The following is a 54932-nucleotide window of genomic DNA, read 5'->3' as shown; positions in this document are numbered from 1 at the left end:
AAACATATAGTTTACGTCCGTCTCTCAGTGATTCATCGGTAGCGCCCGGCCCCAAAGCCGGGCGAGGATTGAAACAATATCGCGCGGATTCGGCGCGCTTGCATCTATCTGTAGCGCCCGGCCCCAAAGCCGGGCGAGGATTGAAACATAAAAATCGGCCATGAAATAAAATGGTAGTACATGTAGCGCCCGGCCCCAAAGCCGGGCGAGGATTGAAACTAGCTAGATTGTTATTATGAAAGCGAATGATTTTGTAGCGCCCGGCCCCAAAGCCGGGCGAGGATTGAAACCATTTGTGGCTGATGAATTGCATCCGCAACCGGAGTAGCGCCCGGCCCCAAAGCCGGGCGAGGATTGAAACTGCTACCGCTGCGCCTTTGGGTAATTGCAACGGGCAGTAGCGCCCGGCCCCAAAGCCGGGCGAGGATTGAAACTGAATTTGTCGATTTAATGGGTGACTCGGGAGGATTGTAGCGCCCGGCCCCAAAGCCGGGCGAGGATTGAAACAAAAAACACCAGTAACTTAACCAGGTCCATAAGAGTAGCGCCCGGCCCCAAAGCCGGGCGAGGATTGAAACAGCGCTCTCTCGGTAATAAATTTGCAACTTTTTTAGGTAGCGCCCGGCCCCAAAGCCGGGCGAGGATTGAAACATTAAATTAGGTACACAGAATTGATAATTGCACCGGTAGCGCCCGGCCCCAAAGCCGGGCGAGGATTGAAACTCATAATTAAAATGGACAAATTTTTTTAAAAAGTCGTAGCGCCCGGCCCCAAAGCCGGGCGAGGATTGAAACATCCTCATAAAACAGCTTATGCATGTCTTTTTACCGTAGCGCCCGGCCCCAAAGCCGGGCGAGGATTGAAACCGGTCAGACTGCGCTGTGCGGATTGTGCTGTGTTGGTAGCGCCCGGCCCCAAAGCCGGGCGAGGATTGAAACAGGAAAAGATCGCACTCAACAACGCCGAGATTGAGGTAGCGCCCGGCCCCAAAGCCGGGCGAGGATTGAAACGTTGATGCGGTAGCGCCAGAATCTGTGAGAAAACGTAGCGCCCGGCCCCAAAGCCGGGCGAGGATTGAAACAAAAAGGATATGACCGATGTCAATCTGCGGATTCGTGAGTAGCGCCCGGCCCCAAAGCCGGGCGAGGATTGAAACAGCGTAAAACCACAGGAAGATAAAGCAGAATCGCAGTAGCGCCCGGCCCCAAAGCCGGGCGAGGATTGAAACCTTTTCGATCCGTTTCAAGACGGACTGAAAGGCATGTAGCGCCCGGCCCCAAAGCCGGGCGAGGATTGAAACATGCTGCTGGCATCTTACGATCAGCCGATGGGACTGTAGCGCCCGGCCCCAAAGCCGGGCGAGGATTGAAACATCAACCAGCCACCATGAGTCGTCCAGCGCGGGTGGTAGCGCCCGGCCCCAAAGCCGGGCGAGGATTGAAACCTGATCCGCGGCCGGCAGAAGAAAGCGAAGCACAAAGTAGCGCCCGGCCCCAAAGCCGGGCGAGGATTGAAACGATTATGTGGATGGGCGACTCACTCACCGCGCAATGTAGCGCCCGGCCCCAAAGCCGGGCGAGGATTGAAACAAGCGGCGTTATTCCTTGCTCTGCCGCCTTTTCCGCGTAGCGCTCGGCCCCAAAGCCGGGCGAGGATTGAAACTTACCAAGAGCGACAACACCCAAATAGAAGTTCGGTAGCGCCCGGCCCCAAAGCCGGGCGAGGATTGAAACGCAATCAAAATTCGCAATCCGCGCAAATAGCGACGTAGCGCCCGGCCCCAAAGCCGGGCGAGGATTGAAACACAAATGTATCTGTAATTAAATTCGACTTAATCATGTAGCGCCCGACCTCAAAGCCGCGAGCAAAATCAAACCAAAAGATTAAGCGGTTGCAACTAGGAAGATTGGGGACTTCGAATCAATGGGGGGTGCTGATTTTTCCGATCAGCTTGGTGTGTCTGATGGTGGCGAATCAGGGATTTGAACCCCGGACCAACGGATTATGATTCCGCTGCTCTAACCACTGAGCTAATTCGCCATGTGCTAAAACGCAAGGGACGCATTTTGCCTTTGAGGGGGTGGCTTGTCAAGATCAAAAATGTGACCTGACAAGGGTTTATGCGTGTTTTCAGGGGATTCGGTGTTGTTTTCCAATTATTTAACGTGACCTGGCCATCTGCCGGGCCGCGCTGAAAATGTTCGGCTGCCGGGTGAATCAGATAGTCAACCGGCTTCCGCTTTCAGTGGAGATGCAGTTTGTATTACCTATCCGCAACAAAGCGACTGTATAATCAATTCCATGAAATTCGATATGATCGTAATTGGTGGCGGACTCGTGGGGGCAAGCTTGGTGGCTGCGCTGCAGGGTAGCGGCCTGAAAATTGCGCTGATAGAGCCGCATGAAACGCTGCCGTTGCCGCAGGATGATAGCTGGGATAGCCGGGTGTATGCGATCAGTCCAGGTAGCGCGGCTTTTCTGCAGGAGCTGGGGGTGTGGCGGTTGATGGCGGCGGAACGTGTCGCGCCGGTTTATGAGATGGCGGTGTTCGGCGATGACAATACCGCGCGCATCAATTTCAGCGCGTATGAGATCGGCGTGCCGGAACTGGCGTTTATTGCCGAGAACCGTCAACTGCAATCGGCTGTGTGGGAAGTGCTTAAATCTGCGGATGAAAATCTGCACATCTTTTGTCCGGCGAAATGTACAGCGATTGTTTGGCATGACACGCATGCCGAGGTGCAATTGGCGGACGGCAGCCAGCTTGAAGCTGCTTTGGTGGTGGGCGCCGATGGCGTGAATTCCTGGGTGCGCAAACAGGCGGAAATCGAGGTGTCGCGCCATGCGTATAACCAGATTGGCGTGGTAGCCAATTTCAGCACGGAACGATCGCATCGCCAGATCGCCCATCAATGGTTCAGGCGGGACGGTGTGCTGGCGTTGCTGCCGTTGCCGGACAAACGGGTATCGATGGTGTGGTCGGCCACGGAGGATCATGCCGATTTCTTGCGCAATCTGCCGGCTGACGAATTGTGCGCCCGCGTGGAGGAGGCTTCCTCGCATACGCTGGGCAAATTGCAGTTGATTACCCCGCCGGTTGGTTTTCCGCTGAATTTTGTCCATGTGGATCAATTGATCAAGCCGCGTTTGGTGCTCATCGGCGATGCCGCGCACGGCATTCATCCGCTGGCCGGACAGGGGGTGAATCTGGGGTTGCGCGATACCCGCGAGCTTGCGGCGATTCTCAAACAGCGCGGACCGCAAGCCGATTGCGGCGATTTTATGCTGCTGCGGCGTTACGAGCTGGCGCGCAAGGAAGATATTCTGGCGCTGGAGCTGGTCACCGACGGTTTGCAGAAATTGTTCAATAACGCCAATCCGACGCTGGCGCGCATGCGCAATCTTGGATTGGAGATTACCAACCGCTTGCCGCTGATCAAAAACCGCCTGATGCAGCACGCGTTGAATTAAATTTTATTTTCTAACACTGGAGTCATTATGGCCATGCGCTTAAAGCTGTTCATCTCAATCCTGCTACTGAGTTTTTTCTGCGGATCCACCTGGGCCGATGAAGAAGCTTTGAAAAAAGCCATACAGCCGCATTTTCAGGGACACACGATCGATAGCCTGAAGAAAACACCGCTTTTGGGTTTGTATGAAGTGGTGGTGGGTGATGAAGTGTTTTATACCGACGATAAAGCCAATTATTTTTTCTTCGGTCATATGATCGATGCGAGAAGCCGCACCAGCCTGACCAACGAACGCATGCAGGAAATCAAAGCGGCGCGCCGCGTGCCATTGGAATCCCTGCCGTTGCAACATGCTATCAAAATCGTGAAGGGCGATGGTTCGCGCAAGCTGGCCGTATTTACCGATCCGAATTGCCCGTATTGCAAGCAGCTGGAGAAAGAATTGCTGAACATCAAGAACGTTACGATTTATACCTTGCTGTACCCAGTGTTGAAAGGCTCGATGGAATTGTCGAAAAAAATCTGGTGTTCCAAGGATCAAATCAAAGCCTGGGATGATTTTATGCTGAAAGGGGTTGCGCCATCGGGTAAGGATTGTGACACTCCGTTGGAAGCATTGCTGAAATCAGGCCATGAAAATAAAGTATCGGGCACGCCGACGCTGATTTTCGCCGACGGTTCGATTGTCGGCGGCATGATTCCCGCCACGACCATCGAGGAAAAACTGGAAAGCGCGGATAAAAGCAAATAATCTCAAACGAGCGATGCAAAAAAGCTTGCTGGGAAATTCAGCAAGCTTTTTTTATTGCCGTGTGAGAGTGGGCGATCGATAGTCGCGCGGCATCAATACCCATAGCTTTCCGCGTTGCTTCATTTTTCCCGCCTGATTGCCCGCTTCATGGCCGAATCCCCAGAAGAAGTCGGCGCGGATTCCGCCTTTGATGGCGCTACCGACATCCTGCGCCACCATCAGCCGGTTCAATGGCTTGTTGCTGTTGGGCCAGGTGGTCGCCAGAAATACCGGCGCGCCCTGCGGGATCGACAGTGGATCGATCGCGATACTGCGCCCGGCAGTCAACGGCACGCCCAGAGCGCCGATCGGTCCGGATAAATCGGATGGCAGTTCGCGGAAAAATACATAACGGGCGTTTTGCTGCAACAGCTCGGGCAGTTTCTTAGGATTTTGCTGCCCCCATTGTTTGATACCTTGCATGGAAGCTTTTTCCAGCGGCAATTCGCCGCGTTCGACCAGGAGTTTGCCGATCGAGTTATACGGGTAACCGTTCTGATCGGCAAAGCCGATTTTCATGGCTTCTCCGCTATCGAGCACGATCCGGCCGGAACCCTGAACGTGCAGAAAGAACAACTCTACTTCGTCTTCCACCCACAGCAGCTCGTAACCGTTGAGCAGTTTCGGATTGCTCATGATATCCGCCCGGCTGTGATAAGGAACAACCTTGCGTCCGTTCAAACGGCCGCGCAAGCGCAGATCCTTCAGTTCGGGATAGGCGGCGCCCAGTTCGATGGTCAGCAAATCGTCCGGGGCGGCGTACACCGGGTAGCGATAGCGGCTGGAGGGTTTGCGGCTGCCTTTGAGCAACGGTTCGTAGTAACCGGTGATCAATCCCTCTTCGCTGTTGTCGGTGTTGACGATTTGATAGGGCGTGAAGTAGGTTTCAAAAAAATTTCTCAACGCGGTGTTATCGGTTTTCTTTTGCACCGCCGCTAACCGGCAAGTTTCCTTCCAAGCCGGTTGCTTGCTTAAAACCGTGCAGCTTTTCAGGAATGCCTGCCACGCCGGTTGCAGATCGTCCTGTTTCCAGCCGGTTAATGCCGACCACTGAACGGGTTTGTGTACGGATTTGGTCAGCGGCTTTTCGGGTGGCGGCGGCTTGACGGCTTCAGCCGGCTCAGCGGGCGGCTGCGTGGGACTGATAGGCCCGGTAGCGCAGGCTGTGAGGAGCAGGTACGAGATAACAACAATAAAACTGAATTGGTTTTTCATCGGATTTTGGTTAGAGTAGCGGTCTGTTTTTAACTTGAGCGTGTATCTTACATTATGAATTGGTGGTGGCTTGTAGTCGAAGCGGCAGTGGCGCTGGGTTTGTTTCTTTTTATAATCTGGTGGACCATGTTTTCGGGCAGAAAGAAGAAGGATGATGAAAACAAGGATAAATGATCATAAACGTTATTTCCTCGTTGTGCGCATCCCATGCGCCGGTGTGAATATTGCCGGATTGCAGGCTAAACCGGATTTTCAATATCGATGAACTGATGCTGGATGCCGAATTTCTGCGCGATGTGATCGCCCACGGCCTGCACGCCGTAACGCTCGGTGGCATGATGCCCGGCGGCGATAAACGCGATACCGGATTCACGCGCGGCATGTACATTCTGCTCGGAAATTTCACCCGTGATGTAAGCATCTACGCCTTGTTGAATGGCAATCTCAAAGTAGCTCTGTGCAGCACCGGTGCACCATGCGATTTGCCGGATGGGCTTGCCGGGATCGCCGATGATGGTCGGTTTGCGCAGCAGCGTGCGCGCTATTTTTTCCGCGAAGGCGCTCAACGTGGTCGCCTGGCTCAATTCTCCGCGCGCCGCGATATCCTGCTCGCCGAAATGGCCGGTTTCAATCAATCCCAGCTTCTTGCCCAGCAACGCATTGTTGCCGAGATGCGGGTGCGCATCCAGCGGCAGATGATAGGTGAATAAATTGATTTGCTGCTGCATCAGCAGTGCAATGCGGCGGCTTTTCATACCGGTGATGCGCATATCCTCGCCGCGCCAGAAGTAGCCGTGATGCACCAGGATGGCGTCCGCCTTGGCCGCGGCGGCAGCTTGCAACAGATCGAGCGAAGCGGTAACGCCGCTGATCAGGGTTTGAATGCTGTCGCGCCCTTCCACTTGCAGGCCATTTGGGCAATAATCATGAAAATGGGATATGTCCAGTAATTGATTCAGATGATTTTCCAGCGCATCGCGATGCATTGATTTTCTCCTTCGCGCATATACTACTCCGCAATCGATTCATTTCAGCGGCTTTATTATTTTGGAGTAACTTATTTTGATGTACAGATTCTGGTTGATTTTTGCACAAACCGCGACAGTATTGCTGGCTATTTTTTTTGTGATTTCCACGCTGCGGCCGGAATTGCTGCCGTGGAAGCCGCGCGGGGAAATCGTGACGATCCGGGAGATTGCGCCGGTAGTTGAAGAGAATAGGCCGGATAGCTATTCCAAGGCGGCGGAGCTTGCTATGCCGTCGGTGGTGAATATCTTTACCAGTAAAGAGGTCAGGGAGCCCGCTCATCCGTTCATGGATGATCCCGCTTTCCGCCGTTTCTTCGGCGAGCAATTCGAATCCAGGCCACGGCGCGCCTCAAGCCTGGGCTCGGGTGTGATTGTCAGTGCCAACGGTTATATATTGACCAATCATCATGTGATCGAAGCGGCTGATGAGGTTGAGATTGCACTGGTCGATGGCCGCAAGGCGAAAGCGAAACTGATCGGTTCCGATCCGGAAACCGATCTGGCGGTGCTGAAAACCAATCTAACGGATTTGCCGGTGATCACGTTCGGCCAGTCGCAGCAAGTCAAGGTTGGCGATGTGGTGTTGGCGGTCGGCAATCCTTTCGGTGTCGGACAAAGCGTCACCATGGGCATAGTCAGCGCGCTGAGCCGGAGCCGGGTCGGCATCAATACCTTCGAAGATTTCATTCAAACCGACGCGGCGATCAATCCGGGCAATTCCGGTGGCGCATTGACCGATACATCGGGCAATTTGATCGGCATCAATACGGCGATTTATTCGCGCAGCGGCGGCTCGCTCGGTATCGGATTCGCCATTCCGGTGCATATCGCCAAGCAGATTATGGAACAGATCGTGCAAACCGGCAGCGTGATTCGCGGCTGGCTCGGTGTCAGCATGCAGGATATGACGTTGGAGCTGGCGGAATCTTTCGGACTGGAAGAGCCGAGCGGAGCGCTGATCGCCAGTGTGCTGAAAGACGGTCCGGCGGACAAGGCCGGCATCAAGACAGGCGATATTCTGATTGGGATAGCGGGCAAGCCGCTGAAGAATTCGTCCGAGATGCTGAACGTGGTGGCCGCGTTGCCGCCGGGTGAAACCGTCACGGTTACAGTGATCCGCAACAAGCGGGAGAAATCGATCCCGGTCAAAGTAGGCGTGCGTCCAAAACAGAAGTGACGGCATGCAAATTCCAATTTGGTTAAAAATAATAATTCATGAAAAATCTCTTACCCGCTAACGGATTGCTATCGGTCATCGCGCAGTGGTTCAGCGCCAATATTCTTGCGCTCGGCCGGGAAATGCGCTTGTCCTATCTGCCGCCGCTGATGGTGTACGTGGCCGCCGGTATTTCCGGCTTGACCGGCATTGTGGGCACGTTTTACGTCAAGGAAAAACTCGGTCTTTCCGCAGAATTCCTGGCGGCGCTGGGATTCTGGATGATGTTGCCGTGGGCGCTCAAGATGCCGCTCGGTCATTTGGTCGATCTGGTATGGCGCTGGAAAGGTTTGCTGGTGTATCTGGGCGCCGGTTTGATCATGCTCAGTCTGCTCATTATGATCGGTTTGCTGGGGCATACCGACGCGATGATTGCAATCGCTCCGGTTGAGACTTGGTATGTATCGTCCGCGCTGCTGGCGCCAGTCGGTTATGTGTTGCAGGATGTGGTCGCCGATGCGATGACCGTTGAAGCGGTGCCGCGCGTCGACGAGAACGGTAACAAATTGGACGCGGAAAAACGCAAGCTCATGCACGTCACCATGCAAACCTTGGGGCGCGTCGCCATCATCGGTGGCGGCGTGCTGGTGTCCGTTGCCAACGTTTTTTTATTGCGCGACGCCGGATCTCTGTCCGAAACGGAGAAAGGCGCGGTGTATTTGCTGGTTTACGAATTGGCTTTGATCATTCCCGCTGTTTCCATTTTCGGTGTTGTGTTTGCGTCGTGGTTGCAGCGGCGCGAGCGCAAACGTTTTCTTGCGCTCGGGCATAGCCGGCAGGATGTGAATAAATTGCTCGGCATGCACGCGGAAGCACCCGCGATCAACTGGTGGATTCTCGGCGGCGGATTGGCTTTTACCGTGATGTCGCTGGGCGTGGGTGTGAGCGGCGTATCCGGTGGCGAGGAAATCGTGTTTGCGGTTTCCATGGTGATCATCGTATTTTTGATGTGGCGGTTGACTGGAGAGCTCGAGCCCGAGGCGCGCAATGTGTTGGTCGGAACCGCGTTGATGATTTTCGTTTTCCGTGCGATTCCCAGTCCCGGCGCGGGCTCCACCTGGTGGATGATCGATGTGCTGGGGTTCGATCAGCAGTTTCTGGCGGTGCTGTCGCTGATCGGCGCGGTGTTGACGCTGTTCGGCATGTTCATCTTCCGCCGCTTCATGGCGGAACGTTCGATTGCTTATATCATCGCTTTTCTCACCATCGTCAGCGGCTTTCTGTCGCTGCCGATCGTCGGCATGTATTTCGGTTTGCACGAGTGGACAGCATCGGTCACGGGCGGTGTTGTCGACGCGCGTTTCATTGCGCTGGTCGATACTGCGCTGGAGTCGCCGCTGGGGCAAATTGCCATGGTGCCGATGCTGGCCTGGATCGCCAATTCCGCGCCGGAAAAACTTAAAGCGACTTTCTTCGCCGTGATGGCGTCGTTTACCAATCTGGCTTTGTCGGCTTCGCAACTGGGCACCAAGTATCTCAATCAGATTTACGAGGTGAAACGGGAAGTGAAAGATATGGCGACCGGCCAGATCACGGTTCCGGCCGACTACAGCGAGCTGGGACATTTATTGATTACCGTCACGATCATCGGTTTCGTGTTGCCGCTGATTACGATTCTACTGGTCAAGCATTCACGTTTCCGCAATGCTTGAAGCTTCGTTTGCCGATAACCGGTTTTTCGTAAGTATCTGAAAGGGAATGCACTAGCTAAATTAATTTCTGCCGAATCCGATATCACTTTGACCTGTGTGCATGGCAGTTTTGAGTGATGTATGCGGGTATTTTTTAATCTGTGAAAACTGACGCACTGGTTCTAATGTGTGCGTCAGTATTTGCTTTTGATATAGGAGAAGTTATGCAGAAATTGTTTCTAATGATAACTCTGGTATTTCTGTTGACCGGCACTGCGTTCGCAGCTGTCAATATCAATACGGCAACGCAAGCTGAGCTTGAATCCCTGCAAGGGATTGGTCCAGCTAAAGCAAAAGCGATCGTTGAGTATCGTGAGAGAGGCGGCACCTTCGCTTCTGTGGATGATTTGGCAAAAGTGGGTGGGATCGGTGCGGGAACCATCAAGCAGCTGCGTGATGCGATTACTGTCGAAAGCGAGAAAAGCACGGAAGCTTCAGCTAAGCCGGAGTAGTTTGCTGTAGTGGAATAGAACCCCCTCTGAAGTGATTCAGCGGGGGTTTTTATTTGCGCGCTTACATTGTTTCAAAGCGGGCGGCAGCTTGTGCGATAATCTAGCTTGACTGTAAGAAAGTTAGAATTCATGTATAAAACGATTGAGAATTTTGTTGGCAATACGCCTTTAGTAAGACTCAAGCGCCTACCCGGAAAAACCCAGAATATTATTCTCGCCAAACTTGAAGGCAATAATCCGGCGGGATCAGTGAAAGACCGGCCGGCGCTGTCGATGATTTCGCATGCGCAGAGACGCGGTGAAATTAAGCCGGGTGATACCCTGATCGAAGCCACCAGCGGCAATACCGGCATTGCGCTGGCGATGGCCGCGGCTATGATGGGGTACCGCATGGTATTGATCATGCCGGAAAACCTCAGTATCGAACGGCGGCAATCGATGAGCGCTTACGGCGCGGAAATCATTCTGACACCGAAAAGCGGCGGCATGGAGCAGGCGCGCGATCTGGCGGAGAAGATGCGCGCTGATGGAAAAGGCATCATTCTCGATCAATTCGCCAATCCGGATAATCCGCTGGCGCACTATGAAAGTACGGCGCCGGAAATCTGGCGTGATACGCAAGGAAAAGTCACGCATTTCGTCAGTAGCATGGGAACCACGGGCACCATCATGGGGTGCTCACGGTTTTTCAAGGAGCAGCCGACACCGGTCAAAGTGATCGGTGTGCAGCCGGAGGAGGGCGCGCAGATCCCCGGAATCCGCAAATGGTCACCGGCGTACTTGCCGAAAATTTTCGACGCCAGACAAGTCGATGAGATGATTTATGTTTCCCAACCTGAAGCGGAAGACATGACACGCCGCTTGGCGCGCGAAGAAGGGATTTTTGCTGGTATCTCGTCCGGCGGCGCACTGGTGGCGGCGCTGCGCGTATCCGCTGCAGTTGAGAACGCTGTCATTGTCTTTATCGTGTGCGATCGCGGTGACCGCTATTTGTCGACCGGTGTTTTTCCCGCTTAGGGACGTGCTGTCATGAGGTATCATTGCAGCTTGGTGTTCAATTCACGATGCTAAACGATAATTTTTCTCTTCCCGTTCGCGTTTACTATCAGGATACAGATGCGGGCGGCGTGGTCTATCATTCGATTTATCTGAATTTCCTGGAACGGGCGCGCTACGAGTGGCTCAGGGCTTTGGGGTTCAATGTGCATGCGTTGAGTGAAGTTCATAAGATATTGTTCATGGTGCGCGCATTGGAGATTGAATATTTAAAACCGGCTGTACTGGATGATCTGCTGCAAGTGTCGGTTGCGGTTACCGAAGTCGGTGGGAGCCGGATCGTATTACTGCAGGAAATCACATGCAGTCATGTCAAGCTAGTTAGTGCCACGGTGCAGGTGGTGTGTGTCGGTGCGGAAACGCTCAAACCCACGCGTATTCCTGCGCCATTACGTGAAAAAATTAGGAAAGTCGCATGAGCACAACAGTAACACAAGATATGTCGTTTCTTCATCTGATCACCAGCGCCAGTGTGTTGGTGCAATTGGTGATGCTGATTCTGATGTTGATTTCACTCTCATCCTGGTGGTTCATATTTCGCAAACTGTTCGTCATCCGCTACGAGATCAAGAAAACCGATGATTTCGAGGATATTTTCTGGCGAGGTGTCGACTTGAATGCGTTGCATCAACGCATTATCAGTTCGCGCTATGAATCAGGCAGTTTGGAGCGTATTTTTGCCGCCGGTTTTGGTGAGTTCACCAAGCATCCTGCCGGATCCGATTTGGAAGCGGTCATGGAGAGCACGCGCAGGGCCATGCGTGCTACGTATCAGCGTGAAATGGATTATCTGGAATCGCATCTATCTTTCCTGGCCACTGTCGGATCGGTCAGTCCTTACATTGGCCTGTTCGGCACCGTATGGGGCATTATGAATTCCTTCCGCAGCTTATCGAGCGTTACTCAGGCAACCATTGCCCATGTCGCGCCGGGAATTGCCGAAGCATTGATTGCCACGGCGATGGGGTTGTTTGCGGCAATTCCGGCGGTGGTGGCCTACAATCGTTACGCCAGCAGGACGGATCAGCTGGCGACGCGCTTTGAGAGTTTCATGGAAGAGTTGTCCAATGTATTGCAACGGCGAGCAGCTGAATAAACAAGACTGAGAGGTTGTTATGGCGCGTCGTGCCAAACATAGATTGATGAATGAGATCAATGTAGTGCCTTACATTGATGTGATGCTGGTGTTGCTGATCATTTTTATGATCACGGCGCCGATGATCAACCACGGTCAGATTGAATTGCCGCAAATCGGCAAATCGCTGGCGACGCCGGCGGCGCCGCTGGAAGTGATCATTAAGGCGGATGGCAGTCTCACTTTGCGTGACCGCGCGAAGTCGGCCACCGAACAGAAAGTCGATCGCAATCAGCTGATTGAAGCGATCAAGCAAAAGCAAGCGCAGAATGCCGAACAACCCGTCGTCATCGCGGCGGATAAGAATGTGCGCTACGAAGAAGTCATCAAAGTGATGGATATTCTGCAACAAAACCAAGTGCAGAAAGTCGGTTTGCTGGCTCAACAAAAATGAACGATTGCTCATGAGTTCGAGCGTTCCGCGCAATTCTCCCCATTCCGAACCAAGATCACTACTTGCCGGTGTGCTGGCAGTGCTGGTGCACGTGGTGTTCATTGCATTTTTGATTTTCGGTGTGAGCTGGAAAGATCATCCGCCGGAAGGGATGGTGGTCGATATTTGGACTGAATTGCCCAGACCGGTGCAGGAACCGGTAAAAACGCAAGCGCCGCCGAAGCAGTCTAAACCTGTTGAAGAGCCTGTAAAGCCAAAACCGGAGCCGGAGCCGCCCAAACCGGAACCGGTTAAACCCGAACCGCCGAAACCGGAACCACCGAAGCCCGAGCCGCCTAAGCCGGAGCCGGTGAAACCCGCACCGCTCAAAGCGGCTGTGACGCCACCAGTCAAAAAACCGGATATCGCGATGAAGGAGAAACCGGAACCCGTCAAAGAAAAGCCGGATTTGGAAGCGCAAAAGAAAAAAGAACAGGAAAAAATTAAGGAGCAGGAAAGATTAAAGGAACTGGAAAAACAAAAAGAGCTTGAGAAAAAGAAAGAGCTTGAGAAAAAGAGGGAATTAGAAAAGCAGAAAGAATTAGAGAAGCAAAAAGAAGCCGAGAAGCAGAAAGAGCTGGAAAAGCAAAAAGAATTGGCAAGGCAGAAGGAAATAGAGAAACAGAAAGCACTGGAAAAGCAAAAGGAATTACAGAAGCAGAAAGAACAAGAGCTGGCGGCGCAACGGCTGCGTGAGCAGGAAGCCAAAGCGCAACGCGAAGCGGAAGCGCAGCGCGCCGCGCAACAGGCCGCGGCAAGGAGTCAGGTAACGAGCGAAATCGGTAAGTATAAGGCACTGATTGGAGCAAAAATCAGAAGCAGAACTGTGATGCCGCCCGATCTTCCAGGTAATCCCGTGGTTGAATTTAACATTACTTTGTTACCGGGTGGAGATATTCTCGATGTCAAATTAATCAAGAGCAGTGGACACGCGTCTTTTGATAGTGCGGTCGAGCGCGCGATCTTTTTGTCCAAACCGCTGCCGTTACCGCCCGATCCGGCGCTGTTTAGCGAGTTCCGCAGCCTTAATATTAAGGTGCATTATCGTGAATGATTGTTATAATCAGCCGGTAATTTTTTGTTTTTTGAAAATTTAATCGTTATGTCAATTTATTGGTTCAAGTCTATCCGTAGTGTATGGATTCTGTTGTTATGCTTCATCAGCATACCTTCGCATGCGCAACTGAATATCGAAATTTTCGGCGGCGGCGCATCGCGTATTCCAATTGCCATTGTTCCTTTTGCCGATGAAAATAAACTGCAGCAAAGCATCACGCCGATCATCGGTGCCGATTTGCAACGCACCGGCTTGTTCAGACTGGTCGATCCTGCCGGTTTGTCGCCGCATGCACCGGTGGAAGTCGTATATGCCGACTGGGTTAACCGCGGTGCGAATGCATTGGTGATCGGCCGCGTGGTCGCGTTGTCCAGCGAACAAGTGGAAATACAGTTCCGTTTGATGGACGTTGCCAAGAAATCGCAATTGACCGGTCTGGCGATCACAGTTCCCACGACACAATTGCGCGCAGCGGCGCACCGTATCGCCGATGTCATTTACGAAGCATTGACCGGCGATGTAGGTGTTTTCAGCACACGAATCGCCTACGTGCTCAAGCGCGGCAACAAATATGCCTTGCAGGTGGCCGATTCCGACGGCTACAACGCCCAATCGATCATTGAATATACCGAACCGATCATTTCACCGGCTTGGTCGCCGGATGGCGGTCAGTTGGCTTATGTCTCCTTTGAAAATAAAAAACCGATTGTCTATGTGCAGACATTGGCAACGCGCGAACGCCGAGCGGTTGCTAGTTTCAAAGGCAGCAACAGCGCACCGGCTTGGTCTCCCGACGGTAAAAAACTGGCCGTGGTGCTGTCCGGGCATGGCGGATCGCAAATTTTCCTGGTGAATGCGGACGGCAGCGGCTTGCAGCGCTTGAGCAAAAGCTCCGGTATCGATACCGAGCCGAGTTTCTCCCCCGACGGCCGGTATATCCTGTTTACATCCGATCGTGGCGGTAGTCCGCAAATTTACCGCATGCCGGTAACCGATTCGGAATCCGGCAATGCCGAACGTCTCACTTTTGAGGGCAGCTACAATGTCAGCCCGGATTATAGCCGTGACGGGAAAAGTTTTACTTTCATCCACCGCAACAATGGTCAATTCAACGTGGCGGTTCAGGAAATCGGTTCGCGCCAGGTGCAAATACTGACGAACTCCAAATTCGACGAATCTCCCAGCTTTGCGCCGAATGGCAAGATGATCTTGTATGCAACCGAGATTAACGGGCATGGTATATTATCCGCTGTTTCCAGAGACGGGCAGACGAGGCAGCATCTGTCAGTTCAAACAGGCGATATCAGAGAGCCAGCGTGGGGGCCTCTACCGAAATGGAAGTAATTCGCAATTTTTAATCACAAGGAGTTAATAAATGAGAAAAATATTAGGTATTTCAATGATCGTGCTGTTATCGGCATGCGCCAGTCAAACCACGCAACCCGAAGTGGACGATCTTGCTGCCGGCTCGGGTGCCGGTGGCGGCATGAGCAGCAGCGATTTGGGCGGGAGCGGCGGAGGCAGACCGGGTTATTTCAGTCAACTGAATGACCCGAATAGTATTTTGTCGCAACGCAGCGTTTATTATGACTATGACAGCTACACCGTCAAAGGCGAATACCGCGAACTCGTGTTGTCGCATGCCCGCTTCTTGCGTGACAATCCCACAGCAAATGTGATCCTGCAAGGCAACACCGACGATCGCGGTAGTCGCGAATACAATCTGGCTTTGGGGCAACGCCGCGCCGATAGCGTCAAGAACATGATGACCTTGGCGGGCGCCCGCGATGCGCAAATTGAATCCGTCAGCCTGGGCGAAGAAAAACCGCGCGCGCTGGGACAAGGCGAAGCAGTCTGGAGTCAGAACCGTCGTACTGACATCCTGTACCGGGGCGAATAAACATGCTGATACGCGCTTTTCTTCTGCTGGTATTGCTGAGCAGCAGCATCAGCCATGCCGCATTGTTTGGCGATGGTGAGGCACGCGAGCAGGTTAATGCATTGCGTCAGCAGGTCAAGGAAATGGAAGCGCGTATTGCCAAGATGGAACAGGCGCTGAACAGCCAGGCATTGCTGGAGCTCTACAGCAAAGTTGAGACGCTGGAACAGGAACTGGGGAAGCTGAACGGGCAGATAGAAATGCTGAATAACGATAACGCGTTGTTGCAAAAGCGGCAGCGCGATTTCTATATCGACCTGGACAACCGGTTACGTGTTATCGAGCAGCCGGACAAGCGAGTGCCTTCTGCTCATCCGGCACCGAAAAATACGCCGCACAGCATGATCGAACCGCAGCCGGAGGAGCAGCGCGCCGCTGCGCCGCCAGCCGATGCGGTAGTCGCACCGGAGTCACTGTCTTCCGCCGAAGTGGATTCCGCTGTAACCGCGGACACCGCTTTGTCGGCGGTCAATGAAGCGGCGCCGCCTGGTGGCGCAACAGAAAGCAGCGCTTATAAAGCGGCATTTGATCTATTCAAGAATGGCGAGTATGCCAACGCCATCGCGCAATTCGAAAGTTTTCTGGAAAATTACCCGCAATCCAACTTGGCGCCGGGCGCCGCCTATTGGATCGGCAATGCGCGTTATGCGTTGCGCGACTACCAGCTGGCGATCGATGCGCAGAAAAAACTGATCAGCAAGTACCCGAACAGCAACAAAGTGCCGGATGCCTATTTGAATATCGCCACCAGCCAGCTGGAAATGGGCGATAGCAAGGCCAGCAAGCATACGCTGGAAAGTATACTGGCGAAATACCCGCAAAGTGACGCGGCCAAAAAAGCCAAGCAACGCTTGGCCAACATCAAGTAAGTTTCCGGTTTGAACAAATAGCCAATCAACCGCAGTTTTCCGTATCATTCATCCAGCAATATAATCTGCATTTTTCCTCCAGGCATTCGATATGGTGCAAGTGTTAGAAACGACAACCTTGCGTATCAGTGAAATTTTCTTTTCCTTGCAAGGTGAAACCAGCCGGATCGGCTTGCCGACCGTTTTCGTACGTCTGACGGGGTGTCCTTTGCGCTGCGGTTATTGCGATACGGCCTATGCCTTTAGCGGCGGCGAGAATCGCTCGATAGCTGAAATTTTGCACCAAGTCGCCCGCTATAAGACGAATTACGTCACGGTCACCGGCGGCGAACCGCTGGCGCAGAAAGCCTGCCTGGTTTTGCTGTCGACGTTATGCGATGCGCGCTACTCGGTGTCGCTGGAAACCAGCGGCGCGCTGGATTTGTCCCAAGTCGATGCACGCGTATCGAAGATCATGGATATCAAAACACCCGGTTCTGGCGAGGTTTCCAAGAATAACTGGCGCAATCTGGAATACTTGACAGCGCGCGACGAAATCAAATTTGTGCTGTGCGACGAGGCCGATTATCACTGGGCGTGCGAATTGATAGAGAGCAAACAATTGCAGATCATATGCCCAATCCTTTTTTCCCCGGTTTATGAGACTCTGGAGCCTGCCCAATTAGCATCTTGGATATTGCGCGACCAAGTGCCGGTCAGGATGCAGGTTCAATTGCACAAACTGCTGTGGGGCGAGGGGCCGGGGCGATGAAAAAAGCCGTAGTATTGCTGTCCGGCGGGTTGGATTCTGCCACCGTGCTGGCGATCGCGCGCGATCAAGGTTTTCAATGCTATGCATTGAGCGTCGATTACGGTCAGCGTCACCGGTCGGAACTGGAAGCTGCGCGAGAAGTCGCGGATTCACTCGGGGCTCACCAGCATCAAATTATCAAACTCGATTTAACTGCTTTCGGCGGGTCAGCGCTGACCGATCAAGCGATTGCAGTCCCAACCGCCGGAGAAAAAAAGGAAATACCGGTTACCTATGTACCCGCGAGAAATACGATCATGTTGTCTCTGGCGCTGGCTTGGGCGGAAATGTTGCAAAGCCAGGATATTTTTGTCGGAGTGAACGCGGTCGACTATTCCGGTTACCCCGATTGCCGCCCGGAATACATTCAAGCGTTCGAGCGGATGGCGAATCTGGCGACAAAAGCGGGCATTGAAGGCAAGAAACTGACGATCCATGCACCGTTGATGCATTTATCCAAAAAAGAAATCATCCAAACAGGGATTGTGTTGGGTGTAGATTACAGCCTGACGGTTTCGTGTTATCAAGCTGATGAAGCGGGGCGAGCGTGCGGTGTGTGCGATTCCTGCCGGATTCGCAAGGCGGGGTTTGCAGCGGCGGGTGTGACCGATCCGGCCTGCTATCGATCATAAACTAACTAACGCTTGATCGATAAACCCCGGCGATACAGTCAAGGATTACTTTTTCTGCGCTGCGTTTTTTTTGCTTTCCTGGCGCATTTTGTTCTCGAGTTTTTCCATTTGCTCCGGACTCAATACTGCTTTCAGACTGGATCGGGTTTCTTCCTGGATGGATTGCAATTTTTTTCGCTCTTCGTTGAAAACAGCTTCAACTTTCATTTTTTCCGTGTTGAGAATGGTTTCAACTTTGCTGCGCTGCGTATCGCTCAACCCCAGTTCTTTCGTCATCCGGTTGATGGCGTCGCGGCCGTCTGCGGGTGAGCTGTTCTTTTGCGCGTGCGCTGCGGAAACGGTGATGCATAGAAGGAAGGTGAGTACAACAGCGGTGGTTTTTATCGGCGTCATGCGCTTCTCCTGGTAAATAAGGCAATATGTTTTGCTGAGAGTGTGCGGTTAGGTGCAAACATGTATCCGGTTGCGATTACCTGCAACCGGAAAACATATTCAATGACTCGAATCAATGGAACTTGATCCTAGAAAAGCCCGGAAATAGAACGTGCCAAACCATTGGTCAATTCAACCGCGGCTTCTTCGTACTGCAAATTCACTTTGTTGGCGGTGCTCACCACGCGTGTGCGGAATTTGTTCATCTCGCTGACTTTTGTCGACGATTGTCTTCTGGCGCCACCGACGCCTTGTTTTGCATCCTGCTGCCGGTCTTCACGGACAATGACGCCTTCTTCGGCGCGTTCCGCGATTTCTACGTCGGTAATCGCCATGAACGTGACATCTTTCACCGCCGCATCGGCGATCGTGCTTGCGACACCAAATGCCGCCGCGCCAGCCAATCCGCCAATACCGGCGCCTGTCCAGCCACCCATCGCTGCACCAGTGGCTGTTCCCACGGCAGCACCTAAGGCGGCGCTGCCCATTCCGCCATAGCCGGCTCTCAGAGCGGCTTCCGCAGCGGTCGGACTGGCCTTGTCGACGCTCAGCACGTTGGCTTGCAGCCAGTAATGCGCTTCTTTCGGGTTGGTGGTGATACGGTAACCACGGCCTTCCAACGCTCTGGCGACCGTGGCGGTAATATCGAAATTGGTTTTGTCGGAAGTATTGCGAATATTCAGGTAGATGACTTTTTTATCTGGTTCGACGGGATCTAGAAAAATAGAGTCGCTCATTTTGGTTTGTACATCCAGATCCTTCTTGGCAATGGAAGTATGAACCGCAGCGCACCCGCTTAAAACCAAAGAACATAGCGCGATCCCAGTCATTACCCAGGTATTTTTGTTAATGGAGTAACCCATTGCATCTCCCTTCTGATGATTAATAAAAAATTAAATGGTTTGTGTGATCAAATCTATTTGCCGGCCATCCCCGGTCATCCGCAAAATTACCAGCCGTAGTAATACGGCACATAACTATTAACGCCATACAAACCGCCGTAATAAGGACGCGTGTAACCGCCAAAATAGCTGCCATAACCATAATTCTGCCCTAAAACGCAACCCAACCCGTAGCAACCCGGCATATAGCTCGGTGTTTTGGTCGGCGTGCCGCGCTGTGTAGCTTCTTTAAGCGCTTTTGTTAGCGTAGCGTCATCGGGAACGCTGAAAGGCTTGCCGGCAGTTTCCGCATTGAATTGTCTTTGAATTTCGCTAATATCTTGTGCGGTGACCGCGCCGCTTATAAGGAATAGGGCGGGAAGCGCATAAAAAAGAGGTGTGATTTTTACCGTATGCATTATATGTCTCCTGTATCGGCCTGGATAAGCAGTATTATCAACTAAGGTGTTGGTTGTTGTAAATTTTTTGATTACTGGAAGGATAGTTTTTAAACTTACAGAAAATTTTGCAACGAGAATTACAGGGAATTGCACTCAAGAGACTATAAAAACCTGAATCGGTTCACGCGCTAAATACTTTCTAGGCGAGCGCTGCGCCAGCCTTGCGCTCGATGCGAATTCCGAGCCGCTTTACCCCTCGGATAATGCTTAGCTTGGCGACGCTGACCTTGACCCACGGCGCGTGAAAGTCGGTCAAAATGGTTTGCGCGATGTGTTCGGCTAGCGCTTCGAGCAGCGAGAAATGTTTGTTGGTTAAAATATCGTTGATTTTTTCGACGATTAGCGCGTAGTCGAGCGCATCGTCGATGTTATCCGTTTGGCACGCGCGGCTGCTGGGCAGCGCGATTTCCAGGTCGAGCTGGATGGTTTGCGGCACGATGCGTTCCCACGGGTACACGCCGATCAGCGTTTTGGCTTTGAAGTCGTGCAGAAAAATAATATCCATGAATGATTAAGCGCTAAAATGTACGAATTGTTCGGGTATGGTCGGGAGCTTCGAGAGCGGGCGATACCGGATTCTAGTCTATTTTTTCCAGGTGATGCTAATCCGATGACGTTATTGCTGTTTGCCGTACTGGCTTATTTGTTGGGCTCCGTGCCGTTTGCGCTGATTTCCAGTTGGATTTTTAAACTGCCCGATCCGCGCACTTACGGGTCGAAAAATCCCGGTGCGACCAATGTGCTACGCAGCGGTAAGAAAGCCGCGGCGGTGCTGACCTTGCTCGGCGATGCCGGGAAAGGCTGGCTGGCGGTGTTTCTGGCACAAACTTACACGCCGCAGTTGGGATTGGGTGACGAAGCGGCCGCCGTGGCGGCACTGGCGGTGTTTCTCGGCCATGTGTTCCCGGTATTTTTGCGTTTCCAAGGCGGCAAAGGTGTGGCAACGGCGGTCGGTGTGCTGCTGGGATTGAATCTTTGGCTGGGGTTGCTGGCGATGGCAACCTGGTTGCTGGTGGCGCTCGTTTGGCGCATTTCGTCGCTGTCGGCTTTGATTGCGGCGGTACTGACGCCGCTGTATAGCATCGCTCTGCTCGGTTTTGAAGTCGGCACCTTAGCGGTTTCGGCGATATCGTTGCTGCTGATCTGGCGCCATCAGTCGAATATCGTCAATCTACTGGCGGGCAAGGAAGGGCGCATCGGGGAGAAGAAAGAACCTGATGTTTAATCGGCTTCAGGCGTTTCCAGCATCTCCAGATTCCAGCGTGCGTGCACGTTGAAGCTGCGCGCCGGTTGCCGGGCGGATTCCGGCATCGCTTGCAGCCGCATGGCACCGGCAAATGCAATCATGGCGCCGTTGTCGGTGCAGAATTCCAGTTCCGGATAGAACACCGTGGTGCCTTGCGCGGCGGCTTTTTCGCTGAGCGCGCGGCGCAGTTGTTCGTTGGCGCCGACCCCTCCGGCCACGACCAGTTGCTTTAATCCGGTTTGCGCCAGCGCAGCCAGCGATTTTTCCGTCAACACTTCCACTACTGCATCTTGAAACGCTAGTGCGATGTCAGCGCGGATTTGCTTGCTGTTTTCCTGTTTGTTGAGCAAAGTCAGCACCGCGGTTTTCAGGCCGCTGAAGCTGAAATTCAGATCGCCGCTGTTAAGCATCGGGCGCGGCAGTCTGAATTGCCCCGGGCGGCCTTGCCGGGCGAGTTGCGATAACGCGGCACCGCCGGGATAACCCAATCCCAATAACTTAGCGGTTTTGTCGAACGCTTCACCGGCGGCGTCATCGACCGTTTCACCGAGTAAGCTATAGTGACCGACAGCGTCGACTTGCATCAACTGCGTATGGCCTCCAGACACCAGCAGCGCGATGAACGGGAAAATGGGAGCTGGAGTCGACAACAGCGGCGACAGCAAATGACCCTCGAGATGATGGATGCCGAGTGCCGGAATGTTCAACGCAAAACTCATCGCCGCGCCGATGCTGGCGCCGACGAGCAGTGCACCAGCAAGACCGGGGCCTTGCGTGTAGGCGATGGCGTCGATTTGGCGCAATTCACAACCGGCGGCGGCCAGCGCTTGCCTGATCAGCGGCAGCACGCGGCGGATATGATCGCGCGACGCCAGCTCCGGCACCACGCCGCCGTATTCGCGGTGCATGGCGATTTGCGAGTACAGCGTATGGCTGAGCAAGCCGCATTGGGTGTCGTACAGCGCGATACCGGTTTCATCGCAGGATGTTTCAATACCGAGAACAAGCATGAAGAAAAATTGCGGGCAGTTAAATTGAAATTGAGAAGTGGCGGTAACGGCAGTATTTTAACATTGCTGCATGGCGGCGCACGGTTTGCGTGCAAGATTGGGAGTAAAAGCCGGGGCTGTATCGAACAGGAGGTCTGTGCTAAAGTTCGGCTTTTGCAATTTTAGAGCAGGAGATAACGTCATGGATTATAACTACGAATCTGAGCACACTAAATTTATGCGCGAGTTTCTGGAAAAGAATCCGCAAGTGCAAGATAAGCGGCTGGAGGCACGCAGTGTTTGGTGGGATAAAAATCAGAATTTGGAAGAGCGCAAACGCTTCAAGGAATCCGCCGAACCGATGAAGCCGTATGTTTATTTTGGCGGTTAGCGTTTGATTAGCAACGAGCTGCTTATCAATTGTTGTACCGTTTCATTTGAAGTATTGCGATGAAGCGCTGCATTGTGATTTTGACTGCATTTTTCATGGCGGCGTGTGCGAATTTGAACGATGCAAGCGGTGATAAAACGCAGCGTTTCGAAGAAAAATTGGCGGGAGACCATGCCGCGCTCGCGGCGTGTGTGACCGCCAAACTGCAATACGACGGCCGGTCCTTTTTGCGGCCGCTGCAATTCCGGAACCGGCAATATCCCGATATTCACGCGTCGGAAATTCATGCCTACGATACCCGCTTTTTGCGTAACGCCATCGCTACTTACGCACCGTCGAATCCCGACGCTATTTTGATCTATGGCAATCCGGTAGCGGAAGTACAATCAGCTACGCAGCGCAGTGACAACGATAAACCGGCTTATGCATTTGCCTTGATGTTGCAGCAAATCGATGCGGCAACTGTCAATGCATCGCTGCGAGGAGATGCGTTCTTCGGTGATATTGCCTGGAAAATGTTGCAATCGTGTGCGACTTCCACGGCTAACCCTTAGCTTCTCCCGGATCAGTTACTGTTTCCCGATTTCGCCAGCAGCACGTCCAGTGCGCGCGTGCTGAGTATGCGTTTTAGGAAACCAAACAAATACGTAGGAACGGTTACGTAGTAACGTGCTTGCGGTTTGGGTGCTTCCAGTGCGTGAATTACCCGCTTCAGAACCGCTTCGGGCGGCAGCGTGAATGGAACAGCGGGGCCTTGTTTGTTCAATCGTGCCAGCACACCTTGATATTTTTCGCGATGCACGCTGTTTTCGATGTCGATATATTTTTCCAGCGCTTTGACGGCGTTCATGCGGAACAGGCTGGAAATCGGCCCCGGTTCGATCAAGCTGACGTATACGTTGCTGCCTTTGAGTTCCAAGCGCAGCGTGTCGCTCAAACCTTCGATGGCGTATTTGGAGGCGTTGTAGGCGCCACGGAAAGGCAGTGCGACAAAACCCAGCACCGAGCTGTTCTGAATGATACGTCCATACCCTTGTTGGCGCATCACGGGGATCGCAAGATTGGTCAATTCCTGCCAGCCGAATACATTGGTTTCGAATTGCGCGCGCAGGGCATCGCGGTTTAAATCTTCCACCGCGCCGGGCAAGCCAAATGCGCCATTGTTGAACAGCGCGTACAATTCACCGCCGCTGCGGCGCATGACTTCTTCAAAAGCGAAATGAATCGAATTGGAGTCGTTTAAATCCAGACGGAAGCTTTCCAGTCCTTCAGCCAGCAGTTTTTCAATGCTGTCGCGCCTTCTGGCTGTGGCAAAAACGCGATAGCCGCGTGCCTGCAAACCTTTGGCGGTGCAGTAGCCGATTCCGCTGGAACATCCGGTAATGAGTACGGTTTTTTTCATTTCTTCAGATCAACTTGTAAATGGGTATTGCTATTTTTCATCACTTGAGAATAAATTTGCACAGAGTGTAAGTTTCACTGAGCACAGGCCAACTATTTCCTAATAGAAAATAACATATCAAAAGACCCTTCATGGCAAAAATTTTATTCCGGCTTACGGATGTTTCCGACGATGAAGCGCAAGATGTGCGCGAACTGCTTGCCAGCAATGCGATCGATTTTTACGAGACCTCAGCAGGAAACTGGGGGGTGTCGATGCCGGCGATCTGGCTTACCGATGACAGTCAGTTTGAGCGTGCGCGCGCATTGCTGGATGCTTATCAAAGTGAAAGAGCGATCAGAATACGGGAGGAGTATGCGCACTTGAAGCGGGAAGGAAAAAATAAAACGTTTTACGATGCGGTGAAAGAAAATCCCGTCAGTTTTACCCTTCACCTGGCGGTCGCGGCGCTGGTAATTTATTTATCGATCAGGCTGGTTACGGATCTGGCCGGGTGAGAAGGCATTCTTTGAGTCAACAATTTTTACTGTTGAATGCGGTATGATAGCGCTCCAAAACTTGTTTAATCCAGAAATTTCAAATGAGGAGAAGAAACATGAAATATACGTTGAAAGCGATTGCCACTGCATTAGCCATTACCTCGGTTAGCGTTTATGCCGGCGGAGATCCGGAACATGTCAAGTTTCCTGCAGATTACAGCAAGACTTTTACCCAGTATGCAACCATGAATCGCGCAAACCAGACGCAGGTCGCCAAGTTGTACGCCAACGAAGCCGCGATTGCCGGTTATAAGCAAGGAAATAAAAGCGCTCCCGGTGGTGTTGTGGTAATGGAAATTTATACACCTAAAAAAGGCGCGGACGGTAAACCGCTTCCGGGTAGTGACGGTATCTTCGAAATCGCTTCATTGGCTGCTGTTGCGGTGATGGAAAACCGCAATAATTGGGATGCGTCCTTTCCAAAGGAAAATCGCACTGGTGATTGGGGGTTTGCGGTTTACAATCCGGATGGCACGGCAAAAAGCAACGATCTGAATTGCGTGCAATGCCATACACCGCTGCAAGCGCAGGATTATTTGTTCACCTATCAGAAGCTGATTAATTTTGTGAAGAAATAATTAACCAGGCCAGGATAAGCCTAGCGGACATCTGCCTTGATAGATCGTCTGCTGGGTAATGATGTTGGAAATGATCTGTGAAGTTCAATAAAGCGGTTTTTATTCAGATGATCAGGTAATCAATGAGTGATCCTGTTCTCAATTTAGATAAGCTCAATGTCTGGCGGCAAATGGATCCCGAGGGTGGAACCGGGTTTCTGAAAAAACTGATCGCAATTTATTTGTCGTCGGTACCTGTTTTTGAAACACAAGTTGAAAATGCCATTACTGCCGCTGATAGCAGCGCGCTGATAAAAGCTGCGCACACTTTTAAATCGAGTGCGGCCAATATCGGTGCGGATGTGCTCGCAGATATATGCCGCCAGTTGGAAGAATACGGGGATAAAAATCAGGTGAGCAAGGCATCTCAGCTGCTGGAGAAGATGAAAGTCGAATCCCGGCGGGTAACGGCAGCGTTAGAGGAATTGCTGGAAAAATGTTGACTGGCGCCGCGATCTTCCGGTTGTGTGTTATTTTTTCATCTGCATTGGCAAAGAAAAATTTATGCGTGAAGTAGTTATTCTGAGCGGTGTTCGCACAGCGATCGGGGATTATGGCGGCGCGCTTAAAAGTATTGCGCCTGCCGATTTGGCGGCAAAAGTCGTGCGCGAAGCTGTAATGCGCGCAGGAATTGATCCCGATGAAGTCGGGCATGTCGTTTTTGGTAATGTCATCCACGGAGAAACGCGCGATATGTATCTGGCGCGCGTGGCTTGCATCAATGGCGGTTTGCCGCAGCATACTGCGGCATTGACGGTAAACCGGATATGCGGAAGCGGCTTGCAAGCCATTGTTTCAGCCAGTCAAAATATTTTACTCGATGACACCGATGTGGCGGTGGCAGGCGGAGCGGAGTCGATGAGCCGAGGCGGCTATTTATTGCCGGCACTGCGCTGGGGGCAGCGCATGAACGATGGTGCTACCGTCGATATGATGGTGGGGGCTTTGACTGATCCGTTTGATCGTGTGCATATGGGTATTACTGCGGAAAATATTGCCGTCAAATGGCAAATCAGCCGGGAAGAGCAGGATGCCTTTGCCGTTGAAAGCCATCGCCGTGCGTTACATGCGATTCAGAATGGTTATTTCAAAGAACAGATATTGCCCATTGAGGTGGTTGATCACAAAGAAACGATTGTTTTTGATACCGACGAGCATCCGCGAGAAAATATTGGCGTGGATCATCTGGCTAAATTACGTCCGGTCTTTCAGAAAGGCGGCACCGTCACGGCCGGTAATGCTTCCGGGATTAATGATTGCGCTGCCGCACTGGTGCTGATGGAATCCAAGGTGGCGCAGAAACGCAATTTGAAACCGCTGGCGAGATTGGTGTCGTATGGTCATGCCGGTGTTGATCCTAGGTTTATGGGCATAGGTCCTGTACCTGCGGTCCAAAGTGCGTTGCGGCGCGCTGGTCTTAAAATATCAGATATGGATGTGATTGAATCCAACGAGGCTTTTGCTGTTCAGTCTTGCGCGGTTGCGAAGGAATTGCAGTTCGATCCGGGAAAAACGAATCCTAACGGTGGTGCGGTGGCGCTAGGACACCCAATAGGAGCAACGGGGAGTATTCTGGTTATCAAGGCCATTTATGAGCTGCGTCGCAGCGGCGGGAGATATGCTCTAATCACCCTGTGTATCGGAGGTGGTCAAGGGATCGCAGCTATTTTTGAGAAGCTTTGAAAGATTATCAAAAATAATGGTTAATTGGAATTGCGCGTTGACTGATCGGGGTAATTAGGCTATAGTCACGTCTTTTTTAAGCGCAGGTAATGCTACCTGCTCCAAGGGCAGGAAGTACATGTCTTGGATTAAGAATAGGCCGCTGTATATTGTGTTGCGCATGCAGTTGCTCGCGACAATAGCGGTGGCAGTGGTTGTCTGGTTTTTTCTGGGTATGCAAGGTGCAATATCAGCATCACTCGGTGGGGTAGTCAGTGTGGTTGCCTCTGCGGCATTTGCCGTCATTGTCTCACGTCACAAAGGCTACACAGCAGGAGAAGCCATAAGAACTGCACTAAGAGCGGAGTCGATAAAGATTGTATTGACTGTCGGCTTGTTGTGGTTAGTATTTAAATTTTACGAGAACGTGAACGCGCTGGCATTTATAGGGGCGTTTATCCTGACAGTTTTGGTTCATAGCGTGGCATTATTGGTCGCGGACGATACAAAGTAAGATAAATTTTTAAAGTAAACAGGCAGCGCATGGCATCGGGAACAGAACTTACACCAACATCATATATAGATCATCATCTAACCTATCTAACAACAAAAGTCAGTGAAGGATCTTTCTGGGTGTTGCATGTTGATACCTTGATTACATCCCTTATTCTTGGCGTAATTAGTTTTGGTTTTATCTGGTTGATAGTGCGCAAAGCAACGCCGGGTGTGCCCTCTAAGAGTCAGGCATTCATCGAATTGGCGATTGAGTTCATTGATAATGAAGTGAAAAATACATTTCATGGTAACCGGCATGTGCTGGTGGCCCCTCTGGCATTAACGGTGTTTGTGTGGGTTTTGATGATGAATGCCATGGATATATTGCCGATCGATATCATGGCTTGGATTACCGAGAATGTGTTTGGTATGCACAACTGGAAGATTGTGCCGACAACGGATGTCAACACAACTTTTGCGCTAGCCCTTTCAGTATGGTTTTTGATGATTTTTTTCAACCTCAAAGTCAAGGGGGTTGGGGGATGGACGCATGAGTTATTTTGTACGCCATTTGGGAAAAATCCGCTCTTGTGGATACTGAATCTGTTATTCAATTTTATTGAATATGTATCGAAGCCTCTGTCGCACTCTTTGCGGCTTTTTGGAAATATATACGCAGGTGAGATAATTTTTCTGCTGTTGGGTATGTGGGCTGCAACCGGAGTCTCTGGAACAATCTTTGGTTCAATTCTGGGGGCTGGTTGGGCAATATTTCATATATTGATCGTTACCTTGCAAGCATTTATTTTTATGATGTTGACGGTTGTCTACATATCAATGGCGCATGAATCTCACTGATTCATTTTATAAGTTTATTTTGTAACATATTATTAATCTTAACGAAAGGGAAATTAAAATGGAGAATTTGCAGTTTTTGGCAATGATTCAGGCATACACTGGAATAGGTATTGGTTTGATGATCGGTTTGGGTGCGGCTGGTGCTTGTATCGGTGTGGGTGTAATGTGTAGCCGTTTCCTTGAGGGTGCTGCGCGTCAGCCAGAAATGATTCCAACTCTGCAAGGTAAAGTGTTTCTTCTGCTCGGTTTAACCGATGCGTCTTTTATTATTGCGGTGGGTCTTGCCATGTTGTTTGCGTTTGGTAATCCATTGCTGGCGGTAATTCAGCAATAATGCTGCTGCAGTTTAGATCAGATTATACAGGCTTGTCATGAATATTAACTTTACTTTAATTTCTCAGGCGTTAGCCTTTTCCGTATTTATTTGGTTCACAGCTAAGTTTGTTTGGCCGCCGCTATTGCGTGCTATTGAGGAGCGTCAAAAAACGATTGCGGATGGCTTGGCAGCAGGCGAGCGTGGCCGTCATGAGCTAGAGTTGGCAAGTCAGCGTTCGTCCGAAGTGTTGAAAGAAGCTAAGCAGCGTGCTTCGGAGATAATTTTGCAGGCAGAGAAAAGAGCGACGGAAATTATTGAAGAAGCGAAGCGAACCGCAAAAGATGAAGGTGAGCGGATAGTGGCCGGTGCAAAAGCAGATATAGCTCATGAAATGTTTAGTGCAAAAGAAAGTTTGCGTCAGCATGCTGCGCAATTAGCACTGGTAGGTGCGGAAAAAATATTACGTCGAGAGATAGATGCAAAAGCGCATGCTGACATACTTTCCGCAATTGAGGAAGATTTTAAATAATGGCTGAAGCGATTACAGTTGCTAGACCGTATGCGGAAGCTGTTTATAAGCATGCTGTTGCTAAGGGGGGCTTGGAGCAGTGGTCAAAAACATTGCGATTAGCAGCATCTGTTGTTGAACATGATGATGTAAGGCCGCTTATCGGTAATCCGGTTATTACAACAAAACAGCTGGGTGAAATTTTTATAGAGATCGGAAAAGGTAAATTTAATTCCGAAGCTCATAATCTGGTGATGCTGTTAGCGGAAAACAAACGCATATTTATATTGCCGCAGATTAGTCAGCTATTTGAGCAGTTGAAGGCGCAACATGAGGGTGTACTTGAGGCAAAGATTGTGAGCGCGTTTGCAATGGAAGGTAAGCAGCTAAAGAAATTAGTTGATGATCTAGAGCAAAAATTTAAACGCAAAATAGATGCTCAAGTGAGCGTTGATCCAGAGTTAATTGGCGGTGTTAAAGTTGAGATTGGTGATGAGATTCTAGATGCCTCAGTGCGCGGTAAGCTTGAAGCTATGGCCATTGCCCTTAAAAGCTAGGAGTTAGAAGAAATGCAGTTAAATCCATCCGAAATCAGTGAACTGATTAAAAAAAGGATCGAAGGACTTGTTGATACAGCAGAAGTGCGTACACAAGGAACAATTGTATCGGTAACAGACGGTATTGTTCGCATTCACGGTTTATCCGATGTGATGCAAGGTGAGATGTTGGAGTTTCCTGGCAATACTTTCGGCTTGGCGCTGAATTTGGAACGTGATTCGGTGGGTGCCGTTATCATGGGCTCGTATGAGCACATCTGTGAGGGTGATACCGTCAAATGCACAGGGCGCATTCTGGAGGTTCCTGTTGGTGAGGCATTGCTTGGTCGTGTCGTGAACGCGCTAGGACAGCCGATCGATGGTAAAGGGCCAATTACAGCAGCGAAATCCGAGCCAATAGAGAAAATTGCTCCGGGTGTAATCTGGAGGCAGTCCGTAGATCAACCTGTGCAAACTGGATTAAAATCAGTTGACTCTATGGTGCCAGTAGGACGCGGACAGCGCGAGTTGATTATCGGCGATCGTCAGACAGGGAAAACTGCAGTAGCAATTGATGCGATTCTCAATCAAAAAGGTCAGAATATGCTCTGCATTTATGTGGCGGTAGGGCAGAAGGCATCTTCAATTGCAAACGTGGTACGTAAGCTGGAAGAGCATGGCGCTATGGAATATACCATTGTCGTAGCAGCAACGGCATCAGAGTCAGCTGCCATGCAATTTATTGCACCTTATTCTGGATGTACGATGGGTGAATATTTCCGTGATAAAGGTCAAGATGCATTAATCGTCTATGATGACTTAACTAAACAAGCTTGGGCTTATCGACAAATATCATTGTTATTGCGTCGACCTCCGGGTCGAGAAGCATATCCGGGCGATGTGTTTTATCTGCATTCGCGCTTGCTTGAAAGAGCGGCGAGGGTCAGTGCGGATTATGTTGAAAAAGCAACCAATGGCGCAGTAAAGGGTAAAACGGGATCGCTGACCGCTCTACCAATCATTGAAACACAAGCTGGTGACGTAACAGCTTTCGTGCCAACCAATGTCATTTCTATTACTGACGGGCAAATATTTCTAGAGACAGACTTGTTTAATGCAGGTATACGCCCAGCAATCAATGCAGGGGTGTCAGTTTCTCGAGTAGGTGGTGCTGCTCAAACGAAGGTTATCAAGAAATTGGGCGGTGGTATACGGTTGGCATTGGCTCAATATCGCGAATTGGCGGCATTTGCGCAGTTTGCATCTGATCTGGATGAAGCTACACGCAAGCAGCTCGAGCGTGGAAAAATGGCGACGGAATTAATGAAGCAGCCGCAGTATGCAACGCTCAGCGTATCAGAAATGGCATTGACATTATTTGCTATTAATAATGGTTATTTTGATGATGTAGAAGTGAATAGAGCGCTGGCATTTGAATCTGCTCTGAAAAACTACATTCGTGGCCAACATGCTGCCATTCTTGACAAAATTGAGAAGAGTAAAGAGCTCAGTGCTGAAACAGAAAAAGAATTGACCGCTGCGATTCAAGAATTTAAGCAAAACGGAACCTATTAAGCAAATGGCTGGCAGTAGAGAAATCCGCAATAAAATAAAGAGCGTAAAAAATACGCAGAAGATAACGCGCGCAATGGAAATGGTCGCGGCATCAAAGATGCGTAAAGCTCAGGAGCGTATGAAAAAAGCACGTCCTTACGGCGAGAAGATACGCAATGTTGCTGCACACATGAGTCGAGCAAATACGGAATATCGTCATCCTTTTTTGATTGCGCGCGATACCGTTAAACGAGTCGGCGTTATTATTGTCACTTCTGATAAGGGACTTTGCGGAGGATTAAATACCAATGTTCTGCGCAAAGCCTTGAATCAAATGAAAGCATGGCAAGCGGAAGGCGAGCAGATCGAAGTCTGCTGTATCGGTAACAAAGGCTTGGGATTCATGAGCAGAGTCGGAGCAAGTATCTCTTCCCAAGTAATAGGTTTGGGTGATACTCCTGACATCGCGAAGCTTATCGGTGCGGTAAAAGTGGTTTTGGATGGCTACACGCAAGATCAATTTGATCGTGTGTACATTTTTTATAATCGCTTCATAAATACCATGAAGCAAGAACCTGTCATGGAACAATTGCTACCGCTGACTGATGAACGTATGCAGAGCAGCGAGCAAGATAACGATAAACCCAAAGCAGCCTGGGATTATATTTACGAACCGGAAGCGAAGCCTGTTATAGACGATATTATGGTGCGATATGTAGAAGCATTAATATATCAGGCAGTAGCAGAAAACATGGCATCGGAGCAATCTGCCAGAATGGTGGCGATGAAAGCGGCATCGGACAATGCGGGCAATGTCATAAATGAATTGACATTGATTTATAATAAATCTCGACAAGCAGCGATTACTAAAGAACTATCCGAAATTGTCGGCGGTGCTGCTGCTGTTTAAAATATTTTTTGAGTATAGAGTCTAGGGAACAAAGATGAGTCAAGGAAAAATTGTTCAGTGTATTGGTGCGGTAATTGATGTGGAGTTTCCACGCGAATCTCTGCCAAAAGTATATGATGCATTAATTATGGATGGCTCCGAGCTTACGTTAGAAGTGCAGCAGCAGCTAGGTGATGGTGTGGTGCGAACCATTGCACTGGGCTCATCTGATGGATTGCGTCGCGGGATGGTAGTAAAAAATACTGGAAAACAGATCACCGTTCCTGTTGGAACCAAAACATTGGGAAGAATCATGGATGTTTTGGGACGACCAATAGATGAGATGGGTGATATCGGTGCGGATCAGCAAATGTCGATTCATCGGGAAGCGCCTGCATTTGATGAGTTATCAGCATCAACGGAATTGCTGGAAACCGGCATTAAAGTGATTGACCTGATTTGTCCGTTTGCAAAAGGCGGTAAAGTAGGTTTATTCGGTGGTGCAGGTGTGGGTAAAACCGTGAACATGATGGAGTTGATTCGTAACATTGCGATTGAGCACAGCGGCTATTCAGTGTTTGCTGGTGTAGGCGAACGTACACGCGAAGGAAACGACTTTTATCATGAGATGAAAGAATCTAAAGTGTTGGATAAAGTAGCGCTGGTATACGGGCAAATGAATGAGCCACCCGGAAACCGTCTTCGCGTTGCATTGACCGGACTTACAATGGCAGAGTCGTTTCGAGATGAAGGGCGTGATGTTTTGTTCTTCGTTGATAACATTTATCGCTATACATTGGCTGGAACTGAGGTATCAGCGTTACTTGGTCGTATGCCGTCCGCAGTGGGCTATCAGCCGACTCTGGCGGAGGAAATGGGGCGATTACAAGAACGCATCACTTCAACCAAAACTGGCTCCATTACTTCAATTCAAGCGGTCTATGTACCAGCGGATGACTTGACTGATCCGTCACCTGCAACGACCTTTGGGCACTTGGATGCAACGGTTGTGTTATCACGGGACATTGCTTCGTTGGGAATTTATCCAGCAGTAGATCCGCTTGACTCTACTTCACGTCAGCTGGATCCGCAAGTCGTAGGCGAGGAACACTACAATACCGCTCGTGCTGTTCAGCAAACATTGCAGCGGTATAAAGAGTTGCGAGATATTATCGCAATTCTGGGAATGGATGAACTGTCACCGGAAGATAAACTGGCGGTCAGTCGCGCACGCAAGATTCAGCGATTCTTGTCGCAACCGTTTAACGTTGCCGAAGTATTTACTGGTTCACCAGGAAAATATGTTTCTCTAAAAGACACTATTAAAGGTTTTAAAGGAATTGTTGAAGGTGAGTATGATGAACTGCCAGAGCAAGCGTTCTATATGGTTGGCAGCATCGAAGAAGCTGTAGAGAAAGCTAAAACACTTCAATAAACCAAGAGAAAATAGCGATGGGTACCATATTTCATCTTGATATCGTGAGCGCGGAAGAATCCATTTATTCCGGTCCTGTTGAATTTCTGGTAGCACCGGCGCAAATGGGTGAAGTAGGTATTTATCCACGTCATACACCGATGCTGACAAGAATCAAATCGGGCATGGTGCGAATCAAGGCACAATTGAAAGAAGAGGAATTAGTTTATGTATCTGGCGGCATGTTGGAAGTTCAACCTGATGTAGTAACGATATTGGCTGATACCGCGGTGCGCAGCCATGATCTTGATGAGGCTAAAGCTCTCGAAGCGAAGCGAGCTGCTGAAGAAGCGATGAAGAATCGGGAATCTGAATTAGATTATGCCAGAGCGCAAGCTGAGCTGATTGAAGCCATGGCGCAATTAGCCGCGATAGATAAGCTGAGAAAACGCGGGCATTGATTGTGATCATAAGTTCTAATGATAAAAAAGGCGACTAATGTCGCCTTTTTTATATCTATTTCTCAAGCAGCAACCTGGCTACAATGATAAAACCGTGGTTCAGTCATAGTGCGTTTTACTAGAGCTCATAACAGACTTTCATTCAAAAAGTAGATTATCGTGAAGAAGCTTAATGTTGTGATACTGGCGGCTGGTGCTGGAAAACGAATGCAGTCAGCGCTTCCCAAAGTGTTGCACACTTTGGCGGGAATCCCATTACTGATGCATGTCATAAACGCGGCGCGATTGCTTTCACCTGACAAAATCTGTGTTGTTGTGGGTTACGGCAGCGACAAAGTAAGGCAGCTGACCGGCAGCGATGATTTGATCTGGGTATCGCAGGAACTACAACTGGGTACCGGGCATGCACTCATGCAAGCTTTACCGCAATTGAATACCGATGGATTTACGCTGGTTTTGTATGGTGATGTACCACTGGTTCGGATTGAAACCTTGCAGCAGTTAATTGCCATTGCGGGAGAAAAGAACTGTGCGTTATTGACAGCGCTAATTGATAATCCGTTTGGTTATGGAAGAGTTTTGCGTGACCTGAAAACCGGGGAAGTTGTTGCAATCGTCGAGCAAAAAGATGCGACTGATGAGCAACAGAAAATCCGTGAGATTAATACCGGAATAATGCTCATCCCTAATGAGTGTTTGCACCGATGGCTGCCGAAACTTGACAACAAAAACACGCAACATGAATATTATTTGACCGACATCGTTGCGATGGCTGTTGAGGATGGTCTGCATGTAGCATCATCAGAGGTGGAGAATTTCTGGGAAGTTATGGGCGTTAATAATAAACAGCAATTGGCTGAGCTTGAACGGATTTATCAAAAGAATTGCGCTGAGAGGCTGTTGGACAAAGGAGTCAGCTTACGTGATCCGAATCGTATAGACATACGGGGCGGACTTACCTGCGGCTCTGATGTTGAGATAGACGTCAATTGTATTTTTGAGGGAACCGTTAGATTGGGGGACTCGGTTCGGATAGGTGCGCATTGCATACTAAAAGATGTCACGGTGGCGTCCGGAAGTATTATCCATCCCTTTAGTTTGATTGAAGATACGGAAATCGGCGAAGATTGTAAGATTGGTCCTTATGCGCGCATCCGTCCAGGAACGCGGCTGGCGAAGAAAGTGCATATCGGTAATTTTGTTGAAGTGAAAAATAGTCAGATTGCCGCTGCCAGCAAAGCGAATCATTTGAGTTACATCGGTGATTCCACCGTAGGGGAAAATGTCAATATCGGCGCCGGTACCATTACATGTAATTATGATGGTGCCAACAAGTATCGAACCATCATTGAAGATGATGTATTTATCGGATCCGATACGCAACTGATTGCCCCCGTCAAGATTGCAAAAGGGTCGACGATCGGTGCCGGATCCACGATAACGAAAGAAACCCCGGAGAATCAGTTGACTTTGTCCAGATCGAAGCAAGTCAGCATTACGGGATGGAAACGCCCGCAGAAATCAAAAGCATAATATATCTAATCAGTATCGTCCTTTTAGCTAGCGTTGTAAGGAGAAGTGCGCTATGTGTGGAATAGTGGGTGCAGTGGCTAATGACAATGTTGTTCCGGTATTATTGGATGGATTATTACATTTAGAATATCGGGGCTATGATTCGGCCGGAATGGTGGTAACGTGCGACGGTTTACACAGATTGCGCACAACCGGCCGTGTAACTGAGTTGCAAAAGCTTGCTAATGAGAAAAATGCTCATGGCTTGGCCGGTATTGCACATACACGATGGGCAACACATGGAGCACCTTCCGAGCGCAACGCGCATCCGCATTTTTCCGGCATGCCAGAATCATCCACCCGGATAGCCGTCGTGCACAACGGCATCATTGAGAATCACGAAGTCATGCGTCAGTGTTTGCAAGCCAAAGGCTACGAGTTTATTTCCGATACCGATACTGAAGTAATCGCGCATCTCATCGCGTTCAATCTCAAATATTCCGATGATTTGTTAACAGCTGTTTGTACTTCAATTGCTGAATTGCAGGGGGCCTATGCGATTGCGGTGATGGAGGAAGCGCATCCGGAAAGAATTGTAGTTGCGCGCAATGGGGCGCCATTACTATTGGGGGTGGGTGAGAGCGGCAATTATGCGGCTTCCGATGCCTCAGCCTTGTTGAAAGCGACCCGGAATATGATTTATCTGGAAGAGGGGGATGTTGCCGAACTGACGCGTGATGGATACCGTATTGTTAATTGTCTGCACGGCGGCTTAGTAAAGGAAGTTAAACGGACTGTGCACGAAAGCAATCTTTCCAGTGATGCGATTGAACTGGGGCCGTACGCGCATTACATGCAAAAAGAAATTTTTGAACAACCCAGTGCCGTGGCCAATACGCTGGAGATGGTATTTAACGTGCAATCCATTTCCCCAAATTTGTTTGGTAGCGAAGCCGAGAAAATATTTTCCCGGACCAAGAGTATACTCATTCTGGCTTGCGGAACTAGCTATCACGCTGGACTGGTTGCGCGATACTGGCTGGAAACCGTTGCCGGTCTTCCGTGCAACATTGAAATAGCCAGTGAATACCGTTACCGCAATCCGATTGCGGAACCCAATACGCTAGTGGTCGGAATTTCGCAATCGGGCGAGACTGCGGATACCTTGGCGGCGCTTGCCTATGCTAAGAAACTCGGTCATCAATACAGCCTCGCGATTTGCAATGTACCGGAAAGCGCATTGATACGCCAAACCGATCTGCGCTTTCTCACGCGCGCAGGACCCGAGATCGGCGTTGCATCGACCAAAGCATTTACGACGCAATTAGCTTCATTGTTGCTGCTGACGATCACGTTGGCCAAAATGCGCCAGAAATTATCAGCGCAAGACGAACAACAAATGATTATGACGCTGCGCCATTTGCCGATGGCTTTGCAGCATGCGCTGCAAGTGGAATCGCAAGTGCAAGTCTGGGCGAAAAGTTTTGCACAAAAGCGTCATGCGTTATTTCTCGGCCGCGGTGTTCACTATCCCATCGCGATGGAAGGCGCATTAAAACTAAAAGAAATTTCGTATATCCATGCCGAAGCCTACGCGGCAGGAGAACTGAAACACGGCCCGCTGGCGCTGGTGGACGATGAGATGCCCGTTGTGGCTATAGCGCCAAACGATCAGCTGTTGGGTAAGCTCAAATCGAATTTGCAGGAAGTGCATGCTCGGGGTGGCGAGTTGTATGTCTTTGCGGATGCCGATTCGCAAATCACACAGAGTGAAAGTGTGCATGTCATACGTTTATCGGAACATGCCGGATTGCTGAGTCCGATTCTGCACACGATTCCGCTGCAGCTATTGGCTTATCACGTTGCTTTGGCGCGCGGCACGGATGTCGATAAACCGAGAAATCTGGCAAAAGCAGTGACGGTTGAATAAAAATTGTCATTGCGCACACCAGGTCGAGTTCTGTAAAGCTGTATGGCACCACTGTACTGTGCACTTTCTTCTTTTATTGCTAAAGAGGTTGGATACTTTATCCATAGCATGCGGGGTGGTAATATAAAAATAATTAAACAAAGGGTGCATAGCAATGGCGGGTCATAGTAAGTGGGCTAATATCAAACACAAAAAGGCTGCACAGGATGCGAAGCGCGGCAAAGTGTTCACCAGACTTATCAAGGAAATAACAGTGGCTGCTCGGATGGGGGGCGGCGATCCGGACAGCAATCCGCGGTTGCGCTTGGCAGTGGATAAAGCATACGATCAGAATATGCCCAAGGATAATGTCGAGCGTGCGATTAAGCGCGGCAGCGGTGCTCTGGATGGAGTCGATTATGAAGAAATCCGGTATGAGGGCTACGGTATAGCAGGTGCCGCGGTGATGGTGGATTGCATGACCGATAATCGCGTGCGCACGGTAGCCGATGTGCGGCATGCATTCACTAAATACGGTGGTAATCTCGGTACGGACGGATCCGTCAGCTTCTTGTTCAAGCACTGCGGGCAGTTGATTTTTGCGCCGGGAACCGATGAAGATAAATTGATTGAAGCCGCATTGGAAGCGGGCGCGGAAGATGTGATCAGCAATGAGGATGGCAGTATCGAAGTGATTACAGCGCCTTACGAATTCATCAATGTGAAGGGGGCGCTGGAAAAGGCTGAATTCAAAGCCGAATTGGCGGAGGTAACCATGAAACCCGGTAATGAAGCGATTTTAACCGGCGATGACGCGGTGAAAATGCAAAAGCTGCTGGATGCACTGGAGAACCTTGATGATGTGCAAGATGTATACACCACAGCCGTCCTCGTTGAATAAAAATTCCACGATCGGCAGGTGACAAAATCCGTATTCTGGGGATAGATCCGGGTTTGCGCATTACGGGTTTCGGTATCATTGATAAAAACGGACGTGATCTATCGTATGTCAGCAGTGGCAGCGTTAAGACGGTTGCCGGTGAATTGCCTTCCCGTTTGCGGTTAATTCTGAATAATCTGAGCGAAGTCATTGCGTTGTATCAGCCCGAGCATGTGGCCGTCGAACAAGTTTTCGTCAATATCAATCCTAAAACTACTCTGCTACTCGGTCAGGCGCGAGGTGCGGCGATTTGCGCTGCCGTGATGAGTAGTCTGCCGGTAGCCGAGTACACCGCGCTGCAAATCAAACAGGCCGTGGTTGGTAATGGCCATGCTCAAAAAAAACAAGTTCAGGAAATGGTTGTGCGTTTGCTCAGGTTGACCGGAAATCCCAGTGCCGATGCCGCGGATGCTCTGGCTTGCGCAATATGTCATGCGCATGGCGGACTCGGCTTGGGGGGTATTGCAACGACAGGCTATCGCATGAAGCGAGGACGTTTGGTGTGATTGGACGATTAACCGGTACATTGCTGGAAAAACATCCGCCGCAGGTGTTGCTGGATGTGCAGGGTGTCGGTTATGAGGTTGACGTGCCGATGAGCACCTTTTATGAGCTTCCGGCGCTTGGTGCACAGATAACTTTGCATACGCATTTGGTGATACGGGAAGATTTGCATCTGCTGTTCGGCTTTGCAACAGAACCGGAGCGCCAGACTTTCCGCCAGTTGATCAAAATCTCGGGTATCGGTGCCAGAACTGCGCTTGCGCTGTTGTCCGGTTTGAGTGTATCCGACTTGCATCACGCGGTTAGCGCGCAGGATAGCGCGCGGCTCATCAAAGTGCCTGGTATCGGAAAAAAAACAGCGGAGCGTTTATTGCTGGAGTTGCGGGATAAGTTGGATTCCGCAGAAATCAATCTGGATCAAGCTTTCACTGCGCCCACGCAGGGTAGTGACATACTCAATGCATTATTATCACTGGGCTATAATGACCGTGAGGCGGGGTGGGTGATCAAGCAGATCTCTCCGGCCGCAACCGTATCGGACGGTATACGCCAAGCGCTGCAATTATTATCCAAGGAAAGATAACCGATTGAATGAGGGAGATTGAATGATCGAAACGGATCGGCTGGTTGCCGCAATCACTTCATCATCGCAGGAAGAAATTCTGGAGCGTGCGCTACGCCCCAAGCAACTGGAAGAATATGTCGGCCAGGAAAAAATACGCGGGCAGTTGCAGATATTCATCGAGGCAGCCAGAAAACGGCGTGAAGCGCTGGATCATGTGTTGCTATTCGGTCCACCGGGGTTAGGTAAAACCACGCTTGCGCATATCATCGCCAGGGAAATGGGCGTTAATCTGCGGCAAACCTCCGGCCCTGTTCTGGAGCGCCCGGGTGATCTGGCGGCTTTGCTGACCAATCTTGAACCCAACGATGTGCTGTTTATCGATGAAATCCATCGCTTATCGCCGATGGTCGAGGAAATTCTTTATCCGGCACTGGAAGATTATCAGTTGGATATCATGATCGGTGAGGGGCCGGCGGCACGTTCCGTGAAACTGGATTTGCCACCGTTTACCTTAGTAGGTGCAACCACGCGTGCTGGTATGTTGACTAATCCGTTGCGCGATCGTTTCGGCATAGTTTCCCGGCTGGAGTTTTATACACCGGAAGAATTGAGCAAGATAGTCAGCCGCTCCGCAGGATTATTGAATGTGAAAATGTCTGCGGATGGCGCATTTGAAATTGCACGTCGTTCGCGCGGCACGCCACGGATAGTTAACCGGTTGTTGCGCCGCGTGCGTGATTATGCTGAAGTCAAAGTCGATGGCCATGTGACGCGTGTTGTGGCGGATGCCGCCTTAAGTATGCTGGATGTTGATGCAATCGGTCTGGATATCATGGATCGGAAATTGCTGCTGACGGTGTTGGAAAAATTCGGTGGCGGTCCTGTTGGCGTTGATAATCTTGCCGCAGCCATTAGCGAAGAACGGGATACGATTGAGGATGTATTGGAACCTTATTTGATTCAGCAAGGATTTCTAAAGCGGACACCGCGCGGCAGAATGGCGACAACAGCAGCCTATCAGCATTTTGGTATTGCCTTGCCTAGAGACGGCGCCAGTCGCGATCTCTGGGAAGAGAATAATTCATAGTTGTTGATTTCAATATTTCAAATTTATGCAAACTCAAACATTACGCGCTGTCGTCGCTCTTCTGCTGACATTGGTTGTTATGCTGTATTTCTATACTAATCGTGAAAAAGATTATTACAGTAAAAGCGCGGAACCTGCGATCACGCAAATCCTCTCGGATATTTCGAGCTGGGAAAAGCAGAAAATACTGATTCATTTGGCACCGGAAGCCAAACAAACAATTACCGACGAGCAGTTGGACGAACTGTTGAAGCAATATCGTAGTTTTGGCCGGTTTCAATCGATCCAGGAACTTAATTTTTCGCGTACTGTGAGTGCATTCTCACTGGTGGGTGAAAAGCGGATCAACTACTCCGGTCTTGCCAAATTTGACGCAGGTTCTGTCAGTTTGAATGTTACCTTGATCGAGCGAGGTGGATTTTTTCTTGTTTATAATTTCGCGTTGGCAAAAGTTAAACAAGAATAAAAAAGTGTAATTAAAAGATAAATATAATCCGTGATATGATGTTTTGAACTATATCCGGGATATAGTAGTCCTAGCGGTCGTCAGAATAGTTTAGTATCAACTTTACAGTGGAGGCTATTTAAATGAATCAAAATTTCTCAACCGTTGCGCAAAGATCAACGTCTGCGGTAGCAACTAATAAAGTATTACGCAACACCTATATGCTGTTGTCGATGACATTGTTGTTCAGCGGACTTACTGCTGCGCTTTCAGTGCTCTTGAATATGCCGCCAATGACCTATTTAATATCAGTCATTGGCGGCATGGTAATTGCAATGTTTGTTTTACCGCGTTTTGCCAATTCGACAGCAGGTATCGGCATTGTTTTCTTGATTACTGGCCTACTTGGATTCGGGCTGGGGCCGGTGCTGACAATGTATGCATCTTTACCTAATGGTGGAAATATCATTACATTGTCATTAGGTGGTACCGGTGTGATATTCATGGGGTTGTCTGCATACGCATTAGCAACAAAAAAAGATTTCAGCTTTTTGGGCGGATTTCTGATGGTGGGTTTCTTGCTGGTATTGCTGGCAGCAGTAGCCAATATTTTCTTGCAGATACCAGCCATGTCATTAATGATCTCTGCGGTTGTCATCATGATAATGAGCGGTTTTATTCTTTATGACACTAGCCGCATCATTCATGGCGGTGAAACCAATTATGTGCTGGCTACCATTGGACTGTACATGACAATTTTTAATATCTTTATCAGCTTATTGCAGATATTGGGAATTATGGGTAATGATGATTAATTTTTAAGTTTTTTATAGACCCCTTCAAAGCCCCGGCCTAACCGGGGCTTTGTTTTGGAATCAATGGAGTGATTGTATAGGAACTAATTATGGATTGGATGCAAATTATTTCTGCAATAGCTTTGATTATGTTCATTGTTATTTTGTATCCGGCAACACGAGAAATAATAAAAAATAACCCGCAGGGAGCATCTTCCGATTGGGCGAGTATTGTTGTTCCTTTGCTGGCGGTGATTTTGATTGTCATGTTTTTAGTTGCTTTGGTGTGATTTGAATTCATCTTTAAAAAGCTTCATGCCGGAATTCTTAGTGGTGTTTTTCAGGCGATGGTTTGGACCAACAATTAGAATAGAATTTTTCGCTTCAAATAATGTTTTTTGTAAACTTCTTAGAGCAATACCATTTTATAAGCATGGGAATATTGCTATAAAAATCATGATTTTTCCTTGTTTGAGTGGCAGTGGCATGCTAGAATTTCTCTTCGATTTATTAGCATGTAGAAGATTCTATAACTAAGAAAATCTAAGTTGCGGATAATAAGGAAATTCGGCCAAGGAAATGTAATTATCGTCAATCATGGTGTGGTTTTAACGAAACAGGATTTTTGGCGTATGACTTCCGTAAGCTGGCTGAACAAGGTAAGCGTTCAGGTTTTTAACGTTCTTAGTCGTACCTGAAATCTGTAAAATTGGTAATCATGTGGGGGGAAATATGAGAAGTAAATCAGCAGTAACCCTGGCGGGGGTATCCGCTCTCGCTTTGTACTCAAGCATGGCGGTAGGGTCTAAGTATAATTTACCCGAACCGCAGAGTGTTATAGCGAAAGATATCTATGATCAGCACATTTTGCTTTTGTGGATTTGTCTGGTTATTTTTATTGGTGTGTTTGGTGTCATGTTTTACTCTGTACTCAAACATCGCAAATCTCTTGGCTATAAGGCGGCAAATTTTCATCATAGCACTACAGTTGAGATTATTTGGACTGTAATACCCTGTCTCATTCTTGTTGTGATGGCGTATCCTGCGACAAAAACAGTTATCGCTATGAAAGATACTTCAAGTCCTGATATGACGATTAAGGCAACTGGATATCAGTGGATGTGGGGTTATGATTATCTTCAAGGCGAAGGTGAGGGTATCAGTTTCTACAGTAAATTGTCGACGCCGCCTGCTCAAATCGAAAATAAAGCACCTAAAGGTGAAAACTATCTGCTGGAAGTTGATAATCGTGTAGTTGTGCCGGTGGGTAAGAAAGTGCGCATTATTTTGACGGCAAATGATGTGATTCATGCTTGGTGGGTACCGGCACTGGGAATTAAGCAGGATGCGATTCCGGGTTTTATTCGTGATACATGGTTTACGGTGGATAAGCCGGGGATTTATCGTGGTCAATGTGCAGAGTTGTGTGGCAAAGATCATGGTTTTATGCCGATTGTGGTGGAAGCGATGGAAGCAGGTGAGTACAGCAAATGGGTAGCGGCTCAAGGTGCATCTGCAGTTAAAACATCTATGCATGTAGAAAATAAGTAAAAGGAGATAACTATGGCAGCAGTACATGGTGACGCACACGGTCACGAGCATGACGACCATCATCCAAGTGGGATAATGCGCTGGATTACAACGACCAATCACAAAGACATCGGGACAATGTATTTGTGGTTCAGTTTTGCAATGTTTCTTACTGGTGGAACGTTGGCACTGGGAATTCGTGCTGAATTGTTTCAGCCGGGAATTCAAATTTTGCAACCAGAATTATTTAATCAATTCACAACACTGCATGGTCTGATTATGGTGTTTGGTGCCATCATGCCGGCATTTGTGGGTTTTGCTAATTGGCAAGTGCCGATGATGATTGGTGCTCCCGATATGGCGTTTGCCCGCATGAATAACTGGAGTTTTTGGTTGCTGATCCCTGCAGCAACGCTGCTGGTTAGTTCATTCTTTGTGCCTGGTGGTGCGGCAGCTGGTGGTTGGACATTTTATCCGCCTCTGTCAACGCAAGGTGGACTGGGTGTAGATTTGATGATTTTTGCAGTTCATATCCTGGGTGCATCTTCAATTATGGGGTCAATTAATATTATTACCACCATTTTGAATATGCGTGCGCCTGGTATGACGTTGATGAAAATGCCGATGTTTGTATGGACATGGTTGATTACAGCATATTTGTTGGTATTGGTAATGCCAGTTCTGGCTGGTACTGTAACAATGTTATTGACAGATCGGCATTTCGGTACTAGCTTCTTTAATGCAGCAGGTGGCGGTGATCCTGTAATGTTTCAGCACATTTTCTGGTTCTTCGGTCATCCTGAAGTTTACATCATGATCCTGCCGTCATTCGGCATTGTGTCCGAAGTAATTCCGACATTTTCGCGTAAACCATTATTTGGTTACTCATCAATGGTGTATGCAACGGCATCTATCGCAATTTTGTCGTGTGTTGTTTGGGCACATCACATGTTCACGGCTGGTATGCCAACAGTAGGGCAGCTGTTCTTCATGTATGCAACTATGCTGATTGCTGTTCCGACTGGTGTGAAAGTATTTAACTGGACAGCAACTATGTGGCGTGGATCAATGACATTTGAAACGCCGATGTTATTTGCGATTGGATTTATTTTTCTGTTCGTAATAGGTGGTTTTAGTGGTGTCATATGCGCAATTGTGCCAATTGATATCCAGGTGCAAGATACTTATTACGTGATTGCTCATTTCCACTATGTGTTGGTTTCTGGATCTCTGTTTGCGCTGTTTGCAGGTGCGTACTATTGGATTCCTAAGTGGACAGGTCGCATGTATAACGAAACATTGGGTAAAACGCATTTCTGGTTGTCAATGTTCTTCTTCAATTTGACCTTCTTTGTACAGCACTTCTTGGGATTGGCCGGTATGCCTCGCAGAATTCCGGATTACAATCTGCAGTTTGCCGATTTCAATATGATCTCAAGTATCGGTGCATTTGGGTTTGGTTTGACACAGCTTCTTTTCTTATACGTTATGATTAATTGTATACGTAGTGGAGAAAAAGCTCCTCAAAAACCGTGGGATGGAGCTACAACGCTGGAGTGGACTCATTTACCAACACCGGCTCCATATCACAGTTTTGAGAAGCCGCCTGTTGTTCAGTAAAACAAGGTTATAACATATGTCACAAGAAACAGATAACAAGAGAAAAAAGTATAGAACAGCTCTGCTTCTGTTAATTACGGTGTTGGCACTCTATATCACGGTCATTGTAAAAGAATGGTAAACGGCAATTCAAAAGCAAATATTTTAATGATGAAAAAGTTGTTGGTTTTCACGTTGATTATGTTTGTTTTTGGTTATGCATTGGTGCCATTCTATGAAAAGTTTTGTGAAGTGACTGGTATTAATAATTTGCTCAAACCGGATGTACTGGTTAAAGATAACAACTGGGTGGATGAGACGCGTTGGGTTACAGTAGAGTTTGATGCCAATACACGGGGGTTACCGTGGCAATTCAAACCGCTGCAGCGAAGTGCTCGCATCCATCCAGGTGAACCAGTGACAGTGATGTATGAAATTACTAATAATTCAGAACGCGAAATAATTGGACAAGCAATTCCCAGTTATAGCCCTCGTTTTCTGGATAAGCATTTGAAGAAATTTGAATGTTTCTGTTTTACAAAACAGGTTCTTAAACCAAATGAAGCAAGACAGATGCCAGTTCAATTTGTAATTGAGCCGGGATTACCCACTGATATTCATACGGTGACTATCTCGTATACATTTTTCGAATTGCCCGATGGTGCTAGCACGATCAAAAAATAGAGGATAAAAGTGGATAACAATACTGCCGAAAAACGAACGAGCGTGACGATTTTACAAGTTGCTAAGGCAGTAATATTCGCCTTTATGGGAATAAGGAAGAAAAGTGATCTCGAGAATGATGCGGCTACATTGAAACCGGCTCAATTAATTGTTGGCGGTATTATCGGTGGTGTTCTTTTTGTGATTAGTATCATGCTTTTAGTCAGATTGATTGTCAGTTAGAAATTGAAAAAAACATAAGTCGGAGGAGAGAAGAATGAGTCAAGAATCAGGACATTATTACGTCCCAGCTCCATCGTCGTACCCAATTATTGGATCGACTGCAATATTATTCATGGGGTCAGGCGCTGCATTGACGATGAATAAAATGGAGTTAGGCTACGGTTTATTAGCAATAGGTTTTGCAATATTGGTCTATATGTTGTTTGGATGGTTTGGAACCGTAGCTAGAGAAAGTGAAAGTGGTAAATATGGGGAGCAAGTGGATCGTTCATTCCGTTGGGGAATGAGCTGGTTTATTTTTACTGAAGTTATGTTCTTTTGCGCATTTTTTGGTGCATTGTGGTATATGCGCAATCTTTCAATACCATGGTTGCAAGAAGAAAGTACTGTATTAGGCAATTCATTCTGGTCAGCATATGATGGCAAATGGCCAACGGCTGGCCCTGGCGAACACGAAAAATTCACATCGATGGGAGCATGGGGTTTACCGGCATTCAATACACTGTTACTTTTGACTTCAGGTGTGACGGTTACGATCGCTCACTGGAGACTGAAAGAAAACAGACGTGATGGTTTGAAATTATGGTTGCTTGCAACTGTAGCTCTGGGTGCAATGTTTATCGCTTGCCAAGCATATGAATATATTCATGCCTATAACGATCTAAATCTGAAGTTAACAACTGGTGCATATGGTTCAACATTTTTCATGTTAACCGGATTTCACGGTTTCCACGTGACAATTGGAACAATTATGCTCTTCGTCATTTATTGCCGAAGCGCAGCAGGGCACTTCACACCTGAACATCATTTCGGTTTTGAAGGCGTAGCATGGTATTGGCACTTTGTTGATGTGGTTTGGCTCGGATTGTTTGTATTTGTGTATTTGATGTAAGTAATTTGGTAACAATAAATCAGGATTCCAGCCTTTGCACCAATGAAGTTGTGAGTTTTAAGTTTAAAAATGAAAAAACAACAATAAAGCGTGTGAATGGTTGGAATCTTTGATCGGAAAGATTTAGTGATCATTAGAAGTTGTTTCGATTTCAATAAAAAATAGATCGTGATTGCTCCACTCGGAAGTCAACATTTCATATTGTGTATTCGATCGAAATGAATGTACTGGGTTATCGTTTTGAGCCAAGATTATGGGCGATCGTAAGCACGATTATTTCTGTAATAATTTTTATTGAATTGGGAAAGTGGCAATTATCCCGCGCAGAAGAAAAAAAAGCGCAGTATGAGCAACTAGAGCAATATGCAAAACAACCAGCTGTGACATTGCCTGGCATTTTAGTAAAACTGAAAGATTTTCAGTATCGTGAAGTAGAAGTAAGTGGTGAATACTTACCCGAGTATACGATTTATTTAGATAACAAAATTTATCAGGGGCGAGCAGGGTATCACGTCATTACACCGCTTAAAATTTCGAACAGTGCACTCCATGTCGTGATTAACAGAGGATGGGTCGCCATCGGCAATGATAGGTCAGCATTGCCGCCTGTAGTGGAAGTGAAAGGCGAGCTAAAGGTAGTAGGAATTGCGGCTTCACCCGAAACTAAAACATTGGATCTTTCAAATAAAGTTGTAGAAGGTCAAATTTGGGATAATTTCAATTTGCAGCGCTATCAAGAAGTTACAGGTTTAGCAATGCAGCCTTTGATGCTTTTGCAAAAAAGCGAAGAGAAAGATGGGTTGATACGTGACTGGAGTAAACCCGATTCAGGTGCTTCTAAAAACATTGGTTACGCAGTTCAATGGTTTTCATTGGCTGCTACCGCGGTAATTATTTTTATAGTATTGAATGTCAAACGAAGAAATAAAAAAATCGAATAGACGTAAGTTTTTATTATTGCTAGCGCTTATGTGCGCTCCTGTAATAATTTCTTATGTGCTTTATTTTTTTGAGTATAGACCCAATAGTACTCACTATGGGGATTTGTTGTCTGTAACGAAAGTTTCAGGAAAAGGCACAAATTTGATAGACAATACGATACTCCGAATGAAAGATCTGCATGGTAAATGGGTGCTGGTCACAGTAGATTCCGGTCATTGTGATGAGCAGTGCAAAGAAAAATTATATTTCATCCGTCAAGTCAGAATGGTGCAAGGAAAAGAAAAGCACCGGATTGAACGGCTCTGGCTAATTAATGACGATATCGCGCCTGATGCTGAGTTAATTAAGGAATATGAAGGCACGTTCTTTGTTAACGCCAAAGACAGTGAGATTCTAAGTTTTATAGAAAGCACTGAGGCACAAACAAAGCATATCTATTTAATTGATCCGATAGGTAATTTAATGATGCGATTTCCAGAGAAAGTGGATGGTACCAAAATGGGACGCGATCTAAAAAGATTGCTACATGTATCACAAATAGAACATTAAGAGGGGTAGTTTTCTCGTAGTGGAAAGCTGCGTAAATCAATAGATCAGAATACTCGATTCGCAAGGAGATTAATGAAATGGCCATCAGTATGACATTGCATGCGACAGCATCACGAATCAACCAATTTTATCGGTTGACCAAGCCGCGTGTGGTATCACTCATTGTTTTTACCGCAGTTATAGGTATGTTCTTGGCGGTTCCCGGTGCTGTGCCTCTGGATATTTTGCTCTTGGGTACCACAGGTATTGCATTAGTAGCCGGAGCAGCTGCGGCACTAAATTGTTTAGTTGAACAAAAAATGGATGCAGTAATGGCACGAACAAAGGGTCGTCCATTGCCGCAAGGAAAGGTGAGCGTTCCCGAAACTCTCTTTTTTCTATTGATTGTTGGTGGAACAGGACTCTTCATATTGTATGAATGGGTAAATGAATTGACCATGTGGTTAACGATGGGTACCTTTGTGGGGTATGCCATTATTTACACGGTAATTTTGAAGCCATTGACGCCACAAAATATTGTGATTGGAGGCGCTTCCGGCGCTATGCCGCCGGTGCTCGGATGGACAGCTGTGACAGGGGAAATCGCGAGTGATGCGTTATTGCTTTTTCTGATCATTTTTGCTTGGACTCCGCCGCATTTTTGGGCACTTGCGTTATACAGAAAGAATGAATACGCCTCAATCGGCATGCCGATGTTGCCGGTAACGCATGGTGATCAGTACACAAAATTGCAGGTATTGTTGTATACCGTTATTTTGTGTGTAATTACGATATTGCCCTATGTCACGCAAATGAGCGGATTAATTTATCTGGTTGGTTCAACGATACTAAATGGCATTTTCCTGTACTACGCTATTGAAATATACCGTAATTACAGCGATCAATTGGCGCGAGAAGCGTTTCGCTATTCGATACTTTATCTGGCGCTGTTGTTTGTGGCGTTGCTAGTGGATCACTATTTCTTTTTTTAGAGATAACAAAAGTGTGCTTGTGATATTTTAATCATAGCCAGTCAATCATTAAATATCGCAAGCACAGCATGCAATAGAAACATCAAGTTATTCGGTCGGAGGAAATAATTTACCAGGATTGAGAATATTATTTGGGTCAAACAGCCGCTTGATATTCCGCATTAAATCCAAAGTAGCCCGATCAATTTCCTTCGTTATAAAAGCCCGTTTTTCACTGCCAACGCCATGCTCACCGGAAATCGTTCCGCGCAGTTTGATAACCAAATCGAATGTTTCATTCAGACAACGCTCTGCTTGTGCCACTTCATTCGCATCATCAGGATTAATCAATAGATTCACATGAATATTGCCATTGCCGGCATGACCAAAATTGATATTATGCAGCTGGTAACGTGTACTGAGTTGTGTCAATCCATCGAGAAATAGCGGCAATGCATCGACAGGAACGACGACATCTTCGTTAATCTTCTTCGGTGCAATTTCGCGCAGCAGTGGTGAAAGCGCTTTGCGAGCCTGCCATAATAAAGCGGTGTTCTCTACTTGGCCGGCTTGAATCAGGCCATCGGATTGACATGCCGCAAGAATTGCCGAAACAGCATCAGCGATATCGTTGAGAGAGCCGTCAACCTCGATCATCAACATCGCCTGTGTATCCGCTGGAAGCATATCAGGGTAGCGGTTTCGTATCAGATTTAATGAGCCAACATCGAGAAACTCAAGTGCGCTGGGTAATTGCGGCAATGCCATAATTTTTACGATGGCTGCAGTGCAGCTTGCTAAATCACGAAAGTGTGCCGTGATGCCGGCAGCGGAACTGGGTAATGCTGTAAGTTTCAGCGTTGCTTCCGTAATGACAGCGAGTGTGCCTTCCGAACCGATCAGCAGTCGGGTAAGATCATAGCCGACGACTCCTTTGGTGGTATAGCATCCGGTGGTAATGTAATCGCCGGCGCCTGTGACGGCTTTCAAACCTAGCACATGCTCTCGGGTGGTACCGTATTTGACGGCGTGTGGACCACCCGCTCCGGTGGCGATATTGCCGCCTATGCTTGAGAACATGGCGCTGGAGGGGTCCGGCGGCCAGAAAAAGCCATACGGTTTGGCGGCATCTTGCACGGCCTGATTCAATACACCTGACTCGGCCACAATTACCCGATTAGCGGGATCGACCGAAATAATATTTGCCATGCGTTCCATCGACAAGGCGATGCCGCCTAACTCCGGCAAGCTGCCGCCGGCCGTTCCGGTGCCGCGCCCGCGCGGGATAAGCGGCACTTGGTAGCGATTACATAGAGTAACGGCGTGTTTTATTTCTGCGCTGGTGAGTGGGAACAACACGGCATCTGGAGGAAAAATCTTGCGACTGTTGTCATAGGCGTAAGCATAACAATCCACCGGATCGGTATAGAAGCGATCCGGTGGAAACGCAGACTGTAATTCTGCGAGCAGGTTTTCCGGCAGCATGTGTGTCAATAAGAAGGTTTAGTTCAAATATTCGAATACTTTCACTACTTTTTTCACACCTGAGGTAGAACTGGCAATTTGTGCGGCGCTGTCAGCTTCCTGTCGTGTCACAACGCCGAGCAGATACACCACTTCGTTTTCGGTCACAATTTTGACGTGATTGATTTGAAATTTGCGTTCAGCAAGAAAACGCGCCTTCACTTTGGAAGTCAGTAGTGTGTCGTTACTGCGTGAAGCCAGAGAAGTATTTCCGGCGATCGCAATTTCGTTGAAAATTCTGCGTACATTATCGACACCCATTACGAGTTTGCCGATATCCGTTTTGATTGTTTCTGAAGGAGCTTCGCCGGTCAATAGCACCATACGGTTATAGCTCGTAACGTTGATGTGCACCTTATCGCCGAATTGCTGATTAATGCGTCGTGCGCTCTTGAGTTCGATTCCTTCATCTTCAATGAACATGCCGCTGGTTCTACGATCTTCTGAGATATACGCACCTGTTCCGGCCGCGGTACCGATGGCAAACATGGGAACACATCCCGTTAGAAATGGCAAAAACAGGAGAAAGGACAGCCAGCAGCACTTGTGATCATTCATTTTTCGACTCCGTACAATTCAAATTTCAATGACCGATAATACAGTAAAATAGCCATACAACGAATAATCAATTGCCTCTTAGTGGCGATAGAAGAAGTGAGATACGGAGATGACAAACGCTGAAAAATCCCAGTTAGTAGCGGCAGAAGAAATGGCCCGTAAGGCTAACGATGGGGCCTCGTCAGCCGTTTTGGGTGTTGCAGCGGGGGAGGAACGTTATCTAATACCGATGGCGGAAGTCAATGAGGTGATACCGATACCCAAATTAGCGCATGTTCCGCTGACGCAGCCGTGGTTTCTCGGATTAGCCAATGTGCGCGGAAATCTTTACGGGATAACGGATCTCGGGGTTTACCTAGGTGGTAATCCAGTGGCGTTCAATCAGAAGTCACGCATTCTGCTGGTTATAACGGGTAATAAGCTCTATGGCGGCTTCATTGTCAACAATATGCTGGGGATCAGGGGGTTGTCCGAATTCATCCCGGTAAAACCGGCTAAAAAGAAATTACCCAAGTGCGTTACTGCGCAGTATAAAGATGCGGAAGGACGGCAATGGCGGCAATTGAGCTTATTCCAATTGGCTGGTGATGAAAGATTTTTACAGGTTGCGCGCGAATGAAAACCTTTTTGCATCATCCAGATCCTATTTTAAAAATTGTTTAATAAGTGATTGAGAGAACCATGTCGACTTCCCCTATCGTAGCAAGAGACAAAGCCAAGATTCTGGCTGAGGCGCTGCCGTATATTCAACGTTTCCATGGTAAAACCATCGTCATTAAATATGGTGGCAATGCGATGATTGAAGAAAACCTGAAACATGGATTTGCACGCGATGTGGTGTTGCTGAAGCTGGTCGGCATGAATCCGGTGGTTGTGCACGGCGGCGGTCCGCAGATCGATGAAATGCTTAAACGCGTCGGTAAGCAAGGCGAGTTCATTCAAGGCATGCGCGTGACGGATGCCGAGACTATGAATGTGGTGGAGATGGTGCTGGGTGGGTCGGTGAATAAAGATATCGTGAACCTGATCAATCGCCACGGTGGCAAGGCTGTCGGTTTGACGGGTAAAGACGGGGCTTTTATCCGTGCCAAGAAAATGCTCATGGCGGACCGTGAAATCGCAGGGAAATGGATCAATATCGGTCAAGTCGGCGAAATCGAATCGATCGATCCGGCGCTTATCGCGTTGCTCGATACGCAGGATTTTATCCCGGTGATCGCGCCAATCGGCGTGGGCGCAGATGGAGAATCCTATAATATTAATGCTGACCTTGTTGCCGGTAAGCTGGCGGAAATTCTTAAAGCGGAAAAACTGATTTTGTTATCCAATATTCCGGGGGTTTTGAATAAAAACGGTGATTTGCTGACCGGTTTGACTGCGCAGAGAGTGGATGAATTATTTGCCGATGGCACCATATCCGGCGGTATGCTGCCTAAGATCGGATCGGCGCTCGATGCTGTTAAGAAGGGCGTCAGATCCTGTCACATCATAGACGGGCGTGTGGAACATGCATTGTTACTGGAAATTTTGACCGATCAGGGGATTGGTACGCTGATCAAGGAAAATTAGCTGACAATGCAAAAGTAGTCGCCGTTACCAGCGTTTGCCTAGCGCGGTCAGGATACCGCGCAGAATCTGTACTTCCTCCTTTTCCAGCCGTGCCCGTGCAAACAGGCGGCGAATGCGCCGCATCAGCAGTTTGGGTTTTTGCGGATCGAGAAAACCGCTGGCGGACATCAATTGTTCAAGATGCGCGTACAATAATTCCATTTCGTTGAAATCTGCCAACTCCCCCTTGACAGGAGAAGGTATTGCATTCCCGGTGAGCGCCATGAGCAACTCATAGGTCATGATCTGCACCGCGCTCGCCAGATTTAACGATGAATAGTGCGGATTCGCCGGGATATGGACAATGATCTGGCATTTATTCACTTCTGCCGTTGTGAGACCGGAGTTTTCCGGGCCGAACAGCAAGGCTACCGGTTGTTGCCGGGCCAGCTGCACTAGTTCAATTGCACCCAGCCGGGCATCGAAAGTGGTGTGCGAAAGATCGCGCGGCCGTGCGGTAATCGCGGCGGTCAGGACGGTATTTTCCAGTGCCTCGTCAAGTTCGCGGCAAATCTTAGCTTGCTGCAGGATGTCGTCAGCATTCGCGGCTCGCGCCACTGCTTCCGGATCTGGAAAGGATTTCGGATTGACCAGATACAAGGCATTCAACCCCATCGTTTTCATCGCGCGCGCAACCGCGCCAATATTACCGGGGTGGCTCGTGTGGCTTAACACGATGCGGATGTTATCGAACGGGCAGGGTGTACTCATGTATGCGATTATTTCAAACGGGGCGTGCGGTTAATATTCGATAGATCAATCAACCGGATTTTAACAAAACAAAGCGATCGGCAAAGTAACCACAAGCGGCACAATGCGGTAAGAGTGACATTTAAAGTAATTAAAGTCTTTATTTGCAAATGGATTTAGAAAAACATTGACATAAAACCCCATAACAAGTTTTAATACGCGGTTCTATTGACTAAATAAGCTAGAGAGAGAAATGAAACGTACTTATCAGCCCTCAGTAACAAGAAGAAAACGTACACATGGATTTTTAGTGCGTATGAGAACACGCGGTGGAGCGGCAGTGATTCGTGCTCGCCGTGCAAAAGGTCGCGCTCGATTAAGCGTCTAGATCTGATCGGATATTTTTATTTTTAGATTTGTTGAAACCTATTCTTTGCCAAAAAATTGCAGGTTACATAAGGCAACGGAGTTTGCTGCAGTAATCAATTTCAAATGTCAGACCAGCGGTGATTTAATTCAGATTTATATGAAGCCGAATGAATTTGAATATGCGCGGCTGGGATTGATTGTTTCGAAAAGAATTGAACGATTTGCAGTTAAGCGCAATAAAATTAAGCGTATTTTGCGGGACGTATTTCGCAAGAATCGGTTTAACGATCAAACAATGAAAATGGATTGGGTGATACGATTGCGGCGGCCTGTTCCAAGGAATGCACTGAAAAAACTGGCTACTGAAACACAATTACTGATGCTTCGACTACAGCAATGTCACGGTTAATTGTTGCATTAATAAAAATCTACCAATATTGTATCAGTCCTCTTTTTGCGCCATCGTGCCGTTTTAGTCCGACTTGCTCGCAATATGCCTGTGAGGCATATGCAAAATATGGTTTGTTGCGTGGAACGCGGTTAAGTGTTTGGCGCATACTGCGCTGTAATCCCTGGAGTAAGGGCGGTTATGAGCCTGTTCCTTGATGCCGAATCAATGCAACTGTAATTAGTCATGCTACTGTATACATAAAAAATTTCGACAAGCAGCGCTACCATCAATGGAAATAAAAACCAGTAACCAAACTACGGATGGGTACGCACAACAACCATACGGTTTTGCCGAAAAATTAACTTGATTAGATAAATAATGGAAACAAGAAAACTCATACTGATCATCATCTTTTCCACGTCGCTATTATTTTTGTGGGATGCATGGCAAAAAGAATTATATCCACCTGCTTCGCAAGTGATGTCTGGAGCAACTACAGATTCCGCAAGTCAGCGCCATGATCCATTGCCGGTACCCGGCGATGAATTGACCGCTTCTGCGAGCGGGACTGGAACTGCCTCAGAAATCGAAGGCGTCAGTCCGTCGATAACGCCCAATCTGTTTGTTAACGGTGAGAAAATCCATGTCAAAACGGATCTGGTTGTCGCGGAAATCGATACAGCAGGTGGCGATATCCGGCAGCTAGGTTTGCTTGCGCATCCATCCCGGGAAGATGTGAACAAACCCTATGAGTTATTACTGGATAAAACCGCGCGATTCCAGGTTGTGCAGTCCGGATTGATCGGTGATGGTCTGCCGAGTCACAAAACAAAATATACCGTAGACTCGAAAAATTATAACTATGAGCTGGAGCCGGGCCAGAACAAGGTTGTGGTGCGTCTTCTCGCGCCGGAAGTCAATGGTGTGCAAGCGGCCAAGATCTATACTTTCCATCGTGGCAGTTATGTCATTGATGTTGAATTTGAAATCGTAAATCACAGTGAAACTGCGATTAATCCATTCTCTTATTTTCAGATGTTGCGGGATGCAAACGATCCTACGGACGCCAATACCATGGTTCATTCCTATACCGGGCCGGCGATGTATACGGATGAAGAAAAGTTTCTGAAAATAAAATTTTCCGATCTGGATAAAAACAAGGCGGAATATCCGACGAATGCGGATAACGGCTGGATAGCTATGCTCGAGCATTATTTTTTGACGGCTTGGCTGCCGCCAAAAA

Annotated in this window: 65 protein-coding genes, 1 tRNA gene and 1 CRISPR repeat array (2 of these 67 cut by a window edge); of the genes, 54 read left to right on the top strand and 12 right to left on the bottom strand. The window is 48.7% G+C overall.

Features of this window, described 5'->3' with window-relative positions; genetic code table 11:
- A CRISPR array of direct repeats spans positions 1 to 1877; the repeat unit is 37 nt; unit sequence GTAGCGCCCGGCCCCAAAGCCGGGCGAGGATTGAAAC (it extends 248 nt beyond the left edge of the window).
- Between the two features lie 88 nt (positions 1878 to 1965).
- Positions 1966 to 2041, bottom strand: a tRNA-Met gene (locus HRU77_07495).
- A 261-nt stretch (positions 2042 to 2302) separates the two neighbouring features.
- Here HRU77_07495 and HRU77_07490 point away from each other — a divergent pair.
- Together HRU77_07490 and HRU77_07485 are read left to right on the top strand one after the other, a co-directional pair.
- The gene (locus HRU77_07490; protein ID QOJ20554.1) at positions 2303 to 3472 is read left to right on the top strand and encodes a UbiH/UbiF family hydroxylase; all 1170 of its coding nucleotides are present in this window, start codon (positions 2303 to 2305) and stop codon (positions 3470 to 3472) included.
- 27 nt (positions 3473 to 3499) lie between these two features.
- Positions 3500 to 4222, top strand: a complete 723-nt coding sequence (locus HRU77_07485; protein QOJ20553.1) for a DsbC family protein — start codon at positions 3500 to 3502, stop codon at positions 4220 to 4222.
- Positions 4223 to 4273: 51 nt separating this feature from the next.
- Here HRU77_07485 and HRU77_07480 read toward each other — a convergent pair whose 3' ends face one another.
- Together HRU77_07480 and HRU77_07475 are read right to left on the bottom strand one after the other, a co-directional pair.
- Positions 4274 to 5476: a murein transglycosylase A gene (locus HRU77_07480; GenBank protein QOJ20552.1), complete on the bottom strand. Its 1203-nt coding sequence runs from the start codon at positions 5474 to 5476 to the stop codon at positions 4274 to 4276.
- 239 nt (positions 5477 to 5715) lie between these two features.
- Positions 5716 to 6462: a Nif3-like dinuclear metal center hexameric protein gene (locus HRU77_07475; protein QOJ20551.1), complete on the bottom strand. Its 747-nt coding sequence runs from the start codon at positions 6460 to 6462 to the stop codon at positions 5716 to 5718.
- Between the two features lie 79 nt (positions 6463 to 6541).
- Between HRU77_07475 and HRU77_07470 the strand changes: the two genes are divergently transcribed.
- The 13 genes from HRU77_07470 (at position 6542) to queC (ending at position 17774) form a co-directional block, all read left to right on the top strand.
- On the top strand, positions 6542 to 7681 hold the full coding sequence (locus HRU77_07470) for a Do family serine endopeptidase (GenBank protein ID QOJ20550.1): 1140 nt from the start codon (positions 6542 to 6544) through the stop codon (positions 7679 to 7681).
- Positions 7682 to 7719: 38 nt separating this feature from the next.
- A complete protein-coding gene (locus HRU77_07465) occupies positions 7720 to 9372 on the top strand; it encodes a hypothetical protein (protein QOJ20549.1) in 1653 nt (550 codons plus the stop codon).
- 203 nt (positions 9373 to 9575) lie between these two features.
- Positions 9576 to 9863 carry a ComEA family DNA-binding protein gene (locus HRU77_07460; GenBank protein ID QOJ20548.1) on the top strand — a complete coding sequence of 96 codons (288 nt, stop codon included), beginning with the start codon at positions 9576 to 9578 and terminating at the stop codon, positions 9861 to 9863.
- A gap of 129 nt (positions 9864 to 9992) precedes the next feature.
- Complete coding sequence (gene cysM, locus HRU77_07455; GenBank protein ID QOJ20547.1) at positions 9993 to 10880, top strand: cysteine synthase CysM; 888 nt, start codon at positions 9993 to 9995, stop codon at positions 10878 to 10880.
- A 47-nt stretch (positions 10881 to 10927) separates the two neighbouring features.
- Positions 10928 to 11338, top strand: coding sequence for a tol-pal system-associated acyl-CoA thioesterase (gene ybgC, locus HRU77_07450; protein QOJ20546.1), 411 nt, complete (start codon positions 10928 to 10930; stop codon positions 11336 to 11338).
- Positions 11335 to 12015, top strand: a complete 681-nt coding sequence (gene tolQ, locus HRU77_07445) for a protein TolQ (protein QOJ20545.1) — start codon at positions 11335 to 11337, stop codon at positions 12013 to 12015. The genes ybgC and tolQ overlap by 4 nt, the downstream gene beginning before the upstream one ends.
- A 19-nt stretch (positions 12016 to 12034) precedes the next feature.
- Positions 12035 to 12448 carry a protein TolR gene (gene tolR, locus HRU77_07440; GenBank protein ID QOJ20544.1) on the top strand — a complete coding sequence of 138 codons (414 nt, stop codon included), beginning with the start codon at positions 12035 to 12037 and terminating at the stop codon, positions 12446 to 12448.
- A 10-nt stretch (positions 12449 to 12458) separates the two neighbouring features.
- Entirely contained in the window at positions 12459 to 13541 is a 1083-nt protein-coding gene (gene tolA / locus HRU77_07435) for a cell envelope integrity protein TolA (GenBank protein QOJ20543.1), read from the top strand.
- 48 nt (positions 13542 to 13589) lie between these two features.
- Positions 13590 to 14888, top strand: coding sequence for a Tol-Pal system protein TolB (gene tolB / locus HRU77_07430; protein QOJ20542.1), 1299 nt, complete (start codon positions 13590 to 13592; stop codon positions 14886 to 14888).
- 31 nt (positions 14889 to 14919) lie between these two features.
- Positions 14920 to 15444, top strand: coding sequence for a peptidoglycan-associated lipoprotein Pal (pal, locus tag HRU77_07425; protein ID QOJ20541.1), 525 nt, complete (start codon positions 14920 to 14922; stop codon positions 15442 to 15444).
- A gap of 2 nt (positions 15445 to 15446) precedes the next feature.
- Complete coding sequence (gene ybgF, locus HRU77_07420; protein ID QOJ20540.1) at positions 15447 to 16352, top strand: tol-pal system protein YbgF; 906 nt, start codon at positions 15447 to 15449, stop codon at positions 16350 to 16352.
- 91 nt (positions 16353 to 16443) lie between these two features.
- On the top strand, positions 16444 to 17103 hold the full coding sequence (gene queE / locus HRU77_07415) for a 7-carboxy-7-deazaguanine synthase QueE (GenBank protein ID QOJ20539.1): 660 nt from the start codon (positions 16444 to 16446) through the stop codon (positions 17101 to 17103).
- Entirely contained in the window at positions 17100 to 17774 is a 675-nt protein-coding gene (queC, locus tag HRU77_07410; GenBank protein ID QOJ20538.1) for a 7-cyano-7-deazaguanine synthase QueC, read from the top strand. Before queE ends, queC begins: the two co-directional genes overlap by 4 nt.
- A gap of 45 nt (positions 17775 to 17819) precedes the next feature.
- On the opposite strand, the gene HRU77_07405 is transcribed toward queC, so the two are convergent.
- From HRU77_07405 to folB, 4 genes are all read right to left on the bottom strand, one after another.
- A complete protein-coding gene (locus HRU77_07405) occupies positions 17820 to 18167 on the bottom strand; it encodes a hypothetical protein (GenBank protein ID QOJ20537.1) in 348 nt (115 codons plus the stop codon).
- Positions 18168 to 18295: 128 nt separating this feature from the next.
- Positions 18296 to 19069 (bottom strand): complement resistance protein TraT, encoded by a 774-nt coding sequence (locus HRU77_07400; protein ID QOJ20536.1) that lies wholly within the window; start codon positions 19067 to 19069, stop codon positions 18296 to 18298.
- A gap of 86 nt (positions 19070 to 19155) precedes the next feature.
- Positions 19156 to 19506, bottom strand: coding sequence for a hypothetical protein (locus HRU77_07395; GenBank protein QOJ20535.1), 351 nt, complete (start codon positions 19504 to 19506; stop codon positions 19156 to 19158).
- Between the two features lie 181 nt (positions 19507 to 19687).
- Positions 19688 to 20053, bottom strand: a complete 366-nt coding sequence (gene folB, locus HRU77_07390) for a dihydroneopterin aldolase (protein ID QOJ20534.1) — start codon at positions 20051 to 20053, stop codon at positions 19688 to 19690.
- Positions 20054 to 20158: 105 nt separating this feature from the next.
- On the opposite strand from folB, the gene plsY reads away from it, so the two are divergent.
- The gene (plsY, locus tag HRU77_07385; protein QOJ20533.1) at positions 20159 to 20773 is read left to right on the top strand and encodes a glycerol-3-phosphate 1-O-acyltransferase PlsY; all 615 of its coding nucleotides are present in this window, start codon (positions 20159 to 20161) and stop codon (positions 20771 to 20773) included.
- Here plsY and tsaD read toward each other — a convergent pair.
- A complete protein-coding gene (gene tsaD / locus HRU77_07380; GenBank protein ID QOJ20532.1) occupies positions 20770 to 21804 on the bottom strand; it encodes a tRNA (adenosine(37)-N6)-threonylcarbamoyltransferase complex transferase subunit TsaD in 1035 nt (344 codons plus the stop codon). The genes plsY and tsaD overlap by 4 nt on opposite strands.
- Positions 21805 to 21985: 181 nt before the next feature.
- On the opposite strand from tsaD, the gene HRU77_07375 reads away from it, so the two are divergent.
- Together HRU77_07375 and HRU77_07370 are read left to right on the top strand one after the other, a co-directional pair.
- The gene (locus HRU77_07375; GenBank protein QOJ20531.1) at positions 21986 to 22174 is read left to right on the top strand and encodes a DUF3460 family protein; all 189 of its coding nucleotides are present in this window, start codon (positions 21986 to 21988) and stop codon (positions 22172 to 22174) included.
- 59 nt (positions 22175 to 22233) lie between these two features.
- A complete protein-coding gene (locus HRU77_07370) occupies positions 22234 to 22728 on the top strand; it encodes a hypothetical protein (GenBank protein ID QOJ20530.1) in 495 nt (164 codons plus the stop codon).
- Positions 22729 to 22739: 11 nt separating this feature from the next.
- On the opposite strand, the gene HRU77_07365 is transcribed toward HRU77_07370, so the two are convergent.
- Positions 22740 to 23576 carry an SDR family oxidoreductase gene (locus HRU77_07365; GenBank protein ID QOJ20529.1) on the bottom strand — a complete coding sequence of 279 codons (837 nt, stop codon included), beginning with the start codon at positions 23574 to 23576 and terminating at the stop codon, positions 22740 to 22742.
- Between the two features lie 131 nt (positions 23577 to 23707).
- Here HRU77_07365 and HRU77_07360 point away from each other — a divergent pair, with 131 nt between their 5' ends.
- The 30 genes from HRU77_07360 to HRU77_07215 all read left to right on the top strand — a co-directional run bounded on the left by HRU77_07360 (position 23708) and on the right by HRU77_07215 (position 48570).
- On the top strand, positions 23708 to 24073 hold the full coding sequence (locus HRU77_07360) for a hypothetical protein (protein QOJ20528.1): 366 nt from the start codon (positions 23708 to 23710) through the stop codon (positions 24071 to 24073).
- 98 nt (positions 24074 to 24171) lie between these two features.
- Entirely contained in the window at positions 24172 to 24693 is a 522-nt protein-coding gene (locus HRU77_07355) for a cytochrome P460 family protein (protein ID QOJ20527.1), read from the top strand.
- Positions 24694 to 24815: 122 nt separating this feature from the next.
- Complete coding sequence (locus HRU77_07350) at positions 24816 to 25175, top strand: Hpt domain-containing protein (protein ID QOJ20526.1); 360 nt, start codon at positions 24816 to 24818, stop codon at positions 25173 to 25175.
- Positions 25176 to 25236: 61 nt separating this feature from the next.
- The gene (locus HRU77_07345) at positions 25237 to 26415 is read left to right on the top strand and encodes an acetyl-CoA C-acyltransferase family protein (GenBank protein ID QOJ20525.1); all 1179 of its coding nucleotides are present in this window, start codon (positions 25237 to 25239) and stop codon (positions 26413 to 26415) included.
- 118 nt (positions 26416 to 26533) lie between these two features.
- Positions 26534 to 26908: an ATP synthase subunit I gene (locus HRU77_07340; protein QOJ20524.1), complete on the top strand. Its 375-nt coding sequence runs from the start codon at positions 26534 to 26536 to the stop codon at positions 26906 to 26908.
- 29 nt (positions 26909 to 26937) lie between these two features.
- Positions 26938 to 27747 carry a F0F1 ATP synthase subunit A gene (atpB, locus tag HRU77_07335; protein ID QOJ20523.1) on the top strand — a complete coding sequence of 270 codons (810 nt, stop codon included), beginning with the start codon at positions 26938 to 26940 and terminating at the stop codon, positions 27745 to 27747.
- A gap of 58 nt (positions 27748 to 27805) precedes the next feature.
- Positions 27806 to 28081, top strand: coding sequence for a F0F1 ATP synthase subunit C (gene atpE / locus HRU77_07330; protein ID QOJ20522.1), 276 nt, complete (start codon positions 27806 to 27808; stop codon positions 28079 to 28081).
- A gap of 37 nt (positions 28082 to 28118) precedes the next feature.
- A complete protein-coding gene (locus HRU77_07325; GenBank protein ID QOJ20521.1) occupies positions 28119 to 28592 on the top strand; it encodes a F0F1 ATP synthase subunit B in 474 nt (157 codons plus the stop codon).
- Positions 28592 to 29128, top strand: a complete 537-nt coding sequence (locus tag HRU77_07320) for a F0F1 ATP synthase subunit delta (protein QOJ20520.1) — start codon at positions 28592 to 28594, stop codon at positions 29126 to 29128. The genes HRU77_07325 and HRU77_07320 overlap by 1 nt, the downstream gene beginning before the upstream one ends.
- Before the next feature lie 12 nt (positions 29129 to 29140).
- Complete coding sequence (locus HRU77_07315) at positions 29141 to 30682, top strand: F0F1 ATP synthase subunit alpha (protein QOJ20519.1); 1542 nt, start codon at positions 29141 to 29143, stop codon at positions 30680 to 30682.
- Between the two features lie 4 nt (positions 30683 to 30686).
- On the top strand, positions 30687 to 31571 hold the full coding sequence (gene atpG / locus HRU77_07310; protein QOJ20518.1) for a F0F1 ATP synthase subunit gamma: 885 nt from the start codon (positions 30687 to 30689) through the stop codon (positions 31569 to 31571).
- Positions 31572 to 31605: 34 nt separating this feature from the next.
- Positions 31606 to 32985, top strand: coding sequence for a F0F1 ATP synthase subunit beta (gene atpD / locus HRU77_07305; protein QOJ20517.1), 1380 nt, complete (start codon positions 31606 to 31608; stop codon positions 32983 to 32985).
- A gap of 17 nt (positions 32986 to 33002) precedes the next feature.
- On the top strand, positions 33003 to 33425 hold the full coding sequence (locus HRU77_07300) for a F0F1 ATP synthase subunit epsilon (protein ID QOJ20516.1): 423 nt from the start codon (positions 33003 to 33005) through the stop codon (positions 33423 to 33425).
- Positions 33426 to 33584: 159 nt separating this feature from the next.
- Positions 33585 to 34958 (top strand): bifunctional UDP-N-acetylglucosamine diphosphorylase/glucosamine-1-phosphate N-acetyltransferase GlmU, encoded by a 1374-nt coding sequence (gene glmU / locus HRU77_07295; protein QOJ20515.1) that lies wholly within the window; start codon positions 33585 to 33587, stop codon positions 34956 to 34958.
- A gap of 52 nt (positions 34959 to 35010) precedes the next feature.
- Complete coding sequence (glmS, locus tag HRU77_07290; protein ID QOJ20514.1) at positions 35011 to 36867, top strand: glutamine--fructose-6-phosphate transaminase (isomerizing); 1857 nt, start codon at positions 35011 to 35013, stop codon at positions 36865 to 36867.
- 154 nt (positions 36868 to 37021) lie between these two features.
- Entirely contained in the window at positions 37022 to 37747 is a 726-nt protein-coding gene (locus HRU77_07285; protein QOJ20513.1) for a YebC/PmpR family DNA-binding transcriptional regulator, read from the top strand.
- Between the two features lie 26 nt (positions 37748 to 37773).
- Entirely contained in the window at positions 37774 to 38292 is a 519-nt protein-coding gene (ruvC, locus tag HRU77_07280; GenBank protein ID QOJ22095.1) for a crossover junction endodeoxyribonuclease RuvC, read from the top strand.
- The gene (gene ruvA / locus HRU77_07275; GenBank protein ID QOJ20512.1) at positions 38289 to 38873 is read left to right on the top strand and encodes a Holliday junction branch migration protein RuvA; all 585 of its coding nucleotides are present in this window, start codon (positions 38289 to 38291) and stop codon (positions 38871 to 38873) included. The genes ruvC and ruvA overlap by 4 nt, the downstream gene beginning before the upstream one ends.
- A 22-nt stretch (positions 38874 to 38895) precedes the next feature.
- A complete protein-coding gene (ruvB, locus tag HRU77_07270; protein QOJ20511.1) occupies positions 38896 to 39942 on the top strand; it encodes a Holliday junction branch migration DNA helicase RuvB in 1047 nt (348 codons plus the stop codon).
- A 25-nt stretch (positions 39943 to 39967) separates the two neighbouring features.
- Complete coding sequence (locus HRU77_07265; protein QOJ20510.1) at positions 39968 to 40408, top strand: hypothetical protein; 441 nt, start codon at positions 39968 to 39970, stop codon at positions 40406 to 40408.
- A gap of 122 nt (positions 40409 to 40530) precedes the next feature.
- Positions 40531 to 41202: a Bax inhibitor-1/YccA family protein gene (locus HRU77_07260; GenBank protein QOJ20509.1), complete on the top strand. Its 672-nt coding sequence runs from the start codon at positions 40531 to 40533 to the stop codon at positions 41200 to 41202.
- 89 nt (positions 41203 to 41291) lie between these two features.
- Positions 41292 to 41471 carry a hypothetical protein gene (locus HRU77_07255; protein QOJ20508.1) on the top strand — a complete coding sequence of 60 codons (180 nt, stop codon included), beginning with the start codon at positions 41292 to 41294 and terminating at the stop codon, positions 41469 to 41471.
- 442 nt (positions 41472 to 41913) lie between these two features.
- Complete coding sequence (gene coxB / locus HRU77_07250; GenBank protein QOJ20507.1) at positions 41914 to 42732, top strand: cytochrome c oxidase subunit II; 819 nt, start codon at positions 41914 to 41916, stop codon at positions 42730 to 42732.
- A gap of 12 nt (positions 42733 to 42744) precedes the next feature.
- The gene (ctaD, locus tag HRU77_07245) at positions 42745 to 44331 is read left to right on the top strand and encodes a cytochrome c oxidase subunit I (protein QOJ20506.1); all 1587 of its coding nucleotides are present in this window, start codon (positions 42745 to 42747) and stop codon (positions 44329 to 44331) included.
- Between the two features lie 114 nt (positions 44332 to 44445).
- Positions 44446 to 44994: a cytochrome c oxidase assembly protein gene (locus HRU77_07240; protein ID QOJ20505.1), complete on the top strand. Its 549-nt coding sequence runs from the start codon at positions 44446 to 44448 to the stop codon at positions 44992 to 44994.
- 3 nt (positions 44995 to 44997) lie between these two features.
- Positions 44998 to 45216 carry a DUF2970 domain-containing protein gene (locus HRU77_07235; protein QOJ22094.1) on the top strand — a complete coding sequence of 73 codons (219 nt, stop codon included), beginning with the start codon at positions 44998 to 45000 and terminating at the stop codon, positions 45214 to 45216.
- A gap of 34 nt (positions 45217 to 45250) precedes the next feature.
- Complete coding sequence (locus HRU77_07230; protein QOJ20504.1) at positions 45251 to 46108, top strand: cytochrome c oxidase subunit 3; 858 nt, start codon at positions 45251 to 45253, stop codon at positions 46106 to 46108.
- Positions 46109 to 46326: 218 nt separating this feature from the next.
- Positions 46327 to 47049 (top strand): SURF1 family protein, encoded by a 723-nt coding sequence (locus tag HRU77_07225; GenBank protein ID QOJ20503.1) that lies wholly within the window; start codon positions 46327 to 46329, stop codon positions 47047 to 47049.
- Positions 47018 to 47599: a hypothetical protein gene (locus HRU77_07220; GenBank protein QOJ20502.1), complete on the top strand. Its 582-nt coding sequence runs from the start codon at positions 47018 to 47020 to the stop codon at positions 47597 to 47599. Before HRU77_07225 ends, HRU77_07220 begins: the two co-directional genes overlap by 32 nt.
- Before the next feature lie 77 nt (positions 47600 to 47676).
- Positions 47677 to 48570 (top strand): protoheme IX farnesyltransferase, encoded by an 894-nt coding sequence (locus HRU77_07215; GenBank protein QOJ20501.1) that lies wholly within the window; start codon positions 47677 to 47679, stop codon positions 48568 to 48570.
- 87 nt (positions 48571 to 48657) lie between these two features.
- Here HRU77_07215 and HRU77_07210 read toward each other — a convergent pair whose 3' ends face one another.
- Entirely contained in the window at positions 48658 to 50034 is a 1377-nt protein-coding gene (locus tag HRU77_07210) for an FAD-binding protein (protein ID QOJ20500.1), read from the bottom strand.
- Between the two features lie 18 nt (positions 50035 to 50052).
- Positions 50053 to 50631 (bottom strand): BON domain-containing protein, encoded by a 579-nt coding sequence (locus HRU77_07205; protein QOJ20499.1) that lies wholly within the window; start codon positions 50629 to 50631, stop codon positions 50053 to 50055.
- A 151-nt stretch (positions 50632 to 50782) separates the two neighbouring features.
- Between HRU77_07205 and HRU77_07200 the strand changes: the two genes are divergently transcribed.
- Together HRU77_07200 and argB are read left to right on the top strand one after the other, a co-directional pair.
- Positions 50783 to 51250, top strand: a complete 468-nt coding sequence (locus tag HRU77_07200; GenBank protein ID QOJ22093.1) for a chemotaxis protein CheW — start codon at positions 50783 to 50785, stop codon at positions 51248 to 51250.
- A 62-nt stretch (positions 51251 to 51312) separates the two neighbouring features.
- Complete coding sequence (gene argB, locus HRU77_07195) at positions 51313 to 52200, top strand: acetylglutamate kinase (GenBank protein ID QOJ20498.1); 888 nt, start codon at positions 51313 to 51315, stop codon at positions 52198 to 52200.
- Positions 52201 to 52224: 24 nt separating this feature from the next.
- Here argB and HRU77_07190 read toward each other — a convergent pair whose 3' ends face one another.
- Complete coding sequence (locus HRU77_07190; protein QOJ20497.1) at positions 52225 to 52950, bottom strand: RNA methyltransferase; 726 nt, start codon at positions 52948 to 52950, stop codon at positions 52225 to 52227.
- A gap of 232 nt (positions 52951 to 53182) precedes the next feature.
- Here HRU77_07190 and rpmH point away from each other — a divergent pair, with 232 nt between their 5' ends.
- The 4 genes from rpmH to yidC form a co-directional block, all read left to right on the top strand.
- Positions 53183 to 53317 carry a 50S ribosomal protein L34 gene (gene rpmH, locus HRU77_07185; GenBank protein ID QOJ20496.1) on the top strand — a complete coding sequence of 45 codons (135 nt, stop codon included), beginning with the start codon at positions 53183 to 53185 and terminating at the stop codon, positions 53315 to 53317.
- An 18-nt stretch (positions 53318 to 53335) separates the two neighbouring features.
- Positions 53336 to 53707: a ribonuclease P protein component gene (gene rnpA, locus HRU77_07180; GenBank protein QOJ22092.1), complete on the top strand. Its 372-nt coding sequence runs from the start codon at positions 53336 to 53338 to the stop codon at positions 53705 to 53707.
- Positions 53695 to 53904: a membrane protein insertion efficiency factor YidD gene (gene yidD, locus HRU77_07175; protein QOJ20495.1), complete on the top strand. Its 210-nt coding sequence runs from the start codon at positions 53695 to 53697 to the stop codon at positions 53902 to 53904. The genes rnpA and yidD overlap by 13 nt, the downstream gene beginning before the upstream one ends.
- 163 nt (positions 53905 to 54067) lie before the next feature.
- Positions 54068 to 54932, top strand: the beginning of a protein-coding gene (yidC, locus tag HRU77_07170; protein ID QOJ20494.1) for a membrane protein insertase YidC. 1064 nt of this gene lie beyond the right edge of the window; the window shows 865 of its 1929 coding nt (coding positions 1-865); its start codon is at positions 54068 to 54070; its stop codon lies off the right edge, out of view.

Source organism: Gammaproteobacteria bacterium, from assembly GCA_015709615.1.
Lineage (GTDB): Bacteria > Pseudomonadota > Gammaproteobacteria > Burkholderiales > Nitrosomonadaceae > Nitrosomonas.
This window is presented reverse-complemented; position numbering and strand designations above follow the sequence as displayed.

What these genes read in the sequence shown, in the direction of transcription:
- HRU77_07400 (QOJ20536.1), bottom strand. Translation starts at nt 19,069, where the DNA reads ATGGGTTACTCCATTAACAAAAATACCTGGGTAATGACTGGGATCGCG.
- ybgF (QOJ20540.1), top strand. Translation starts at nt 15,447, where the DNA reads ATGCTGATACGCGCTTTTCTTCTGCTGGTATTGCTGAGCAGCAGCATC.
- HRU77_07485 (QOJ20553.1), top strand. Translation starts at nt 3,500, where the DNA reads ATGGCCATGCGCTTAAAGCTGTTCATCTCAATCCTGCTACTGAGTTTT.
- HRU77_07265 (QOJ20510.1), top strand. Translation starts at nt 39,968, where the DNA reads ATGCAAACTCAAACATTACGCGCTGTCGTCGCTCTTCTGCTGACATTG.
- HRU77_07205 (QOJ20499.1), bottom strand. Translation starts at nt 50,631, where the DNA reads ATGAATGATCACAAGTGCTGCTGGCTGTCCTTTCTCCTGTTTTTGCCA.
- tolR (QOJ20544.1), top strand. Translation starts at nt 12,035, where the DNA reads ATGGCGCGTCGTGCCAAACATAGATTGATGAATGAGATCAATGTAGTG.
- HRU77_07200 (QOJ22093.1), top strand. Translation starts at nt 50,783, where the DNA reads ATGGCCCGTAAGGCTAACGATGGGGCCTCGTCAGCCGTTTTGGGTGTT.
- HRU77_07230 (QOJ20504.1), top strand. Translation starts at nt 45,251, where the DNA reads ATGAGTCAAGAATCAGGACATTATTACGTCCCAGCTCCATCGTCGTAC.
- HRU77_07190 (QOJ20497.1), bottom strand. Translation starts at nt 52,950, where the DNA reads ATGAGTACACCCTGCCCGTTCGATAACATCCGCATCGTGTTAAGCCAC.
- HRU77_07460 (QOJ20548.1), top strand. Translation starts at nt 9,576, where the DNA reads ATGCAGAAATTGTTTCTAATGATAACTCTGGTATTTCTGTTGACCGGC.
- pal (QOJ20541.1), top strand. Translation starts at nt 14,920, where the DNA reads ATGAGAAAAATATTAGGTATTTCAATGATCGTGCTGTTATCGGCATGC.
- glmS (QOJ20514.1), top strand. Translation starts at nt 35,011, where the DNA reads ATGTGTGGAATAGTGGGTGCAGTGGCTAATGACAATGTTGTTCCGGTA.
- HRU77_07255 (QOJ20508.1), top strand. Translation starts at nt 41,292, where the DNA reads ATGGATTGGATGCAAATTATTTCTGCAATAGCTTTGATTATGTTCATT.
- HRU77_07365 (QOJ20529.1), bottom strand. Translation starts at nt 23,576, where the DNA reads ATGAAAAAAACCGTACTCATTACCGGATGTTCCAGCGGAATCGGCTAC.
- HRU77_07325 (QOJ20521.1), top strand. Translation starts at nt 28,119, where the DNA reads ATGAATATTAACTTTACTTTAATTTCTCAGGCGTTAGCCTTTTCCGTA.
- queC (QOJ20538.1), top strand. Translation starts at nt 17,100, where the DNA reads ATGAAAAAAGCCGTAGTATTGCTGTCCGGCGGGTTGGATTCTGCCACC.
- HRU77_07490 (QOJ20554.1), top strand. Translation starts at nt 2,303, where the DNA reads ATGAAATTCGATATGATCGTAATTGGTGGCGGACTCGTGGGGGCAAGC.
- HRU77_07260 (QOJ20509.1), top strand. Translation starts at nt 40,531, where the DNA reads ATGAATCAAAATTTCTCAACCGTTGCGCAAAGATCAACGTCTGCGGTA.
- HRU77_07345 (QOJ20525.1), top strand. Translation starts at nt 25,237, where the DNA reads ATGCGTGAAGTAGTTATTCTGAGCGGTGTTCGCACAGCGATCGGGGAT.
- HRU77_07315 (QOJ20519.1), top strand. Translation starts at nt 29,141, where the DNA reads ATGCAGTTAAATCCATCCGAAATCAGTGAACTGATTAAAAAAAGGATC.
- HRU77_07355 (QOJ20527.1), top strand. Translation starts at nt 24,172, where the DNA reads ATGAAATATACGTTGAAAGCGATTGCCACTGCATTAGCCATTACCTCG.
- HRU77_07340 (QOJ20524.1), top strand. Translation starts at nt 26,534, where the DNA reads ATGTCTTGGATTAAGAATAGGCCGCTGTATATTGTGTTGCGCATGCAG.
- HRU77_07370 (QOJ20530.1), top strand. Translation starts at nt 22,234, where the DNA reads ATGAAGCGCTGCATTGTGATTTTGACTGCATTTTTCATGGCGGCGTGT.
- HRU77_07480 (QOJ20552.1), bottom strand. Translation starts at nt 5,476, where the DNA reads ATGAAAAACCAATTCAGTTTTATTGTTGTTATCTCGTACCTGCTCCTC.
- cysM (QOJ20547.1), top strand. Translation starts at nt 9,993, where the DNA reads ATGTATAAAACGATTGAGAATTTTGTTGGCAATACGCCTTTAGTAAGA.
- tolB (QOJ20542.1), top strand. Translation starts at nt 13,590, where the DNA reads ATGTCAATTTATTGGTTCAAGTCTATCCGTAGTGTATGGATTCTGTTG.
- atpB (QOJ20523.1), top strand. Translation starts at nt 26,938, where the DNA reads ATGGCATCGGGAACAGAACTTACACCAACATCATATATAGATCATCAT.
- ctaD (QOJ20506.1), top strand. Translation starts at nt 42,745, where the DNA reads ATGGCAGCAGTACATGGTGACGCACACGGTCACGAGCATGACGACCAT.
- HRU77_07360 (QOJ20528.1), top strand. Translation starts at nt 23,708, where the DNA reads ATGGCAAAAATTTTATTCCGGCTTACGGATGTTTCCGACGATGAAGCG.
- tsaD (QOJ20532.1), bottom strand. Translation starts at nt 21,804, where the DNA reads ATGCTTGTTCTCGGTATTGAAACATCCTGCGATGAAACCGGTATCGCG.
- HRU77_07375 (QOJ20531.1), top strand. Translation starts at nt 21,986, where the DNA reads ATGGATTATAACTACGAATCTGAGCACACTAAATTTATGCGCGAGTTT.
- HRU77_07350 (QOJ20526.1), top strand. Translation starts at nt 24,816, where the DNA reads ATGAGTGATCCTGTTCTCAATTTAGATAAGCTCAATGTCTGGCGGCAA.
- coxB (QOJ20507.1), top strand. Translation starts at nt 41,914, where the DNA reads ATGAGAAGTAAATCAGCAGTAACCCTGGCGGGGGTATCCGCTCTCGCT.
- folB (QOJ20534.1), bottom strand. Translation starts at nt 20,053, where the DNA reads ATGGATATTATTTTTCTGCACGACTTCAAAGCCAAAACGCTGATCGGC.
- HRU77_07300 (QOJ20516.1), top strand. Translation starts at nt 33,003, where the DNA reads ATGGGTACCATATTTCATCTTGATATCGTGAGCGCGGAAGAATCCATT.
- rpmH (QOJ20496.1), top strand. Translation starts at nt 53,183, where the DNA reads ATGAAACGTACTTATCAGCCCTCAGTAACAAGAAGAAAACGTACACAT.
- HRU77_07240 (QOJ20505.1), top strand. Translation starts at nt 44,446, where the DNA reads ATGGTAAACGGCAATTCAAAAGCAAATATTTTAATGATGAAAAAGTTG.
- atpE (QOJ20522.1), top strand. Translation starts at nt 27,806, where the DNA reads ATGGAGAATTTGCAGTTTTTGGCAATGATTCAGGCATACACTGGAATA.
- ruvB (QOJ20511.1), top strand. Translation starts at nt 38,896, where the DNA reads ATGATCGAAACGGATCGGCTGGTTGCCGCAATCACTTCATCATCGCAG.
- HRU77_07405 (QOJ20537.1), bottom strand. Translation starts at nt 18,167, where the DNA reads ATGACGCCGATAAAAACCACCGCTGTTGTACTCACCTTCCTTCTATGC.
- tolA (QOJ20543.1), top strand. Translation starts at nt 12,459, where the DNA reads ATGAGTTCGAGCGTTCCGCGCAATTCTCCCCATTCCGAACCAAGATCA.
- HRU77_07465 (QOJ20549.1), top strand. Translation starts at nt 7,720, where the DNA reads ATGAAAAATCTCTTACCCGCTAACGGATTGCTATCGGTCATCGCGCAG.
- queE (QOJ20539.1), top strand. Translation starts at nt 16,444, where the DNA reads ATGGTGCAAGTGTTAGAAACGACAACCTTGCGTATCAGTGAAATTTTC.
- HRU77_07225 (QOJ20503.1), top strand. Translation starts at nt 46,327, where the DNA reads ATGAATGTACTGGGTTATCGTTTTGAGCCAAGATTATGGGCGATCGTA.
- yidD (QOJ20495.1), top strand. Translation starts at nt 53,695, where the DNA reads ATGTCACGGTTAATTGTTGCATTAATAAAAATCTACCAATATTGTATC.
- HRU77_07285 (QOJ20513.1), top strand. Translation starts at nt 37,022, where the DNA reads ATGGCGGGTCATAGTAAGTGGGCTAATATCAAACACAAAAAGGCTGCA.
- HRU77_07220 (QOJ20502.1), top strand. Translation starts at nt 47,018, where the DNA reads ATGTCAAACGAAGAAATAAAAAAATCGAATAGACGTAAGTTTTTATTA.
- HRU77_07320 (QOJ20520.1), top strand. Translation starts at nt 28,592, where the DNA reads ATGGCTGAAGCGATTACAGTTGCTAGACCGTATGCGGAAGCTGTTTAT.
- argB (QOJ20498.1), top strand. Translation starts at nt 51,313, where the DNA reads ATGTCGACTTCCCCTATCGTAGCAAGAGACAAAGCCAAGATTCTGGCT.
- HRU77_07395 (QOJ20535.1), bottom strand. Translation starts at nt 19,506, where the DNA reads ATGCATACGGTAAAAATCACACCTCTTTTTTATGCGCTTCCCGCCCTA.
- HRU77_07210 (QOJ20500.1), bottom strand. Translation starts at nt 50,034, where the DNA reads ATGCTGCCGGAAAACCTGCTCGCAGAATTACAGTCTGCGTTTCCACCG.
- plsY (QOJ20533.1), top strand. Translation starts at nt 20,159, where the DNA reads ATGACGTTATTGCTGTTTGCCGTACTGGCTTATTTGTTGGGCTCCGTG.
- HRU77_07475 (QOJ20551.1), bottom strand. Translation starts at nt 6,462, where the DNA reads ATGCATCGCGATGCGCTGGAAAATCATCTGAATCAATTACTGGACATA.
- tolQ (QOJ20545.1), top strand. Translation starts at nt 11,335, where the DNA reads ATGAGCACAACAGTAACACAAGATATGTCGTTTCTTCATCTGATCACC.
- ybgC (QOJ20546.1), top strand. Translation starts at nt 10,928, where the DNA reads ATGCTAAACGATAATTTTTCTCTTCCCGTTCGCGTTTACTATCAGGAT.
- atpD (QOJ20517.1), top strand. Translation starts at nt 31,606, where the DNA reads ATGAGTCAAGGAAAAATTGTTCAGTGTATTGGTGCGGTAATTGATGTG.
- HRU77_07470 (QOJ20550.1), top strand. Translation starts at nt 6,542, where the DNA reads ATGTACAGATTCTGGTTGATTTTTGCACAAACCGCGACAGTATTGCTG.
- HRU77_07215 (QOJ20501.1), top strand. Translation starts at nt 47,677, where the DNA reads ATGGCCATCAGTATGACATTGCATGCGACAGCATCACGAATCAACCAA.
- atpG (QOJ20518.1), top strand. Translation starts at nt 30,687, where the DNA reads ATGGCTGGCAGTAGAGAAATCCGCAATAAAATAAAGAGCGTAAAAAAT.